The sequence below is a fragment of the Halomonas sp. DP8Y7-1 genome, from assembly GCF_019801685.1.
Classification (GTDB): Bacteria; Pseudomonadota; Gammaproteobacteria; order Pseudomonadales; family Halomonadaceae; genus Halomonas; species Halomonas litopenaei_A.
Genome location: NZ_JAHVIN010000006.1, coordinates 1 through 57,671 on the forward strand (window position 1 = coordinate 1; position 57,671 = coordinate 57,671).

Consider the following 57,671-nt stretch of genomic DNA (forward strand, 5'->3'; position numbering starts at 1 on the left):
GCCAGCTGAGCGACCTTGACCACGCCCTGGTCAAAGCGGCTGCGCACCACGTCGGGTGCGCGTTCGGGCGCCTTGTCGGCGTCCTGTCCCGGCAGGTCTGTCATGGGACTTCCTCGACGGCTTGAGGATCGCACCAGGGCACGATCCGGAAATGAGGGGGCGGTGCCGTGGCACCGCCGCAAGGGTGGGTGGAGGTGAGGTCCTGGCGTTGTGCCAGGGCTCGCCGTTTACAGCTGGCCGCGGGCGGTCAGGAAGGCGGTGACCGAGTCGTAGATCTTCTGGGTCATCTCGTTCTTGCCTGACCACTCCTGCCATTCCTGTTCGGCAGCCTGACGGAACGCCTTGCGCTCGCTATCCGGCAGGTCGAAGGGGTGCACCTCGGGGTCGGCCTGAAGACGTGCCAGGGTCTCGATGTCCTGGGCCTTGAGCCGTGCGATCAGGTCATAGGACATGGCGTCGAAGGCGGTTTCCAGGGTGGTCTTGAGATCGTCCGGCAGGCCGTCCCAGATGTCCTTGTTCAGTGATACCGCAATCATCGGCATGGAGTGGAAGCCGGGATACAGCGGGTAGGGGGCAAAGGCGTGCAGGCCCTGGGCGTCGTTGTTCGACAGCACGGTGGAGTCAGCCGCGTCGATGACGCCTTTCTCCAGGCCGGTGTACACCTCGGAGCCCGGCAGGTTCACCGGGGTCGCGCCGACGCGCTCGAAAATGTTGTAGACCATGCCCTGGGGCGCGCGAATCTTGAGGCCCTGGAAATCCTCGAGGGTCTCGATCGGCACGGTGGAGGGAATCGACTCCAGGGTAAAGGTGGCCGCGCTGATCAGGTGGGCGCCATAGGGTTCGACCAGCTCGTTGTAGAGCTCTTCGCCACCAGCGTTATGCATGAACTCGAGAAAGTCGTAGGAGTCGTTCCAGGCGCCTACCAGGTTACCGATCATGCCGAAAGCAGGGTTCTGGCCCGAGAAGTAGCTGGGATCGGTCATGTGGCCTTGAAGAATACCGGAGCTGACCGCTTGCAGGGTCTCGGTCGGGCCGACCACCGCGTTGATCGGCAGTACCTCGATGGCGACGCGTCCATCGGTCATGGTCTGAATGCGTTCTGCCCACTCCTGCTTGATCTTGAAGCTGGGCTCGCCGGCGGTCTCCGACGCCTGGAAGGTCCACTCGTATTCTGCCGCCTGAGCGGTGCTCGCGGCGCCGATGGCGAGGGTCGCGACGCCGACGGCGGCGGCCAGACGAGAAAGCGTGAGGGGTGCTGACATGGTCGATCTCCCTGATGAGAGCGTGATCGTTATTGGTGTGGCGGCAATTCTTGCTCGCCCTCTTTAAATGTTCAACATAGACTTTTGTATGTGTGTACTTTGACGTCCCTGCTCCGTAAGGTGTCGTCTATCTCGACGCCGCCTTGGCTCGGCACAGCGTTCGTCTCGTCACCGCCCTTGTTGTTTCGACAGGCGCTTTGCGGACAGAGCCGTAGCCGTTGAAGCCGTCGTCGTGCGCGCTGAACTCGCCGGCAACAGGCGCCAGTGCCACCACCACCCTTATTGCTATCCGTGACTGACCCGAGGAACCGACCCATGGCCAACCGCGACCAGGATCTCCCTGCCGACTCTTGTACCGACGCCTCTGGCGACCAGGCGACCCGCTCGGACTCCTCCGACAGCAAGGTCTCGCTGCGTAGCCATCAATGGTTCGGTACCGCCGACAAGAACGGCTTCATGTATCGCAGCTGGATGAAGAACCAGGGGATTCCGGATCATGAGTTTGATGGCCGTCCGATCATCGGGATCTGCAATACCTTTTCCGAGCTGACACCGTGCAATGCGCATTTCCGCAAGCTGGCGGAACACGTCAAGAAGGGCGTGCTGGAAGCGGGTGGCTATCCGGTGGAGTTTCCGGTGTTCTCCAATGGCGAGTCGAACCTGCGCCCGACGGCCATGTTTACCCGTAACCTGGCGAGCATGGACGTGGAGGAAGCGATTCGCGGCAACCCCATCGACGGGGTGGTGCTGCTGACGGGCTGTGACAAGACCACGCCTGCGCTGCTGATGGGGGCGGCGAGCTGTGATATTCCCGCCATCGTGGTGACCGGTGGGCCCATGCTCAACGGCAAGCACAAGGGACGCGATATCGGTTCCGGTACCGTGGTCTGGCAGCTATCGGAAGAGGTCAAGGCCGGCAAGATCTCGATGCACGACTTCATGGCGGCGGAGGCGGGCATGTCCCGTTCGGCTGGTACCTGCAACACCATGGGCACGGCCTCCACCATGGCCTGCATGGCAGAATCTCTGGGCGTTTCGCTGCCTCACAATGCCGCTATCCCGGCGGTGGACTCGCGTCGCTACGTGTTGGCCCACCTGTCCGGCAACCGCATCGTCGATATGGTCAAGGAAGACCTCAAGCTGTCCAAGGTGTTGACCAAGGAGGCCTTCGAGAACGCCATCCGTACCAATGCGGCCATCGGCGGTTCCACCAACGCGGTGATCCACTTGAAGGCCATCGCCGGGCGCATGGGGGTCGAGCTTGCGCTGGATGACTGGAACCGAGTCGGTCGCGGCACCCCGACCATTGTCGATCTGCAGCCATCGGGCCGTTTCCTGATGGAAGAGTTCTACTATGCGGGTGGCTTGCCCGCCGTGCTGCGCCGCCTGGGCGAGGCAGACCGTCTTCCCCACAAGTCGGCACTGACGGTCAACGGCAGGACCCTGTGGGAGAACGTTCAGGATGCGCCTCTGTATAACGATCAGGTCATTCGCGCCCTGGACAACCCCCTTGTCGATGATGGCGGCATGTGCGTATTGCGTGGCAACCTGGCGCCCAAGGGCGCGGTGCTCAAGCCTTCCGCTGCCAGCCCTGAACTGATGCGCCACCGGGGCCGCGCCGTGGTATTCGAGAATTTCGATGACTACAAGGCGCGCATCAACGACCCGGACCTGGAGGTGGACGCCAGCAGTGTTCTGGTCATGAAGCACTGCGGTCCCAAGGGCTATCACGGCATGGCGGAGGTCGGCAACATGGGGCTACCCTCCAAGCTGTTGGCCCAGGGCGTTACTGATATGGTGCGTATCTCGGACGCACGCATGAGCGGCACCGCCTACGGTACCGTGGTGCTCCACGTGGCGCCGGAAGCCGCTGCCGGTGGCCCCCTGGCCGCCGTGGAAAACGGTGACTGGGTCGAGCTGGATGCCTACGAAGGCCGTCTGCACCTGGATGTCAGCGAGGAAGAGCTCAGCCGCCGGCTGGCGGCCAGCGATCCCACCGCCGCGTCGCGCGAGATCGCCTCAACCGGCGGTTATCGCCAGCTCTATATCGAGCACGTGCTGCAGGCCGATGAGGGCTGTGACTTTGACTTCCTGGTGGGCTGCCGTGGCGCCGAGGTGCCGCGTCACTCTCACTGAGGCAAGCACCAACAAGGGCCCACATTCATCTTTGGCCGGTGGTGCGCCACCGGCCTTGGCAGGAGCTGTTGTCATGTCCCATCGTCCACGTCTGACACCCGACCAGCTGCGTTCACGCTGGTGGTTCGACAACCCTGATCATCCGGGCACCACGGCGCTGTGCATCGAGCGCTACATGAACTATGGGGTCACCCTCGATGAGCTGACCTCGGGCAAGCCGATCATCGGGATCGCCCAGTCTGGCTCGGATCTTACCCCCTGCAACCGCCACCACATCGAGCTGGTAAAGCGCGTCAAGGATGGCATTCGTGCCGCCGGCGGGGTGCCGTTCGAATTCCCGCTGCACCCGATTCACGAGAACGTGCGCAGACCCACCGCTGCCCTGGACCGCAACCTGGCCTATCTGGGGCTGGTGGAAGTGCTGCATGGCTACCCGCTGGACGGGGTGGTGCTGACCACTGGCTGCGACAAGACCACCCCGGCCTGCCTGATGGCCGCAGCCACCGTGAACATTCCCGCTATCGTGCTGTCCGGCGGCCCCATGCTCAACGGTTGGCGGGGCAACGAGCGGGTGGGATCGGGCACCATTATCTGGGAGTTGAGAAAGCGTCTGGCCGCAGGTGACATCGACTACACCGAGTTCCTGGCTCGGGCCACCGATTCGGCGCCTTCGGTGGGGCACTGCAACACCATGGGTACCGCATCTACCATGAACTCCATGGCCGAGGCACTGGGCATGAGCCTGCCGGGGTCGGCGATGATCCCAGGGCCCTACAAGGAACGCTCCATGGTGGCCTATCAGACCGGCGAGCGGGCAGTGGAGATGGTCTGGGAAGACCTGCGTCCGCTGGATATCCTGACTCGCCAGGCGTTCGAGAATGCCGTGGTGGTGTGCTCGGCGCTGGGGGGCTCCTCGAATGCGCCAATTCACGTCAATGCCATCGCCCGCCATGCCGGTGTCGAGCTCGACAATGACGACTGGCAGCGTCTTGGTCACCAGGTGCCGCTGCTGGCCAACGTGATGCCGGCAGGGGCGTACCTGGGTGAGGAGTTCCATCGCGCCGGCGGTGTGCCTGCGGTTCAGCGCGAGCTGCTGGATCGCGGCCTGCTGCACGGTGAGGCGCTGACCATCAACGGACAGAGCCTGTCCGACAATGTCAGCGGCCAGCAGACGCTGGACGAGGAGGTTATCCGCCGCTTCGATAATCCGCTGGTCCAGCATGCCGGATTCTTGAACCTGAAGGGCAATCTGTTTGAGTCGGCGCTGATGAAGACCAGCGTCATCTCGCCGGATTTCCGCCGTCGCTTTCTCGAGAATCCCGACGATCCCGAGGCCTTCGAGGGCCGGGTGGTGGTCTTCGATGGCTCGGAGGATTATCACGCGCGGATCGATGACCCAGCGCTCGAGATTGATGCCAACACCATCCTGATCATGCGCGGCGCCGGTCCAGTGGGGCATCCTGGCGGTGCCGAGGTGGTCAATATGCAGCCGCCCGAGGCCTTGATTCGTCAGGGTATCGATTCCCTGCCATGCCTGGGTGACGGGCGACAGTCAGGCACATCGGGCTCGCCATCGATCCTCAATGCCTCGCCGGAAGCGGCTACCGGCGGCCCACTGGCACTGGTCCAGACAGGGGATCGCCTGCGGGTGGACCTGGCACGCTGCGAGGTCCGGCTGATGGTGGATGAGCAGGAGCTGGCCGCACGACGCCAGCAGCTTGAGGACAACGGTGGCTATCCCTATCCGCGTCACCAGACCCCCTGGCAGGAAATTCAGCGGACCCTGATCGAACCGCTGGACCGTGGCATGACCCTGCGCGGTGCCGATGCCTATCGAGATGTGGCGCGCCAGAGTCCGCCCAGGGACAATCATTGAGGGTGTGGTTGCCTGCGAGGGTGATAGCTGACTGGCGAGTCGCGCCTGCCATGGCGTATGCTGAGCGGCTTTTCACCCACGCGGAGGCATTGGCCTCCGCTGCAGGAGTCAGCCATGGGGCACTTCCGACTTGGCGTGGTAGGCGCCGGCAAGATCGTCAGGGATCAGCATGTGGCGGCGATTGCCGCCACGCCGGGACTTGAACTGGTCGCCAGCGCCGACCCTCACGCTCGGTTGGAGGGCATCCCTGGCTATGCTGACCTCGGCGCCATGCTGGAGGCAGATTCGGGCATCGATGCGGTCGCCATCTGCACCCCGGCCCATCTGCGCCATCGGTTGGCCCGCCAAGCGCTGGCGGCGGGCAAGGCGGTGCTGCTGGAGAAGCCGCCGGGAGCCACTCTGGCCGAAACCCGTCAGTTGAAGGCGGAGGCTGAAGCACGCGGCCAGGTGCTGTTTGCTGCCTGGCATTCCCGCTATGCGCCTGGCATCGCCAGGGCGCGGGAATGGCTAGCCGAGCAGCATATCGAGCGGGTGGACATCCGCTGGCACGAGGATGTCAGGGTCTGGCACCCGGGCCAGCCGTGGCTGTGGGAGGCCGGCGGCATGGGGGTGTTCGACCCTGGGATCAACGCGCTGTCGATACTCACCTGTCTAGTGTCGGACCCTGTGCTGCTGGTCCAGGGCGAGCTCGAGATACCGGCCAACGCCCAGACGCCCATCGCAGCGCGTCTGCACTGGCGGACCTTGACGGAGACAGCCGTCAGCGCCGACTTCGATTTTCGTCATGAAGATCCCCCTTGCTGGGAAATGACCTTCGCCACCACGGCGGGCCGTCTTGTGCTGTCCCGTGGTGGCGCTCGGCTGTCCCTCGATGGCGAGACCCTTGTCGATGCCCCTGAGCGGGAGTATCTGGGCGTCTACCGGCATTTTCACGAACTGCTGACAAGCGGTGACAGTGACATGGACCTGGCGCCGCTGGAACAGGTGGCCGACGCCTTGATGTTGAGCCATCGCCGGGTTACCGAGCCGTTTGTCGAGTGACCTGACTGGTGCTGTCTAAGGCGCCGCAGGGGTTTAAGCAATGGTTCTTAGGGGCGGACTAGGCTGAGACAGTGACGTCATAATGACGGGCCAACGCCTGGCACAGCACCTGGGCTGCCATGCCTCTGGAGGCGATGGAGCGGCTATCTTCCAGAACCTGGACCGTCACCGTCGAGGCCTGGGGCAGTAAATGCTTCTGATGATCGGCGAAGAACCTGAGGGCGGGATCAAGCAGCCGCGGACCCAGCGATACCAGCGAGCCACCAATGATGATGCGGCCTGGATTCAAGGTGTGGTGGAGGTTCAGCAGCAGCAGGCCGAGGGCCTTGCCGGCCTGGTCAAGGCAGTCCGCCACCGTTGCCTGGTCGGGATGCTGGTCGATACCCTGGTGAAGCTCGGTATGGTCGTCGATGGCTAGCCGTTCGCGCAGCGCCCAACCCGATACCAGGGTCTCCGCGCAGCCGCGGTTGCCGCAGTGGCAGGCCTTGCCATCTGGTACCAATACCGTGTGTCCAATTTCCCCGGCCAGCCCGTGCACGCCGCGAATCACCCTGGGCGGAGAGCCGTCTTCCACCAGGCCACTGCCGATGCCGGTGCCGGCGCTGACATAGAGCAGTGACGCCGGCGTTTCGTTAGTGGCCGATGATCGCGCCAGATACAGCTCGCCGAAGGCGGCGGCCTTGGCTTCGTTGTCCATGGTCCAGATGCTGGCAAGGCCCGGCAGTCGTTGCTTCAACATGTCGAGCAGGGGCAGATCTCGCCAGCCCAGGTTGGGGGCAAGGCTGAGGCGGTGCTGTTGCGGCGAGGTGGGGCCGGGCACGGCCAGTCCGACGCCCAGCAGCTGGCGAGTGCCAAGGGCGTCGTCGATCAGCTCGCGAACCATCTCCGCCAGCGTGTCCAGAGTTGTATCGGGCTGCGACGGGGAAAAGCGCTGATGTCGTTGTGCCAGAATGGCGCCGGAGAGGTCGATGGCCAGCGCGTGAAGGCCGTGCACGCCGATTTCCAGCCCCAGCACCGCATGATGACCAGGATGCAGTGACAGCGCCTTTCCGGGTCTACCGCTGCCGCCGCGAATCGGCGCGCCTTCCCACAGCCATCCGTGTTCCAGCAATTCCTGCACCGCCGCCCCCACGGTGACCTTTGTCAGCTTCGAGCGTTGTGCCAGTTCGGCACGGGTCAGCCCCGGGGTTTGCCGCAAGAGCTCCAGCAGCGAGGCGCGATTGTGCTGTTTAAGAAACCCCAGGTCTCCTGCGGGGCGTGTCGTCATGGCGAGCATCCGGGTTGTTAACCGTCAGTTTTTGTTGGCGTCAGTGTATCAGTCGGCGCGGTGCTTGACTGGAGTTTCCGGCCCCGGGACAGCGCCCGGAATGAGATCCGTCGCCGCCGCGATACAGCAGTGTTTGCTGATAGGTTCGACATAAGTGCAATGGCGCTCCGGTGAGGATTCTACAAGACTCGGCTTTAAGTAAGTTCTGTTAACTAATGGCTCGCACAACCTCGCCTGTAAGGCGCATCCGGATTCTCGTTGCGCATGGCGGGGTGTCTGGTTGCCGTCGGCAAGACCGCCGCAAAGGGCCGGGGGACAGCTAGTCAGACGTATCGCCACTCACTCAGACGATCCGCACCAGAGGACCAACATGAGCAACACGCAAAGAGCAGACGGTATCGCCTATTACCCGGGACTCGCCGGCCAAAGAGTGGTCGTCAGCGGTGGAGGCACAGGCATTGGCGAAGGTCTGGTCACGGCATTCGCCGAGCAGGGCGCCGAGGTGCATTTTCTCGATATCCGCAAAGCCCCGTCCGAGGCCCTGGTTGAGCGTCTGGAAGAGCGTCTTGCCGCGCGGCCCCCTGGGCGGGTGAGCTTTCATGCCTGTGACATCACCGATACCGAGGCGCTGAAGGGAGTCCTTGGCCAGATTGGCGATATCGATGTGCTGGTCAACAATGCGGCCAACGATGATCGCCATCGCCTGGCGGACATCACTCAGGACTACTTCGATGAGCGCATGGCGGTGAATCTTCGCCATCTGGTCTTCGCCAGCCAGGCGGTGGCGCCGGGAATGGCGCGACGGGGCGGAGGGTCGATCGTCAACCTGGGGTCCATCAGCTGGCACCTGGGCCAGCCAGGCCTAGCGCTATACGAGACCGCCAAGGCCGGGATCGAAGGCCTGACCCGGGCGCTGGCCAGCGAACTGGGCGCAGAGGGTATTCGAGTAAACTGTGTCATTCCCGGCAACGTCAAGACCGAGCGGCAGTCCCGCTGGTACAGCGCTGAAGACGAGGCGCAGATCGTTGCCGAACAGGCGCTCAAGGTGCGCATCCAGCCGCACCATATAGCGGCCATGGTGGTGTTCCTGGCCTCTGACGCCGCAGCAGCATGTACCGCACACAACTATTGGGTCGACGCCGGCTGGCTGTAGCCAATGCAGCCAGCCGCAGAGACCCCAGCCACGCCAGCAGTATCGGGGCTCCATCACAACCTACAATAAGATGCCGGGAGGTACCCATGAACGAACATTCCACCACGCCAGACCAGCTCGCTGAGCTCAAGCGACAACGCTATATCCTGGCGATTTGCAGTGTTGCCGCCATCGGCGGTTTCCTGTTTGGCTTTGACAGTGGTGTCATCAATGGCACCGTCGACGGCCTGCAGAGTGCCTTTGGCTCTGACAGTGTCGGTACCGGCTTTAACGTGGCCTCCATGCTGTTGGGGTGCGCCATTGGGGCCTTCTTTGCCGGTCGCCTGGCCGACCGCTTCGGTCGCAAGTCGCTGCTGATCGTGTCCGCGGTGTTCTTCCTGGTCAGCGCCTGGGGCTCCGGCGTGGCCACCGGCTCCCTCGAGTTCGTCGTCTATCGGGTACTGGGCGGCATGGCTGTCGGCGCTGCCAGCGTGATGACGCCCGCCTATATCAGCGAGGTCGCACCGGCAGACCGGCGTGGGCGCTTGGCGACCATTCAACAGGTGGCGATCATTTCTGGTCTGTTCATCGCCTTTCTCAGCAACTACCTGCTGGCCAACCTCGCCGGGGCTTCCACTGCCAGTCTGTGGCTGGGGTTCGATGCCTGGCGCTGGATGTTCTGGATCGAGATCCTGCCTGCCGCGGTGTTTCTGGTGGCACTGCTGGGGATCCCCGAGAGCCCGCGCTTCTTGATCAGTCGCGGTCGCGATGACAAGGCGATACGGGTGCTCGGGCTGTTGATGGGCGAGGCTGAAGGGCGCGCCAAGGCGGAGGATATCCGGGCGTCGCTGGCGGCGGATCACAGCCCCAGTCTGCGGGACTTGATCAACTCGGCAACGGGGCGGGTGCACGGCATCGTGTGGGTTGGTATAGGGCTGGCGGTGTTTCAGCAGCTGGTCGGCATCAACGTGGTCTTCTATTACGGTGCGGTGCTGTGGCAGGCGGTGGGCTTCTCCGAAGGGGATGCTCTGTTGATCAATGTGATCAGCGGTGCGGTGTCCATCGGCGCCTGTCTGATCGCCATCGCGCTGATCGATCGAATTGGGCGCAAGCCGCTTTTGTGGGCGGGATCGGTGGGCATGGCGTTGACCCTGTGCCTGGTGGCCTACGCCTTCTCGACGGCCACGATGGTGGATGGCCGTCTGTCACTGGCCGGGGATATGGGGATCGTCGCCTTGCTGGCCGCCAACGCCTATGTGCTGTTCTTCAATCTCTCCTGGGGGCCGGTCATGTGGGTCATGCTCGGCGAGATGTTCCCCAATCAGGTGCGTGGCTCTGGGTTGGCGGTGGCTGGACTGTTCCAGTGGCTGGCCAACTTCTCGATCACCATGACCTTCCCGATCATGCTTGGCGGCATTGGCTTGGCGGGTGCCTATGGTGTCTACGCCTTCTTCGCCGCCTGTTCGGTGGTGTTCGTGATGAAGTGGGTCAAGGAAACCCGTGGACGGGAGCTCGAGCAGATGGCCTACGAATAGCCCGTATCGCCTCAGCGGTCACGCCTGATAGGCCCACTACCTCGGTAGTGGGCCTTCTTTTTGATGCCACTCCATGTCGCTCCCTTGTTGGAACCTGAACCTCTGTCATGGGCCTCAAGTCGTTGGCGTGTGTCCCTGTCATCTACCGTACCTCGTAACTCATGGCCACTCAGAAGAGGTAGAAAACGGTGCTTCGATGGCACCTTTTCATCTCAATGGAAGCGTGGGAAATGTAAGTCAGTTAGTGGACTGGGCGGTCAGCAGAAGATCGATAAAGCAGAATGTTTTTATATGCAATTATTCGCAATATCTGTTTTGTCTAACACCTCTGGTGGTTAGACATTGCGCAAAGGAGGGAGAGCGTTATTGCCTCTGGTGCTTGCTTTTTCTGCGGCCAGAATTTTCAAGAGAATGATGAGTATGCTGTCTAATTTCTGATCAAGACGCTAGCCATTAAGAGGTAGAAAAATGCAGCTCTCTTATTTTTTTGGTGAGGCATTTCATACTCGCAGTATGTTGTTATTTCTCATGACTTAGATGATGGTGCTTCATTATATCAGGTCAATGACGTGCCCCTACGCCTGCGAGTGAGTCGAGGGTCAACGCCTATAACAATCCTAAACTATCGCGTTGACGTCCCTCGTTATTTATCGAAATCCGATCTTGTCTATCGCTCAAGGCCTTATGCAACACAGTCAACGTCGTACAGAAGGGGTCCTGCACGGATCTTCGGTCGAGGCAATGGTCGATGGCGCTGCTGGCGCTTTTCTCGGCTATTCCTCCATCGTTGTCACTTCTTATCACTTCGCGATGTGGTCCTTATAAGGCGTTGATCGCCGTTGCAAAGGCCGGCCAGTGGCGCAATGCCTTCTTCGACTGTTGCTAGTGACGCAGTGGTGGGGAGGCGAAGCGCGCGGTCGGGCGACAGAGGTGGGACGGGCTTTCCCTTTGCAGGAGGGGCGTCATGGGTGCCTTGGGAAGAATTGTCGAAGTCAACGGTGAGATCTGGGTCCGCGATGAGTCAGGACAGCCCCATCGTTTGACATCAGGGGAATGGGTGTCGACGTCGAGTGTGCTTTCGGCAAGTACTCCTTCGACCCTGGTGCTGGAAGATGCCCCCACGCTGAGGTGGGCGGTGGATCCGAGTGACAGACTGGAAGTGGCCAAGATGCTGGCGCTGTTGTCCAGTGTCGAGGCATTGGGCGACGCGGCCAACAGGGATGTGCAGGGCTCGCCAGACCACACTGGAATAGAGGATGAACCGCGGCCGCCAAGCGTCGATGTGCAAGCCGCGGAAAGCGTTGACGCTGTTGGCGACAGCGATGAATTTAGTGCTGGCGCTGCTAGTGGTCAGTTGGCGGAGTCCGCAGGGGTGGCAGACGTGGTGATCGACAGCGATACCCTTGACGCGCTGTTGGCGAATCTTGAGTCCGAACCGCCGGCCAGCGGTCCAGGGCTCAGCGTGGGCGCAGGGAATGAGGGGCACCCCTTCGTGCGTCTTTTGCGCATCGTCGAGGCGGTGGACCCGCTAGCCTTTTCGTTCGATCAAGCGACGACTGATGATGACGAGACGATCCCCGATGGTGCGATAGGCATCGATGGTGCGATAGGTCTTGATGGCGCCCCGGTCGATCCGCTACCCAGCGTCAGCGTGACCCTCCTGGGGTCGGGGCCTGAAGGCGTCTACTCGCAGAGCGAGATTGGTGCGGACAATAGTGTGACCGCCAGGGTGGTGCTGGGCGGGGACGCTGCGGTGGGCGATCGCCTGCTGGTGGCCGATGGTGTCGGCCGGGTGCTGCTGGATCGACTGCTGACCGCGGTTGACATTGCTGGTGGGCTGGAGCTCGAAGTGCCCACCGGCGGCGTGTCTGACGTCAGTGTTCAAGCGACCCTGCTGGCGGCCGACGGTGACACCGCCAGTGACAGTGACGCCAGGCCCCTTGACCTGCAGGCACCCACGCTGACGGTGACCCTGCTGGGTGCCGGCGAGGACGGGATCTATAACCAGCGTGAGATCGGCAGCGACAACAGCGTGGTGGCGGTGGTCACGCTGGGTCCTGGAACCGAGGTGGGCGACAGACTCGAAGTCACCGATGCACAGGGAGAGCTGCTGCTTGAACGCACCGTCACGGCGCTGGACCTGATCAATGGTGTCGAGGTCACGGTGCCGGTCATCCCCGGTAGCGACAGCGTCAGCGTGACCGCCAGCGTGACGGATCCCTCCGGCAATCGCGGCCGCGACCAGGACAGCAAGGCGGTGGAGGCTCAAGTGCCTGGAGTCGAGGTCGCGCTGACAGGTCACGGTGACGACGGGGCCTTCAGCCAGGGTGAGATTGGGGGTGATGGTCAGGTCACGGCGACGATAGCGCTGACCGCCCAGACCGCTGTGGGCGATATCCTTAGCGTGGTCGATGGCAACGGCACGCTGCTGCTGAGGCGTCCCGTGACCGAGGTTGATCTGGCCGAAGGGATTGAGCTCGGCGTGCCCGTGCCCGCGGGCCAGACTGATGTCCTTGTCGCGGCGACGGTGGTGGATGCGGCAGGCAATACCGCCAGCGCCAGTGATACTGCGCCGGTGGTGTTGGGCATCACGCTCAGCGCCAGCGGGCCAGTGATCGAGGGCGAGCCCATCACCGTGACCGCCACTATCGACAATGTCCTGGATCGTGACGTCGTGCTGACGCTGAATGATGGTTCGACTATCACCATTGTCGAAGGCCAGCAGCAGGGCAGCACCCAGGTGGCCAGTCGTGACGACGATGACGTGATTCAAGGCAGTAACGATCAGATCATTCGTCTGACCGCGGTGTCCCCCACGGGCTTTGATCGGGTCGATACCAGCGGTACCGCCAGTGCCGTGGTCACCGACGATAGCGATCCACGTCACTTGCTGCTCACGGCCAGCCCGCGGGTGGACGAAGGGGGAACCATTACCTACAGCCTGGAGTTGCGCGATGCCGAGGGCCAGCTGCGCGCCGCGACAACGGCGATCAACGTCACCCTGGCCAATGGCGAAACGCTGACGCTGGCTCCGGGCCAGGCCACAGTCTCGCTGAGCGTGGCGGCGCCCGCGGACGATGTGTACGTGGACGCTGGTACGATCGTCAATCGCATCCTCGCGGCTGAACAGGACCAGGCTGGCAGCCCAGGCAGCCTCGAAACCCTGGTAGTCGATACCGCCAGCGTCACCACCCTGGTCGATGACACCCTGGATAGCACCCTGGTGTCACTGCGTCTGCCTGACCAGGTCGCCGAAGGCGGGGCCGTGGAAGTGACTCTCAGCGTCAACGACGCCCCCCGTGGCGGCCCCTTGCAGATCACCTTGAGTGATGGCACATCGGTGCTGATTGCCGAGAACACCACCAGCGCTACCGTCACCCTGCAGGCGCCAAACCACAGCGAAGCGCTGGGAGCGGGCGCCAGCACCGAGAGCAGTTCCGCTTGGACGGTGGGTATCGTCGCGCTCGAAGGTGGCGGCTATGAGCGGCTGGTGGCGGGGGTCGACCAGACCATCAGGGTGCTCAACGATAGTCCTGGGCTGGTGATCGGTGATGACAACGGTCCCACCGTATCGGGGGACAACAGTGTCAGTGAAGCGGGTCTCGACAGTGGATCCCTGGCAGATGGCAGCCATCGAACCGACGGCGTGATATCGCTGGGGTCGGGAGCGGTGGATGACCTGGCGAGGGTGATTTTCGGCAGCCAGACCCAGACACAGACCCAGACCCCAGCGCAACTGAACGCGGCCAGTGTCAGTGATCCCATCGTGATTGATATGAACCACGGGCGGCTATTCATCACCGGCTACGATGCGTCCGCTGGCCAGCTCTCTTATCGCTACGAGCTGACGGCGGCCGTTGATCACTCCGCAGGAGAGGTACTGGACTCCCTGGCGCTGACCGTGGTGGATGGGTCAGGAGACAGTCGCCAGGATGTGCTTGATATTCTGATCACCGACGATACCCCCTCCGCTACCAGCGGCGCACCACTGGTGACCGTCGAGGGCGAGGCGCTACGTGTTGGCGCGAACGTGCTTGGCAATGACGTCGAGGGTGCTGATCAAGCACGAGTTGCCGGTATTCTCTACCTGGATCGTCAAGGCAACGACGCACGGGCTGATATCGAGGCGGGCAGCAGCGTAAGCGTCGACACACGCTATGGGCACCTGAGCGTCGACAGCGAAGGCCGCTGGAGCTACCAGCCGGTGGACAGCGCCGCTCATCCGCCACCCACCGCCGATGATAGCGGCGATATCCTCCACGATGATTTTCACTACCTCCTGGTGGATGGCGATGGAAGCCTTGCCACCGCTGCCTTGCAGACCATCGTGGTGAACGATACCCATCACAGCATTGGCGAGCCGGTCGACGGCCGTCTCGAGGAGCGCCACCTGCCGTCTGGTACAGCGCCTGACAGCGCCAGGCAGGTGGTGTCGGAAAGCCTGGATATCAGTGTGGCCCAGGACAGCACCCAGGCGAGCTTCACCGGCGATACGCTGGCGGCACTGGAAGCACTCAACCTGACCTCGAGTGGCCAAGCGTTGAGCTATGGCCTGTCGGACGCCAACCGCCAGGTGACAGCGCTGGCGGACGACGGCAATGGGGCCGTCTTTGAGGTGTTTACCGTCACCTTGACGTCGCCGGACAGCGCGCATCCCGAGGGGCGCTACCTCTTTACGCTGAGACAGCCCCTGGATCACACCGCGGCGCAAGACACGCTGGCGATCGATCTTCCCTTCCAGGTGGTCGACAGCGACGGTGACAGGGAGGTGGATAGTGTCACTGTCAGCGTGGTCAATGACATCATCGCAAGCGACGTTGAACTGACGGTGGTTGAAGATGGCAGCCAGACGCTGTTCACCCAGGCCAACGCCACCGGAGGGACGCTGTCGATCAGTGCGGCCCCGCAATTTGGTGCGGTCACGATCGATGCAGACGGCAGGATCACCTACACCCCTGATCGTCACTACAGTGGTGCAGACCGCTTCAGCTACACCTTCACAGAAGGTGGTCGGGTGACCGCGGTAGACGTCGACGTCACGGTCATACCGGTGGCGGATGCGCCCTCACTGGAGGCGGTCAGTGTGGTGACCGACGAGGATAGCGCGGTGGCCCTTGGCCTTACGCTACCGGTTCCGACGGATGATCGAGACCTCAATGGTTCCTCGGATGCTGACTCTCCGGAACGGCTGGGAGCGATCACCCTGTCGGGGCTACCCCAGGGTGCCAGGCTGCTGGTTGACGGCGCCGATGACATCCTGGGAGTGGATGGGCGCGGGATCTCGATCAAGATCCAGGGGGGGACGCACCTGTCCACGTTGGCAGATACCGACGTCGATGTGGTGCTGACCGCTGCGCAGTTCGAGAGCTTGAAAGTGCTGCCAGCGGAGCACGATGGCGGGAATCTCTCGTTGACGCTGGCGGCCACCAGCTTCGAGGTCGATGATGCCGGCGCCCCCCTGGCGGGAGTTGCCGGGGCGACGACCAGCGTCAAGGTTGACGTAGGGGTCAAGTCAGTGACGGATGGCGTGACGCTGACCTTTGATGACGGCACCGACCATCGTGAATTCACGATCGATGAAGATGGAAGCCTCGATCTGAGCGCACGTCTCAAGGCGGCCTTTGGCGATCTGGATGGCAGCGAAGTGCGCGCGCTGCTGATTCAGGGGCTACCGCCAGGCAGCGTGGTGGTGGTCGATGACAGCCGCCGCATCACCGTCGGGGACGGTACTGGGGGCAATAGCGGCGAAGTGAGCATCACGGCTCCTGGATTGAGTAGCGCTATCGGCGGTTTTCCCAGCATCAGCGTGACGCCTCCGCCGGACTTCAGCGGAGTCATCGAAGACGTCATCGTCACCCTGGTGGGACAGGATACCGACGCCGATGGCCCCGCCGGAGCGATTGCCCAACAGCAGGACAGCGTCAGCCTCGACCTGGTGGTATTGCCGGTGGTCGACACCCCGACGCTTGCCGCAAGCGGTATCGAGGACCAGGCCTTTGCCTTCCTCAGCGGGCTGCGGCTGGGTGACAACGATGGCAGCGACGCTGGTGGCTCCATTTCCAGCGAATCGATCACCTCGATACGACTCACGTCCCTGCCCTCTGGCTGGAAGATCTTCGATGCCCGGGGCGTTCTGGTACACACCGGCAACGGCGTCGACGGCTTCAGCCTGCCCGCGACGGACGTTGAGAGTGATGACTTCCGTCAGTACAGCCTGCTTGGCCCTGCCCACGACAGCACGGATCCGACCATCGGGATCGAGGTAGGCATCCGCGATGTCGCCAGCATCCATGGCACCGACGTAGCGAGCTCATCGGTCACGCTGCTGGAGCTCAAGCCCAGCATATCCCCCAAGGCGGAGGTGATCGCCTCGGCGGTGGGCGCACCTGTGCCAGGGGGGGCGGGCGACACCGACCAGGATGGGCTGCCCGATCTGACCATGACGGCAGGGCATGTGTACGGGCCGGACGATGCCGTCGCCGAGGATGGCTGGTTTGCCTTGACCAACGCGGATTTCGACCTGGCCCAGGGCTGGTCGAATCAAGACGCTGATGGGTCCGAGGAAACCTTCGCCCTGCTGACGCCGGAGCGGGTGGCGGGCCAACCGGGGGGACTGGAAGGGTCGAGCTTTCGCTATCTCGACGGGGCGGGCCAGTGGGTGGAGGTGAGCTTCGATGGCCGTCCTGTGGAGGTCCCGGTGGCGTTTCTCTCGTCGCTGGAATTTCGCGCTCCGGAGAATCGCAAGGGCACCTTCCAGCTGAGGGTGCAGGCGAAAACGGTGGATCGTGATGCCGAGGGCAATCTGGATACCGCGGTCTCGGGGGAGGCGCTGTTGCAGGGCATCGTGGTGGACGATCCCCAGGCCGACCGCGTGTCACTGGGCTTTGAGCCTGTGGTGGCGACGGCGGAAGATGTGGCCGTGGCGCTGGATCTGTTCCCCCAGAGCGATGATCCCACCGAGACCTACCGACTTTCCTTTTCCGGCGTGCCGCAAGGCGCGGTGCTGCACTACGATGGCGAGGTGGTGGCCAGGGGCAGCGATGGTCTGTATGTCATCGACGACTTCGACAGTCTGCGCCCGCTGACGCTGACGCCGCCACCCGACAGCAACGAGAACTTCTCGATTCAGGTAACGCCCACCAGCGTCGACACCTTTGGCGGCGGGGTCGACGAATTTATCGGCGATCCGCAGACGATCCTGGTGGTGGTGGGGGGAGTGGCCGACAGGCCGAACATCGACACCCAGGTGGTCAGCCAGCCGGAACGACTGCTGGATGACGGTGCACAGTTGACGGTGCTGGCTGACCTGATTCAGGTCACCAGTGGCGACCGTGACGACTCCGAGTCCCTGGCCTACCGCATCACCGGACTGAGCGCTGACTTTGCGCTGGCCGGGGCGGTCGAGCTCACGGCGCCTGGAACGCTGGGAGAACAGCGGGTGTGGGTGGCCACCTCGTTGGCGGGTATCACCATCGACGGCCCCGCCAACTTCAGCGGTCGCGTCGAGTTGCAGGTGATGTCGGTGGTGACCGAGAACGACGGCAACGCGCGGGAGGTGGTCGAGGTCGTCGCCTTCGAGGTGACCCCGAGCCCCGAGGCGCTGCTGCAGACCACATCGCTGCTGGTGGAAGATGTGGCAGGGCTGCTGGATCTTGGGCTGCTGCCCCAGAACGATGATCTCAACGAAGTCATCTCGGCGGTATGGCTGAATGCGGCCGACCTGGCGGCGGCACCGCTGACCGTGCTCGGTCTGGAGGGGCCAGACGTTATCGACGAAGGCGACTACATCAAGCTGATCAACGGCGCCTGGGACAGCGTGCGTGTGCTGGGAGACCCCAACCTGGGCGATGCGGGAGTCGACATCCGGGTGCGCTATCAGATCACCGACAGCCCCAATGACGGCTTCGAGGGTAACGTGGCAAACACCACCTCCGCACCGATCGACGCCATCCATCATATTGCCTTCCAGGCCATCACCGACCTGCCCACCATCAACATCGCGGCGATTGCCAATAGCGCAGGAAGTCAGGCCGATATCAGCGCTACCCAGGTCACGGCGGCGACTGGGGATAGCGTCCGGATCACGCTGAGGGTGGGCCAATCCCTGGATGCCAATGCCGCTGGCCTGGCCGATGAGGATGGCAGCGAGTCATTGGTGGAGTTGCTGGTGGCGGGGGTGCCCGAAGGCGTGGTGGTGGAAGGCGCCGAGTTCGTCGGTGTGTTGCCGGGAGCCGGCACCGACAGCGGCGGGCATTGGAAGGTGCTGCTGCCATCCTCCCAGAGTTTCCAGGGCGCCGAGCTGACCCATGAACTGGTCTTCACGGTGCTTGAAGGCGGCCTGCACGACGATGACCAGGCTCAGCCGATCACCATCACGGCGGTGACCCAGGATGCCGGCATCGAGGTAGCGCTGCAGAGTGCCAGCACCGAATGGTCGCTGACGACCCTGGGTGCAGGTGGAGGGGGCATCGGCGGGGGCCAGGTCAGCATCGACTGGGAGGACCGGGGCGCGGCGCTGAGTGAAGATACGCAGGCGTCGCTCAGCGAGCTGGTCGGCGGCCGGGTCTTTGGTGCTACCGCTGACAGCACCCTGACCCTCACGCTCTCGGGGCTGCCCGAGGAGACCCTGGTGACGGGTATGCAACTAAGCAACGTCGGCGGGCAACAGGTGTGGTTTGCCAGCGTGCCCAACAGCGGCCCGAATGCCCTGGATGAACTGCTGGCATCGATCACGCTGACCGCGCCGCCGAACAGCAACGATAACAACGCCATGTTCAGCGTCGATGCCAGTCTGACCGTTCGTTCCCCCTCCGGGCGGCTTAGCTCAGCAAGCCTGGCCTTGGCGCCGCCGGTGTCGCCGGTCACCGATGCCATCGAGACGCAGTTGGTGGCCGCAGTGGCCGAGGACGCCCAGAGCATCGAGTTCTCCCTTGTCGTGGCCACTCCTGACGATGCGCCCCACGGGGAGATCGATGGACGTCAGCTGTACCTCAGCCTGCAGGAGGATCAGGTCAGGGATGCCAGCGGACAGCGCACCCCCGGTGGCACGCTGTGGTTCAACGGGCACGAGCTGATCGCCCAGGACGATGGACGCTTTCGCCTTGATGAGGTGAGCCTGGAGGCTCCCCTGAAGCTTGTCTATCAACCTGCCCGGGGCACCTGGGGACAGGTGAGGCTGACGGTGGAGGGGGGGGTGAGGGAAACCGGTGCCGACAATGTGGTCGAGCTAAGCGCAAGCACGGTGGGCGATGTGCCGCCGCCTCCCCCCGAGATCCGTATTGCCGACCTGAGCGGGGAGGAGGACACGCTGATTGTCCTGGAAGGGCTGACGGTGACCTTGCTGGACCCGAACCAGAGTCTTGCCGCCGTGCTGGTCGAGAATGTGCCTGATGGCTGGGTGGTGGTGGCCGGGGATTCGGCGGCGTCGGCCCGTCCTGTCAGTGCCATTGGGCAGGGAGGCTGGTGGATCCTGGGCGAAGACGGCATCTTGCCCGGCTTTGTCGGCCTCATGCCGCCTGCTCACTGGAGTGGTGAACTGGTGGGGGCAGATCAGCTGTCGCTGACGGCGATCGCGAGTCTTGGTGAGGATACGTTCATCAGTCGTGAGTCCTTTACGACCTCGGTGCAGCCCGTGGCCGATCGGGTCAGTGCCGAGCCGCTGCTCAGTTTCGGCGACGAGGGCGAGCGTATTCCCCTGAATTTGAATGTTGCCGTGCTGGACCGGGATGGTTCCGAGACGGTCACGCTCACGCTAGAGGGGCTAGGGCCACATGCCTCGTTCTTCGCCGCCGACAGTCTGCTGTCCGCTGCCTACGACGCCGAGCTTGATCGCTATACCCTGGAGGGCCTGGGGGCGCGCCAGGTGAACGGTCTGTCGCTGGTGCAGAAGGCGACCAACGGCAGTGTGATGCTGGATATCAGCCTGATGAGCGTGGATGGCAACGACGTCTCCCCGGTCTTTCAGACCCAGGCGCTACTGGATATTCGCAGCGCAGCGGCGACGACCGGAGACGATATCCTGCTCTACAGTGGCGTGAACATCGACGGGCTCGATGGCTTCGATGTGGTCAGGCTGCGTCTGGATGAGCCGCTGGATGTCTCCAGGGTGCAAAACGTCGAGGCAGTGGATCTGGGCGTCATCGGTCAGGACCACAGCCTAACCCTCAGCGCTCAGGATGTGCTCGACGTGGCCGGAGGCGAGGAGCTGTTCATCTTCGGTGATGCCCAGGATCGCGTCAGTCTGGTGGGCGAGCAGTGGTCGGCGACCGATGCGACGGTGGAGCGTGACGGCGTGGTATTTAACGTCTACGAAGGAGCGAATCACGCGGTGCTGAATATCCAGCAGGAGGTGGACGTGGAGATCTGACGATCCGTCTCACCGCCTGGTGATCGGCTCGCGTAGGCCAGCACCGTCTTCCTCTTCGTCTTCATTTGTGACTGCCGGCCATGGTGTCTCGTCGACCTGCTCGACCAGCGCCTTGATCGCTTGCCGGTGGGGGGCTCGCAGCACGCAGATGGGACGGGCCCCCCTGACGATCGAGATAGCGTCATCGACGCTGGCCGCCCGACCGCTGAGGAGCAACCAGGCGGCCACGGCGCTGGCGCTGCGCGATACCCCCAGGGCGCAGCACACCAGCACCGGTCCGTGGTGGCGATGCTGTTCGATGGCCTCGGCCGCCCGGCGCAGCTCGACAGCCGAGGCCACGGTCAGGTCAAGTACTGCCACAGGGGTGTAGGCCCGTCGCTGTGTGGGCGCCGACAGTTCAGCACACAGATCGACCAGCGCCATGTCGGCAGCGGGCATCTGCCGCAGCGGTAGGCGGCCAATAAAGACCCCATCGCAGACCTCGTCGGGATGGGGCCGCCGCCGGGTCCACAGCCGTGAGTTGATCCAGGCGCCGACCAGATAAGGCGCCAGTAACAGGCGCGCCGCCAGCGACAGCCGGCCATCATTGTCCTTCTGAAAGCCTGCCACGCCCAGCCACAGGTAGTTGAGGGCCACCAGCGAGAGCGACAGCGCCGGCCACCCTAGCCACCATGCCCAACCGCCTAGCGTACCCGTTTCTAGCGTACCCGTTCCCAGCGTACCTATGCCCAGCGTACCCGAGCCGAGCAGGACCGCCAGCGCAGCGATCGCGCCCGCGCCTACGGCGTAGCGTGCCGCCAGGCGTCGACGGGTCCGGTCATGGCTGAGCCTTGCCCGTTGCAGGGGAGACGCGCCGCGGGTTGGCCATAGCCACAGGCTGATGGCGCCGACGAGTGCCCCCGTGGGCACATCGATGAAGTGGTGCTGCCAGGTGGTCAGCACCGACAGGCCGATCAGCGCGCACCAGCCGTGCAGCAGCCAGCGCCAGGCGGTGCTCCCCAGGCGTTGGGCGTAGGCGTGCCAGAGCACGACCAGCAGGGCGATGTGCAGCGACGGCGCCTGGTTGTAGGGCTGATCAAAGCTCATCAGCACATCGAACAGGGTGCCAAAGACCCCCTCCAGGGGTGGCCGCTGGAGACTGAAGGTCAGCGGGCAGGCCAGAAAGCCCAGCACGCACAGGGCCTGCACCGTCAGCAGGCGTCGCACCAGAGAGCTGAGCTGGCGGCGATCTTGAGGCAACAGCAGCACGCCCGCGGCATACATCAGATCGATGGACCAGTAGGGCACGATGGTCCAGGGCAAGAGCGGGATTCCCCGTTCCCAGTCGAACATGATGCTGGGCAACGGCGCGCGCAAAGCGCTGAGGTGGTTGGTGAGGGCGTAGCTCGAGAAGAACACGACACCCAGCAGCAACAGCCACAGGCCGGCTCTGACACGCAGGCCCCAGCCGCTGGGAGCCCTCTGACAATGTGGGGCGTTCATGGCGATATCCGGCGCGCCAGGATGACCGAGAAGATGCCCCAGGGATCGATCCGCTGGGTGACGATGGCAAAGCCGCAGGCGGCCAGCAGCTGGCGCATTTCGACCTGGCTACGACAGCGCATGACCCAGGGCTCTCCGTCCCGGTGGGAAGACAGCGCCCGGGCAATGAAGGACAGCTGCGGGTGCCAGGGCTGGTTGGTCACCACCAGCAGCGCCCCCGGCGCCATGGCCTCGGCAAGACCGCTGAGGGAGGCTCGCACCCTGGCGTTATCTGGGTACAGCTCGTACAGACCCGATACCACCGCCAGGGTCGGGGCGGGGGTCAGGCTGGCCAGACTGGCGCGGTCGAAGGCGTCGCCAGCCTCGAAGCGGACCCGTTGGGCCAGGGGCTGAGATGGGATCATTTCCTTGATCAGCGCCTGGCCGGCCGCGACATTGGTGGCGCTGTAGTCCCGCAGCAGGACGCTATCTGGCGCCTCGGACGCGTTTGCCAGGGCCGCCAGGGCCGACAGGATGTAGCGCCCGTGACCTGCCGCGATATCCACCAGGTGGACCTGCTGGCCGTTGTGGCGCAGCTCCCGGACGGCATGCTCGATCAGCGCCTCCAGATGGATACGTCGCTGCCGGATGCCACGCCAGCCGATGGCGTTCAGGTACACCCGATCGATCAGCCGGCCCAGTCGGCTCGGGCTATCCGGACGGTTGCGATAGACCTGGTCGAGCATCGAGCCTGAGTCGAAGCCGTGGTCGACGCCGACCTTGAGGCTGTTCGATAGCCTTGCGCCTTGCTGCAGCGCCTTGCGCAGCAGCTGCCAGTAGCGCTGCTTGATCCCGCTCTTGGGCAGCGGTCGAGCGAGGGCCTCCGCCTCGGCGCAGCCGTTGCCGCCGAGATCGGCGTCCAGCCGGCCAAGGGCCTGTGACGGGCGGCTGAACTGGCGGCGAATGAAGCGCTGCATCGGCGCCAGGGCCAAGTGGCGATCCCGCTCACCCAGGGTATCGTGGAAAAACCCCTCGAAGCGGTGACACTCCTTGTCCGGATGGGGCAGGCGGGCGAAGAAGCGTTGTTGAACCTTGCGCTCGACCACCACATCGCGACCCGACAGCAGCAGCTGGATCGGGGTGTCGATGGTGGCGGCATCGGCGACCAGGCGATCGGAGGTGTCGCGCAGCCCGATCAGGATGCGTGCCGAAATCTGGCGGCTGATCAGGGGATCACTGTCGTAGCCTCGGCGACGTTCCAGATCGTGGGTAAGCAGGCTTGAGCGAACATAGCTCTTGACGAAGACCCTGTCGCGAAAGCGGGTCGCCAGGCGCAGCGCGGGAAGCGCCAGGGGCACATACAGCTTCACCCGAAAGGCGGGGGCTGCGAGGATCGCGCCGCGCACCGGGGGAGCGTAGTCGTGCAGCCAGCAGGTGGCGACCACCGCGCCCACGCTCTGGGCGACCACCAGCAGATCGGCCACCGGGGTGCCGTGCTGGTTCTCGATATGCTCGACTAGGCTCTGCACATCTCGTGCGTAGGTAGCAAAGTCGGGGGCGTCGCCCCGCTCGCCATCGGACAGGCCGTGACCGCGGGCGTCCCAGGCAAAGAACGCCAGATCCGGCAGCTCGAGCTCCTCGACCAGGTGTGCCATACGCCCGCCGTGCTCGTGGCCCCTGTGAAACAGCAGCACCGCGCCCTTGGGCACGTCGCCGGTCGCTGGCCAATGGCGGTAGGCGATGCGCTGGCCATCATGGGCGACAAAGGCATGGGACTGTGCGGGGCGGCTCATTGGGCATGACCTTGACGGTCACTGCCTATACGGTCATTGCCTTTACGGTCATCGCCCTGACAGTCATCTGCCTGACGCTTATCAGCTTCGCCGGCGTTTGCCTCGGCGATTCCGCGGCGCACCCGGTGGCTGAGCGATACCAGCATCAGCGCGCTCATCAGCCAGAAGACGGCGGCCACCACCCAGGGGGAGGTGAGCCCCAGGGCGATGGCCAGGGCAAGCAGGCCGATGACCAGCGCCCGATCACTCTTGCCCATGGGGCCATCGTAGCGGCGGCTGGCGCCCACCAGCGGCCCCATGACACCGGCGTATTCCACGATCAAGGCCATCACCAGGGCCACCAGCACCGGCAGCGGATGGGCGTTGGGGAGAAGGGCGAAGGGGACGAACAGGGCGGCGTCGGAGACAACATCGCAGAGCTCGTTGAGGTAGGCTCCCAGGCGCGTCTGCTGGTGGTGTTCCCGGGCCAGCATGCCGTCCACCGCGTTGAAGGCCATGCGCAGCGGCAGCCATAGCGCGATCAGCAGGAACCAGCCCCGCGAGGCGTCAGGCTCCGCCGCCGTCAGGGCAACCATGCCCGCCACCAGCAGCGACAGCAGGGCGGCGATTAACGTCACCTGGTTGGCGCTGACGCCGCGACCCTGCAGGCGGCGTACCAGCGGGCGCAGGAGCCGCTGAAAGCGGGGCTTCAAATCGTAGACCGAGGCCATGTCAAAGATCCTTTTGACGAAGCGGTGCTGCCGGGTTTGGCAGCGTGCCGCGACCGCTTGCCAGCTTAGCATGGAGAGGCCTGGCCAGGGCCGGGGCATGTGCTCAGTCTAGCGGGGGAGGTTCCTGATCGCTGCCCAGTACGCTGTCGCCCGGCTGGATGCCAAGGGCGTCAGCGGTGCCGGCCAGCACTGCCTGGGCGGCACGGAAGGCGGCGTGGGGCTTGCGTGCACGAATCGCTTCCATCAATTCGCGGTGGCGCTCGAGGCTGGCCTCGGGGTCGCTGGCACTCTCGTTGGAGGATTCGATCAGCAGGTAGATCGATGGCCGCAGGATGTGCGACAGCTGGGACCATACGATATTGCGGGTGGCCTTGAAGATGGCCACGTGGAAGGCGATGTCATGGTCGCTGTGCAGCCGTTTGGCATCACCTTCCGCGGCATGCATGGCCCGTTCCATGCCCTCGAAGGCCTCCTCGATCGCGACCAGATCCCGGGCAGTGGCGCGCTTGGCCGCGGTCATCGCCACATAGGGCTCCACGTCCAGGCGGAAGCTCAGGATCTCGCGCTGGATCTCGGGGCTCGGCGAGGCGTAGCGGGTCATCCAGTCGGTGACCAGCGGATCGAGGATGTTCCACTCCTCGACGCTACGCACCTTGGAACCGTGACCTGAGATGCGCTCGATGATGCCGACGTCGACCAGCTGACGAATATCGCTGCGAACCGCTGAGCGGTTCAAGGCGAACTGCTCGGCCAGATCGACTTCCTTGGGCACGAAATCTCCGGGTCGATACTGGCCCGAGAAAATCGCTTCGGCCAGGTAGTCTGCCACGCTGGGGCGCTTGGGGGTGGTGCGGGATGTGACGGCCACAGGGTGACTCCTGGCAAATGTGCTGCTGATCCTAGCGAATGTACAACATAGTGACAATGTCGACGAAGGGCGGAGGGGCTTCTCCGTGCCTAGAATCCACTCTCGCGAATCACCACCGCCGCAAGCCAGGTGAAGAACTGGCCGGCCAGGCTCTCTCGTTCGGCGTCGACGTGGACCTGAGCCCGGCTGCGCCTGGCCTCGGGCCAGGGAGACAGCAGGCGCACCTTTACCGCCACCCGGCCATCGGCCAGGCGCAGGGTGTCCTGGGTCTGGTCAGTGGCGGGTTGAGTGCTCAGCGGTCCCCCATGGCGGGCCGCCAGAGACGGATGGGCGAGTTCCGTGGCGCGGGTTGCCCCGACACTGACCAGCTCTCCCTCGAGTGGCGTGAGCTGTCCTTCGGCAAAGATCCGCACCTTGGCGCCAGGAGTCAGCCGGTGGGCATCATCCTGGGGCAGGTAGGCATCGACGAGCCAGCGGGAAGGATCCAGCAGCAGGCCCAGCGGCTGCTGGGGGGCGACCCACTGTCCCTGCGCCTGTTCGAGGTCTTGGCGCTGCCACACGCCGCTGAACGGTGCCCGCAGGGTGAGGCGAGACAGCTCTTGGCTGGCGGCTGCCTGATGACTCTCGTTGACGCGGCGCTGGGCCAGGGTTGCGGCGTCGCGGTCGAGCCCGTCGTCGGCGGCGAGCAGGCCGGCCAGTTCGGCATCCAGCCAGGCCATGGCCTGTTCACTGGAGCGTAGCTGGTGCTGGATATCCGGCTCCACCAGGCTGGCCAGCGCGGTGCCCTGGCTGACAGCACCTTCCGTCATAAGGCGCTCCAGGCGAGCGGGAAAGGGGGAATACACGGTCAGTTCGTGCTCGGCGTGAAGCAGTCCGGGACCGCTGACGCGAGTCTGCCAGGGCAGGCAAACCAGCACGACGGCCAGCGCCAGCGCCAACAGCCAGCCGAGGCGATGGCGGCGAGGGACGGCGCGGCGAGACGCCCACCAGTGAGAGAGTTCGCGAGACACGGGCATCAGGATAAACCAGGCAATTTCCACGGCGAAAAGGGCAATGCCCAGAGCCTTGAAGAACAGATGATAGACCGCCAGCGCAATCCCCAGGAACAGCAGCAGACGATAGATCCAGGTGGCGAAGGCGAACAGGATCAGGGCGCGGCGCTGGTGGGGCATGAACGGCTCCGGCCAGTCTTCGGACAGACCCAGCAGCCGGCGTCGTAGCCAGGTCCTGGCCTGGCCTCCGGCGCGCTCGTGCAAGTTGGGAAAGTCGAGCAGGTCGGACAGTACGAAATATCCGTCGAAGCGCATGAACGGGCTGGCATTGATCGCCAGTGACAGCACCCAGCTGGTGGTCGCCAGATACAGTAGCGCGCTGTTGAGTGGGCCGGGCTCGGTCAGCACCCAGCCGAGGGTGGCAACACCGGCCAGGCCCAGTTCCACCAGCATGCCCGCCGATGAGATCGCCAGACGCGAGCGACTGCGCCTGAGCTTCCAGCTCTCGCCGGTATCGGTATAGAGCATCGGCCAAAGCACAATGAAGGCGACCCCCATATGCGCCACCCTGACCCCCAAGCGGGTCGCGACCAGGGCGTGGCCGAGCTCGTGACAGGCCTTGGCCACCACCAGGGCCAGGGCGAAGCTGACGATACCGGAGAAGGAAAAGGCGTCCATCACCGCATGGGTGAACAGGTCCCAGCGCTTGATCACCAGGATCAGCCCGATCAGGCTCAGGATAAGCACGGCGCCGACCATGGCTTGGGTGAACAGCCACGGCAGCCGTCCTACCATGGCCTCCAGGAAATGCTGTGGGCGCACCAGCGGCAGGCGAAAGAACAGGTAATGATGCAACCACCAGGACAGGCTTTGCCAGGCGGCGCCGCGTTGCGCCTGCTGGGCGAGGCGTTGGCTGACCTCCGCCGTCGCCCGCAGCAAACGATGGTGATCCAGGAAATCGACCAGCGCCAGGATATCGCCTACCTCGGGCGAGAGCGCGGTGGCGGCGTCGATCTCATCGCAGAGACGACGAGGGCTGTGGCCCCAGCGAGTCAGGCATTCGAACTCCAGCCAACCGATGCGATAGAAGCGATTGGTGACGGGGTCCTGGATCGACCACTGTGGCTCGCCCTGGGCGTCTCGGCCAGCTTCGTGCAGCTGCAGATCGTCGCGCAGGGGTGGCACCGGCTGGTGCTCGCGAGGATCTGCAGCCGACAGGCTCGGCGCGGTGGTGTCTAGCGTCACCGCTGCGGCCGATGGCGTTCCGGCTGGGGCGGCTCCGCTGAAGGGCGGCGATGGGTGCATGACTACCACCCGGTCCAGGCCCGCAGGGTGGCCAGCGGCCGCCTCAGCAGGTAGTAACCCAGGCTGACGCGTTCACCATAGACCTTGGCCGTGCCGTGCAAGCCCAGGCGCGCCGGTGTGGCGTCGGCGTCGTCGAGACGCGCCAGCAGTCGGTAGGCATCGATGCCGTCGGCGTCCGGCTGGGTGGCGTAGCTGGTGCGTGTCAGCGTCGCCTTGAGCGGTGTCAGCGGCTGGGCACTCAGGAATACGGTGACCTCGGCACCCGGCGTCAGCGCGATGGCATCGGCCGCCGCCAGCTGGATCTCTACCGCCGGCTGAGCGGGGTCTGCCAGACGCAAGATGCGCTCGCCGGTGGTGACCGGGCGTCCCTCCCAATCGTCGCGGTCAGAGTAGACGGCGACCCCCGCTGCGGGGGCAACGACAAGGGTGCGTTCGAGGCGGGCCTCGATGGCTGTCAGCTCGGCCTGGCGCTGAGCCTGTTGCCCGCGTAAACGGGTCATGTCAGCCAGTCGGCTCCGATCATCGAAGGCCAGGTTGCCGGCGGCATCGAGCTCGGCGCTGGCGACGTCAAGCTGGCGTCTGAGCACTTCTGCGCGACTCTCCAGCTCGCTGCGGTCCAGGCGCAGCAGAGGCGTGCCGGCCTCGACGGCCTGGTTGGGCTCCACCAGCATGTCAGCGACCACCCCATCCAGCGGACTGGTAATGGCGGTACTGTCGAGGGAGATGATCTCGGCCGGTGCCAGCGCGGACAGGCGTACTGGCAGCAGCAGGATGGCCACCACCGCCAGCAGCACCAGCCACCACAGACGCCGCCTTGGCAGGCGCAGCGCCCGTCGGCGCGGCGCCAATGCTTGCCAGCAGTAGCGCCAGCTGTGGGCGAGCCCGGCCAGCTGTGGCCGCAGCGGTTCAGGCGGGGCCTGCTCGAGCAGAAACAGCGCCCAGGCGCGACCTGCAGGTCCTCGCGAGGTGGCAGGGTCGGCGGGGCTCAATGGCACCAGCCACAGCACCTCAGGCCACCACTGGGCCCAGCCCTCTGCCAGCGATGAAGGAAGGTCCAGCTGCTCGCGCAGCAGCAGCCTGGCCTCACTGGGCGAATTATGCTGGTCGAGCCACACGCCCAGTGTCTCGACCCAGTTGAGAAAAGGCGTGCGCTCCTTCGGTGTGGCCAGCCCCGATACGCAATGGACTTGTACCTTGCTGGCGCTGCGCCGCTCCACCACCAGCGCCTGGCGAAAGCGCAGCAGGGGGTAGCTGTCGTTGGCGATGGAAAAGGCTAACTCCGTGCGCGTCGCGGCGGTCATGGCGCGGTCGCGCAGAGCCAGGACCAATGCCGGAAGCGACGCAGGTCGAGGCGTCTCGCTGGCACTCATGGGTTATCCTGTGGCTCGGGAGTAGTGCTTTCCTGGGTGCTTTGATCGAGGGGGCTCTGGTCGAGGGTGCTCTGGTCGAGGGTGCTCTGGTCAGGAATGTTCGCGTCGAGGGCGTCCAGCAGGGCTCGCCCGGTCATGCCCGCCACCAGTTCCGGGTGGGCCTGGTCAAGCTCGGCCTCCAGCTCGACGGTCTGGGCGACAGCATCGATCCGGGCATTGATGGCGCTGAGAGTAGCGGCGTAGCGCTTGCCGGTCTCGCTGATGTTGAGGGTCAACGGCTGGCCGACGCTGAGCGAGGCCAGGCTCGAGGACGGAGCGTTAAGGCGTACCTTGAGCGGCCCGTCGGCGACCAGGTCCAGAATCGGTGTGCCTGCCGACATGGTCTGGAACGGCTTCACATGCACCGCCGCGATGCGACCGCTGAACGGCGCGGTCAAGGTGCAGCGATCGCGCTGTGCGGCGGCCAGGTTGAGGGTGCTCTGGGCCTTCTCCACCTCGGCGCGGGCCAGCGCCACCTCGAGATCACCCACCGCGTCCAGTCGCCGCAGGCGGTCCTTGGCCTGGCTGTTGAGCCGGGCCACGCCCAGCTCGGTATTGGCCACGTTGACTCTGGCCTGCTCAATCCGACAGTCAAAGCGGGCCAGGGTATCGCCCTCAGCGACCTGGACACCCAGGCTAACCGGCAGCTCAGACAGGGTACCTTCCATCTGGCTGGACAGGGTGGCATCGGTGTGAGGCGCGAGCAGGGCGCGCATGGCGCCCTGATTGTCACTGGACTGGGCCCAGGCGCCGCTGACGGTGGTACTCGCCAACAGGGCCGTGGTGATGAGCGCTGACAGCCGCGAGGGATGTCGTCTATACCGCATCTTTGGCACCTCCCTGGCCGTCGACAGCGGGCTCCGGACGCGGCTCGAGGGTCGGCCCCGGGGTGGTCGGCGCGGGTTGCCCTGGATGGGGCGCAATGATGCCCTGGCGCTCATGGGTGGTCATGGTGTTCTCGATCTCTCGCGCCAGGGTCTGAATGTCATGCTGGGCGATGGTCTCGGGCATCACGTCCAGTCCTACCGAGTTGAACAACCGTCCCCAGGCCGCCTGGGCACGGGAATAGGCGGCTTCACGCTGGTACTGGGACAGCAGGTAGCGGCTCTCGGCGCGGATAACCTCCAGTTCGGAGCCGATGGATGAACTGGCGGCTGCCTTGGCGTAGGCCAGCAGATCCTCGTCTACGTCCAGGCTTTCGTCGCTGTACTGGAGTTCTTCGCGGGCCAGGTGGTAGCGCAGGGCGCCAACGCGAACCTGGGTCAGCACGGCCATGGACAGCGCGGTACGCCTGAGGTCATCGACACCGCCCTGGGTTTGCTGGGCATTGTCCAGATCCGGGTAGGACAGCAGCTTCAACAGATTCAGCGAGACGTTGACGCCGGTCTCGGTCCAGTCGTTGTTGTACAGGTAGTCGTTGGAATCGTACTGCACCCCAGCACTGACGGTGATATTGGGCCACAGGCGCAGCTTGGCCGCCTCCAGATCGTTCTGGTTGACCCGCTTGCGATACCACTCTTCCATGATCTCAGGACGGTGCTGCAGCGCCAGTTGCTCGAGACGCTCGATGTCGGTGACTTCGGGAGGTAGCGGCATTTCTGGCTCGTCGGCCAGGATCAGGCGAGTGCCGGGAGGCAGCGACATCAGCGCCGCCAGCTCGGTCTTGGCCAGCTCCAGGTCCTGGCGGCGTGCAGTCAGCAGGGTGGTGGAATCGAGCAGCGCTCGCTGGTAGGCCAGCACCTCCTGGCGGGGCAGCAGTCCCTGCCGCTGGGCTTCGCGGGCGGCGTCCAGGGCCACCTCGGTGCGCGCCAGCAGGACGTTCAACTGGGGAATCAGGCGCTGGGCGGCCAGCGCTCGCCAGTAGGCGTTGCGCACGTCGCGCAGCACATTCTGGGCGACCTTGCGGCGACGCTCCTCGGCCATCAGCATCTGATCGGCCTTCTGCTGGTTCTCGTAATAGGCCAGGCCGAAGTCCAACAGGCTCCAGGACAATCCGAGACCTGCGGTAGAGCGGTAGCGCTCCTCGGAGGTCGAGGGGCGCAAGCTTTCTTCGCCATCCTCGATACCGATGGAGGTGCCCCCTGAATCGTTGCTGCGGTCGCTGTACCCGGCTTCGGCAACGATCTGCGGCAGCAGCTCGTGGCGCGATACGTCCCGCAGGTTCGACGCCAGCGCACTTTCCATCAGCTTGAGGCGATAGTCCAGGTTGTACTTCAGCGCGCGGGCGGCGGCTTCATAGAAGGTGACCGGCTGGTTCAGCGGCTCCTGCAAGCGATACATCTGAGCCTGATCGCTGATCGCCCGCTGGCGGATCTGATCGGCGTCGTAGGGCTGTGGCTCCAGGTTTGCACAGGCGCTGAGACCCAGGCCGGCGGTGACCGCCAGCGCCGGGAGGGTGAGTCGGTACATGCCGTTTCCTTGTCGTGACACTGTCATTGTTACGGGTCTCCGCGCAGTGGCGCAGTGGTGTCCGCCATGGCCAGCAGCTGCTGGCGGAAGCCACTGGCGGTCGCCGGTGCGGCCTCCTGCCGCTTGTCGGTGGCGTCGCTATCCAGGGGAGTGTCGGCCAGCCATTGTGCTCCCTCGGGCAACGGCGGGCGACCGTCGAAGCGCTGTTGTTCGGGGGTGGGCGCTTGCTGTGCTTCCCCGGTGGCAGAGGCAGTGGCCGTGGTAGAGGGTGCGGCCGTGGCAGAGGAAGCGTCGGCATTGCCCAGTAGCTGCTCTCGCGTGGGGGCATACAGCGAGGGATCGGCCAGCAGTCCATCGGCGGTGAGGTCGGTACGGCCGTGTCGGCCCAGCAGCTTGATCTGGTCGAGCTCGGCGAAGGCCCGACTGAGCGCCACGCCATAGGACACGTACTGGCCTTGAACCTGGCCCAGGCCTTCTGCCAAGGATGCAATACGCGTCTCGAAGGGGCGCACCAGCAGCGGCTGGCCACCATGGGACAGCCGCAGGTAGTCGGTGACCTCGCGATTGTTACGCTCGACCTCTGGGGTGACAAAGACCACCGGATCCAGGTCACCGAGCCCCTGGGTGCTGGGGGTGAGGCCTTCGCGATGCTGAAAATGGGGCCCGATATCGCCGGTCTTGATCGGGATGTAGGGGGCCGCAATGTCCAGGGTTAGCGTCAGGGTCGCGGTGTCGGTGGCTCCGGCGCGGTCCACCAGGGTGTAGACAAACGCCTCTTCAAGCACCGGGCCAAGGCCGCTGGCCCGCAGCACCTCGGGGTTGGTGCGATCAATGAAGTAGCGATAGCTGCCATCGGCCTCGATGATCAGGGTGCCGTAGCGACCCTGCAGCGGCTCGCCGGCCTGGGCCGATACGCCTTGCTGGGAGACCGAGGCGACACGCTGGGTCTCGCCGTTCGCCGTGGCGTCAGGGTCGCCGTCGTTGGGCAGCACATTCCCGACGGCATCAGGTCGGCCAGCCCCACCTCCGGTATCGATGGCCTGACCGGCGTCATCGCGGGCAGTGGGGGCGTCATTGCGACCGTCGATCGTGATGGTCAAGGCAGCACTGCTGGCGCCTCCCCAGCGATCCGTCAGGGCGTAGGTGAAGCTTTCACTCAAGGTCTGGCCGCTGACACGCAGGGCCTGGACCCGTGGATCATCGTCGTCGACCGCATAGCGATAGCTGCCGTCGGCATTCATGATCAGACTGCCGTAACGTCCCTTGAGGGCGTTACCCAGGGCGCCCTCGGTGCCGTCGCCCGTCGCCACACCGGTGACGCTAAGGTTGGGGCCCAGCAGGTCGATGCCCAGATTGATATCACCGTCCACGTCGATATCGTTGGTCAGCACGTTGCCCACCGCATCCTGACCGGCCGTGGCGTTGTCGCGACCGCCGGCTTCCACCGCCAGGCCGCTGTCGTCGACCGGGTCCGGTGCCTGATTCTGGCCGCGCACGAAGACGGTCAGCTCTGCCAGGTCGGTCAGGCCAGCCAGGTCGCGGGCCTGATAGGTGAAGATATCGCGGCGGAACTCCAGCGGGCCGAGACCGAGGATCTCGGCGTTGTTCTGGTCCACCTCGTACAGGTAGCTGCCATCTCGGTTCAGGGTCAGGGTGCCGTACTGGCCCACCAGCACCACGCTGCCCCCGCTCAAGGTCGCCAGGCTGCCGCCGGACGCCTCGCTACCAGGGCGGCCGCCGCTGACCGCCAGCCGGTCGCCGGCATCGATATCGTTGTCATTGGTCAGCACATTGCCGCTGGGGTTGCGCGCGCTGCCGTCCTCGTTGCGGGCCACCGCCAGGGCGATGTTATTCGACGCCACCGGGGCGTCGTCGCGGCCCTCGATGGTGATGGTCAAGCGGGCCGAGGTGGTCGCGCCGAGCGGATCGACCGCACGGTAGATGAACACGTCGGTGAGGGTATCGTTGGCGGTCCTGAGGGCCTCCACCTGTGGGTTGGTATTGTCGACGACGTAGGTGTAACTGCCGTCGCTATTGAGCGTCAGCGTACCGAAGCGACCCGCCAGCGCCTGCCCGGCAGACACCGTTGTGGTAGCGAAGCGCACCTGATCGACCGTGATGGCCTGGCCGTCGACATCACTGTCGTTGGTTAGCACGTTGCCGCTGGGGTCGGTGCCCAGGGTGCCATTGGCGGTGCCGCCGGCTTCTACCGCAACGGCCTTGTCGGCGACCAGGGTGGGCGGGTCGTTGGCACCCACCACGGTGACCACCAGCTCTGCCAGGTCGGTATTGCCCGCACTGTCACGAACCTGATAGGTGAAGGTCTCATTCAGGGTGTCGCCCACGGCCAGAGCCTGGACAGCGGTGTTGGCGCCATCGACCACGTAGCGATAGCCGCCATCAGCGGTAACGATCAAGCGACCGTACATGCCGTTCACGCTGGCACCGGCGCTGCCGACGACGCTGAGGCTGCCGCCAGCGCTCTCGCTGCCCGCGCGAATCCCGGCCACGCGCAGGGCGCCCTGGTCGACCGTGTCCACGTCACTGTCGACTTCGTCGCCGTCATCGTCAGTGATCAGGTTGCCGCGGCCGTCCACCGCCGCGGTCGACCCGTCGGTGGATGGCGCCTGAGCGCTGGTGCTGTTGTCGGTGGCGATGGGGGCGTCCTGGGCGCCGCGAATGGTGATGGTCAGCACCGCGGCGCCATCCAGGCCCAGGGCATCGGTGACCCGGTAGGTGAAGGTCTCCGACAGGGTGTCGCCGCTCGCCAGCGCCTCGACAGCCGGATCAGCATCATCGATGACGTAGGAGTAGCTGCCGTCGGGGTTGATGGTCAGGATGCCGTACTCACCCTCGATGTCGGTCGCGCCGCTGACGTCCTCGAAGGAGCCCAGGATATCGTCGCCTTCACGGATACCGGTGACGACTTTCGTCTCACCGAAGGCGTCCACGTCGGTATCGTTGTCGAGCACATTGCCTGTGCCATCCTGTCCGCCGGTGGCATTGGCGACGCCGCCTTTTTCGATGGCCACGGCGTTATCATCGACACCCACGGGAGCGTCATTGGCGCCCTCGATGGTGATGGTGACCGTGGCCTGGGACGACACGCCAGCGCGGTCGTGAATCACATAGACAAAAGTGTCTTCCAGCTTATCGGTGCTCTGCCTGAGTGCCTGGACTTCTTCATTGTCATTGTCCAGCAGGTACTCCGCCGAACCATCGGCCCCGATCACCAGGGTGCCGTAGCTGCCCTGGATGCGGGTGGGTTGGGTCGGGTCGTCGCTGACCGCTTGCAGGGTGCTGCCACTGACGCCTGCCTGAACCACCGTCAGCACGTCGGGATCGGCATCGTTGAGGTCCACGTCGGTATCGTTGGCGACCACAAAGCCGTTGGGATTTACCCCATTGGTATTGAAGCGTCCCCGGCCTCGATGGCGATGGCGGCATCATCTTTGGCGGTTGGGTCGTCATTGACCGCCAGCACCCTCAGGGTCAGGCGGTCGGTGGTAGTGAGGGCGTCCTCGGGGTCCTCGCCCGGGGTGCCGTTGGGACTGTCAGGGCTGTCTCCGGTGTTGGCGTTGTCGTCTGTGGCGATGGTCAGCGTCACGTCGCCGTTGGCGTCGGTGGCGCCCTGATAGCTCAAGGTGGCAAGGGCCGCGTTGATATCAGCCAGGGTCCCCTCGATGGTGATCGTGGTGCTGCCACTGCCGCTGATATTGGTGCTGATAGTGGCGTTCCCGCCGCCCTGATTCAGGGTCAGAGTGCCAGCGGGCACACTCAGCTCGGTGGTCAGGATGCTGGAGGGGAGGGCGTCCGGGTCGCTGACGCTGATGCCGGGGATCGCGAACTCGGTGTCTTCATTGCCACTGACCGGCGAGGCCGGCAAGGTGTGCACAGGACCGTCGTTAAGGCTGACGTAGCCGATGTCCGCAGCGCGATTGTTGCTGCCACCGGCGCTGATGCTGACGTCGACCCGGGACAGAGTGCCGTCGCCGAAGCTGCCGTCGTCGGAGTCGATGCGCGCCCGTAGTTCGCCCAGGTCATCGTCGGTCAAGCGCTCGCTGGCCGAGATGCGATAGTTGCCCAAGGGCAGCACCCCGAAGGAGTAGTTGCCGTTTGCATCTGTCAGGGTGGTAAAGGTAAGGTCATCAACGTCGTCGAAGTCGCCGTCGTTGTTGCCATCCCAGGTAAGGGTGACGGTGACACCGTCAAGGCCTGCACCATCCGGGCTGGCATCGCTGGTAGCCGTCAGCGTGTCATCCCACAGGGTGCCGCTGATCACGCCTAGGCTGGCGCTGGCCGTCAGCACATAGTCATTGAGGCCACCGCTGCCGTCTTCGCCGGTGCGCTCGCCATCTGCCTCGCTGTCGGTACCCACGCTGCTTCCGCCAAAGTCGGTGAAGGCGCCGCCGTCCGCCTCGGCCGCGTCGGGTAGGCTCGACCAGATCAGCTGTGCCTGGGCATCGACGACCTGCGTGTTATTGGGTACCTCGACACGATAGACGACGCTGACCTCGGTGCCCGGATCGAGCTGGGCAAAGGTGACTTTGATGCCCGAGTCGGTATTGACCTCGACCTCGACTCCGTCGGGCAGGTTGGCCAGGGTATAGGACTGGCCATCGATGATGACGCTGTCGATGTTATAACTGCTGGCCTCGGGAAAGGCGTCGGTCAGCACCACGTCGTAGGCCGGCATGCCGCCGTTCTGTTCGAAGCTCACCTGGACGGTCGCGGAGCCATCACCGCCGCCAATGCTGGGATTGAACGCCTCCACGGTCTTGGTCATGTCGCTAAAGGAAGGCTCGGCGATCACCTGGGTCAAGGTCTGGGAGCCGAAGGCTGCGTCGTCGCGGTTCTCGGTGACGGTCAGACCGAGTTCCGTGCCTGTCTGGTTGGCACTGGCGTTGTCGACGCGGACATTAAACTCCAGCGAGATGCCCTCCCGGTCGCTATCGTTGCCATCATTGATGAGCAGGTTCCCTAGGCTGATCGTCAGGGTGCGTCCACCATTGGTGATGGCATAGAGGCCGCTGGCTAGCTCAGTGTTCAGTCCATCGGAGAGGTCCGGATTGATCAGTCCAGCCTCGGGAGATTGTCCGTTGCCGCTGATCGCGTAGGGGCTCAGGTCGATGGGGTCGCCGGTGGTGGGATCGGTACTGGTAATGCTGCCATTGTTGGAGAGGACCGCCATCAGGATGTTGTTGGCGGTTTCGGGAAGAATGGTCAGTCCCTCATCGACCTCAATAACGAGCTGATAGTTGGTGATGGAACCTTCCGGCAGCAGCGCCACGACCCGATAGCGGATGATCTCACCTACCGCGACATCTTCGAACTCGGCGTTGGTGGGATCCGCGGCATCTGTGCCCTGCATACCGCCAACCCGGGACACCTCTAAGGTCTGAGCCACCGGCACCTGCAAGCGATCGTTGTACTGGTAGTCGTTGAGATCGCCGCCGTAGAGAGCACCATCGGCACCGGTGCGCTCTTCACCGGCGCTGGTGGTGGTCTGGTCGTCGAGGCTGGTCCAGGTGACTTGAGCGTTGGAGGTCAGGTTGCGTACGTCGGCGGCACTGGCGCTGACGGTGGCGCTGATGGTCAGGGTGATCGACTCGCCGGAGCGCAGGTCCAGCGTGGTGTTGGTCAGGCGAATGGTATTGCCATCGATCTCGAAATCCCCGATGACCGCTCCCGAACTGCCGACTACGGTCACTGAGTCAAGGGAGATTCCCGTCAGCTCGCTCGGCAGGCTAAATTCGAAGCCCAGGTCGAAGCCTGCCAGAACCGACGAGTTATCGAGGACGACCTCGTACACCAGCGCATCCCCTTCATCGACCCCAAGCCCCGGGTCGGCGGGGGAGACCAGACGTTGCTCGACGGTAATGGTGGGTTCCTTGATGGTCGTCACCGGGGCGTCGCCGGTCTGGGCGACGTCCCGGTCTACCGCGGTGCTGCCGTTGACCTCGTCACCGTCGCTATCTTGAAAGCTCAGGCTGGACGTGTGTTCGTGGGTGAAATTGGGGTCGCTGTTGTTAGCGTTGTCCTGGTTGTTAAGGGTGTTGGTGGCAATCAGCTGTACGCGCAGCACAAAGGTATTGTTGCCGGCATCGTTATCGTCTTCGGCACTGGCGGTAGTGAAGGTAAACAGACCATCGATACCTTCGTCGCCCAGGATTCCACCGTCACCGGTGAACCCGCTGATGGTCAGGGTGCCGGCAAAGTTGGCGCTGAGATTGCCGCTGTCGGCGGCGTCGGTGATCAGCAGATAGCCGTCGCCACCATTAAAGGTGGTATCCAGCGCCATACCTGGCGGGATCAGGTCCGAGATGCGCAGGTTCTGGGTGCCGCCTTCCGGCAAGGTGACGACGATGTCATAGAGCATGGACTCGCCAACCACCAGGTTGGCGCCGCCGGTGTGGGACTCGCTGGAATCGTCGGCGGTGGCGCTGCCGCCGTCGGCAAAGGTGGTGGTGATGGTCGGTGCCGCCACCTGCTGGGTAGCGTCGTCACTCAGATCGGTGGCGGTGAAGTCGGGACCGCCGTTGGTGCTGGCGTAGTAGTTCAGGGTGGCGGTGGTGCCGAGGGTACGGCTGGCGGCCACCGTCGAGACCACGATCACATCGTAGGTGATGACGATGATGTTGCGGCCGGCGTCGTCGCTGGCGCTACCATCGCGCCCCGCCTGGAGCGTTGCCTGTCCTCCGGCGTCCAGCAAGGTAATGGTAGTGCCACTGACGCTGTAGTCCGTGCCTTCGGTGAGCACCGTGCCGTCGCCCAGGGTCAGGATCAGATTGGCGGAGGCCAGGCTGTCGCCCACGAATTCCAGGTCGGCGGGGAGCTCGATCGAGGTCGCCACATCGAAGGCGCCGCCGCCGCCGGTGTTTTCCAGCAGGGTGGCCAGACGCAGGGTGTCACCGGCGTCGATGTCGGTGACGTCGCCGTCCACCGCCGCGGGATCAGTGATGCTGCCGGTGAACGGTGCCCCCGAGGTGCCCGGGGCATTCCAGCTACCGCTGGTCCCGCTGACGCTGCCGTTGGTCGAGGACACCACTCCGTGGGTGATGGAGACGACCGGCTCGGCCACCGACTGCACCTTGACCACGTCCTGGGAGATCAGTTCGGTCTTGTCGATTGTGGTGGTCTGGCGCGATTCGGCCAGCACATCCAGCGAGCGGCCATCGGCGAAGGGCTGGTTGCCTACCGTCATGGTAAAGCTGACGGCGATGGTGCTGGCCTGGGTGGCGCTGAGATCGTCGAAGGTGAAGACGATCGAGTTACCAGGGCCACTTTCGACACTGGCGATACTGCCCGTCCAGGTGTTGTCCGGGTGCATAGACCAGGAGCCCGGAGGGTTGAGGCCGTTCCAGTCGGTGCCGACTACGCCGGTATCCAGCAGCGGCAGCGGCAGGTAGGCGATAAGCTGGAATCCCTCGTGGTCGCCGGTGACCAGGTCATAGCTAAGGGTGAAGGTGACCTCATCGCCGGGGGCCAGCTCGGTCACGCCTCCTTCAATGGCGATATCCACGTCGCTGACCGGAACGGTCAGGTTGGTGCTGGAATTATCGGCTTCACTGAAGCCCGTCAGGTTATTGGCATCGTAGAGCAGGGTGGCATTCACCTGCGCCGAATTGCCGATGCTGTCGCCTTCGTTGATATCTGGGTGGTCAGCGACGCCGACGTAGGCCTGATCCACCACCGCCCGATAGCCGATGACGGCCCGGGTGGCACCGGCATCGATCACATTGTCGAAGGCCGCGTCGCCCGCCAGCCAGGCTTGGTCATCCAGGGCGTCCTGGATCGACTGGGCGATGTCGAAGACCAGGGTGGTGGTGCCGTCGGCGTTGGTGGTGGAGGTCACTACCAGGTCGATGGTGGTGGCATTGGTGCCGCTATATAGCGTCAGGGTCGGAGCACCGGTCAGTGTCTGTCCGTTACCGAGCGAGTCGGTCACGATAAACTGACCTTCCAGCTGGGTGTCCTTGCCGAAGGCGAAGTAGTCCGACAGCGCCACCTCCAGCTGGTATTCCAGGGTATCGCCAGGCGTCAGACCGCTGGACCCGGTATCTACCACCACTGACGCGCTCTTCTCTACGGTCAGCGACTTGGCGACAAAGCTGATCTCATCGCCGGTACCCGCAAAGCTGACCTTGCCGTCAGGATCGTTGGGGTCCCTGTCTCGGCTATCCAGGGGAAGCCAGACGCCGGCGCCGCTGGGGGCGTCGAAGGTGATGGTCTCTTCATTGCCGTTGGCCGGATCCAGGATAGCGTTACCGTCGGCATCGTACTCCGGCACGAAGAAGTCTACCCGACTGGACTGGGCCTCGGTGAGACTGTCGTAGGTCACGGTGTAGGAGGTGATGAAGGCATCGCCATCAATGGCCCGTTGGATCAGGTCAGGACGCACCAACGTCAGTCCACTCGCCAGGGTGATCGAGGTCAGGGTGCCAGCGCCGGGGTCGATGGCGGTGACTTGCACGTTGGTTGGAATCGGCTGGGTGATGACCACGTCGGTCAGGGTCTGAGCGGTAATACCGGCGCCGGCCGGCCGCACCGTGGTGACCAGGCTGTGAGGATAGTTTTCACCGGTGGTGGTATCGCCCTCGCTCATGTTGAGGGTCTGCTCCACCGCGATCACCGTGGGGGTGATGGTGAAGGCGACCGCGCTGCCAAGCAGGGTGGGGTCCTGCTCGGGGTTCGACTGGGCATCATTGCCAAGCTCGAAGCCAGCCAGGGCCTGGATCACCAGATCCGGACTGCCATTGGTCTGGGCGGTGTCGGCCAGGGCGCTCAAGCGGCCGGTAAAGGTCACCTCGATATCAGGCTGCTCGGCGGTCAGACTGGCAAATGGAAGGGCGACGACGATAAGGGTATCGCCGGCGCGAGCACCGAAGTCTGCCGCATTGATGACCAGTGGCTGGCCGTCACTGCCGCGGGCCAGAGGATGCTCTGCCTGGCCGTTGGCGTCGAAGGTGACGCTCAACAGATCCAGCTGGCCTCCCAGGTAACTCGCTGAGGTGATGGTGATACCGTCATCCACCGCGGCGCCAGCGCCGTCCTTGCCGGTGGCTGGCACCACCAGCTGAACGAAGGGCGCGTAGCCTTCCTGGGCACTGGAGGCGTTGGATACGTTGACGCTGAACTCGAAGGTTTCGCCGAGGGGCACCTGAGCGCTGGAGGCCGGCAGGTTGGCCACCGGCTGTGCATCCGCCAGCAGGCCATCGAGGCTTGCGAGGGCCGCGACCGCCACCCCACGGTCGTCGTCTAGTTCACCCAGCTGACGTTCGAGGACCCAGTCGCCTCCCTCCAGCGTACTGCCGGTATTGTCGCTGGAGGCGCCGACGTCCATGCCGGTGGCCTTGGACAGATTCTCGAGAAAGGCTACGCCATGGTCGCTGGCCGCGACCCGACAGCCGTACAGCAGCAGGTCGGCGTCGGCGCTGAGGGCATCGCGCCACTGGCCAAGCTGTTGGTTGAAGTCCGACAGGGTCTGGCTGCTGATCAGTGTATTGCCAAGCTGGAACTGGCCATCGCTACCGTGACTGAAGATCTCGATGCTCTGCACCTGATCCATACCGGCCAGGGCGGAGGTGATGGCGGCCACGCCGTTCTCATCGCTATCTACCACTATCCATTCGGCGTCATCGGCAAGGCCGTCGCGAATCGCCTGGCGCTGCTGATCGCTAAGACGGGCATCCAATACCACCAGATGTCGCGCACTCGTGCTGCGTGCCCCCTCACCATCGCTTTGGCTCGCAGGAGTGACGGCGACCTTGTCCTTGTCGCCAGTGTCTTGCTGCTGGTCGCTGTCAGCGTGATCGGCGCTGGCGGCCATGGCGCCGTCGAACAGCAGGCGTGGCTCCAGCGCGATACGTCGTGTACGAGATCCCTTCATACGGTCTCCTGCCGTCTTGGCTGGCCATCTTGCACACTAAGGATGACCATTATGGTGCAGTGCGGATTTATTATGCCGCATTTGGCAATAAACATAGCGTGATTCGATAGTTCTTTGCCACAACATGCATATGTCGCGAAAGTTATCGGGTGAATGAGCGCTATAGTAGTGCCGTTGCTGTGTCTGCCATGTAGCGCAAATGAGGGAGAGGTGGCACCGTGAAGTAGGTAGGCTGCTGCGCTGAGTTCTGCACACTTTGAGAGGCTCAGGATACCTTGAAGGGGCTCAGGATGGTTCGCAAGGACAGCGTCTCGTCCACAGCACCTTGGCTGAAACGTGAGTCGAAGGAGAGTAAATGAAGGAGAGTAAATATACATGCAGCAGAGGGAGCCAACCGCAAGGAACAGTCGCCCGTGCTGAGTCTAAAAACAGTATGAATTTTGCACAATAAAATTGACGCGCTGGATAAATCCGTCAAACGGGGTACGCCCAGCCTACCGTTTATGATGCAGCCGCCAGCGGCAGCCGTATTTTTGCGTTTGATGTCACGCTGGCTACCACGCTTTATTTCACCCCCATGGCGGGGTGAGTGATCTGGGGTGACTGTTAGTAGAAGCGCCGGCGGAAGCGGGCCCGGTGATATGGCATATGGGCAACGTTGCCGGAGCGCTGTCTTCCGTGGTGAACATGCAGGGGCCCAGTTGTCGTGCTCAGGCTGCCCTTAGCCATTGTGAGCCATTGTCCGAGCCGCTGTCTGAGCCCCGCTTGGGTCTTACCCGTGCCTTGCCTGTACCCGCCAGCGACAGCGTCGTCGCTGTGGCTGCACGCCGGGGAAATGACGTTCCAGCTGCTGCAATACCAGGGTCAGAATGATGGTCAGCAACAGGTAGATGGCCGCGATGAGCAGTAGCGGCTCGTAGGTCAAGAACGTTTCGTCACGGATGATATTGGCGGCCTGCAGCAGGTCCATCATGGCGATGGTCGAGACCAGCGGTATCGATTTCAGCAGAAGAATCATCTCGCCGGTCAGGGTGGGTAGGCACAGCTGCACGGCTCTGGGTAGCCATAGGTGGACGAATACCTGCCATGGATGGAAACCATAGGCGCGTCCCGCCTCCCGCTCTCCCGGCGGTACGTTGAGCAGCGCGCCACGCAGGATTTCGCCGCTGTAGGCACCCACCGACAGGGTAAAGGTCAAGGTGGCGTAGAAGAAGGGATCGCGTAACAGGCCCCAGAAGATGCTGTCCTGGATGCCGGGGATGCCTTCCAGCAGGCGACCCACGCCGTAATAGAAGAAGAACAGTTGCACCAGCAGCGGCGTGCCGCGAATCACCGCAGTGACGCCGGTGGCCAGCCAGGCAAGGGGGCGCGGCCCCTTGATACGCGCCATGGCCATCGCCACCGCCAGGATCAGGCCTGCCACAGCCGATACCAGAAGTAGCCATAGCGTGTTGATCAGCCCTTCCACCAGATATTCCTGATAGAAGGGATCGCTCAGCCAGCTGAAATCCATGTCAATGCTCCTGAAGCTGGGGGAGGCCGCGCCGTGCGCGTCGCTCAACGGCGGCGAAAAGCCAGTTGGACGTCAGTGTCATGGCCAGGTAAAGCGCCCCTGCCGCGGCATAGAACAGGAAGTGAGCCCGGGTGCTGGCAGCTGCCTGTTGAATGGTGAAGAACAGCTCGCTATAGCCGATCACGCTGATTAGCGCGGTGTCCTTGATCAGAATCAGCCACAGGTTGGACATGCCGGGCAGGGCATTAGGCAGCATGGCCGGCAGGGTGACTCGGCGAAAGCGTGCCCAGGGGGAGAAGCCAAAGGCATCGGCGGCCTCAAGCTGACCGCGGGGTATGGCGCTGATGGCTCCGCGAAAGACCTCGGTCATGTAAGCGCCTTGAACGAAGGCCAGCACGCCCACGGCGGTCACGAAGCCGTTGATGGCGACCTGGCCGGAGAGTCCCAGCGCATGAGCCGCGGCGGTCAATGCCTGGGAGCCGGCGTAGTACAGCAGAATGATCAGCAACAGCTCCGGCACTGCTCTGACGCCGGTGGAATAGCCTGCGCCGATGCCGCGCAGCCAGGCTTGCCGGGAGAGCCGGCAGGCGGCGCCGACAAGGCCGAGCAGGACGCCTATGGCATAGGCCAACAGCGCAATCTCCAGGGTGGTGAGGGCTCCTTCAAGGATCGGACCCGCCCAATCGACGAGGCCCTCCTGGGAGGCGATAGACATGAAAAGACTCCTTGGCGTGGCCAGTTTTACAGCCTTGCAGCGGTCCCTGCGTCGCAGCAGGGACCGCCCGGGCCATTGACGTCAGCTGACGCAGACGTCGGTGCCGAAGTACTTCTCGGACAGCTCGGTGCAGGTACCGTCCTGATTGACCTGCTCAATGGCGGTGTTGACGGCCTCAGTAAGGGCATCGTCCTGCTGGCGCAGCCCGATGCCGACGCCTTCGCCGTAGGCCGCATGGTGAGGCGCCGTTGCCTTGATCTCGAAGTCGCCAGCTTCATCACGCTCGGTCAGTTCCACCATGGCGATCTCGTCGGCCAGAATGACGTCCAGGCGACCTGACAGCAGATCCCGGTTCACCTGTTCCGCCTGGTCGTACAGGCGGATGTCGACGCCGGTGTCCCTTAGCGCCCGACGGGCATAGGTGGCGTTAGTGGTGGCGCTCTGTACGCCCAGGACCAGACCATCGAGGCCCTCGGGGGGATCCAGCTCCAGCGAGCGGGCGGCGACATAGGCGCCAGGGGTGTAGTAGTACGGGTCGCTGAAATCGATGACCTGAAGACGTTTGTCGGTGATCGACATGGAGTTCATGATCATGTCGATACGGCCTGACTTGAGCGAGGGAATGATGCCGCTCCAGCCGGTCGGGGTGATCTCGCATTCCCGAGCCATCTGTTCGCAGATCGCTGCGGCCAGCTCTATCTCGAAACCGGTCCAGTCACCGTCTGAGGAGGTGTAGGTAAAAGGCGGGTAAGGTTCTGCCGAGATGCCGATCTTGAGGGGCTCGCCCGCGGACGGGTTGTCCGTCTGGTCGGTCGCATGGGCGCTGCCGATGGCAGCGGCACCGAGGGTCGTGGCCAGCGCGACACCCAGGCCAAGGCGGCGTGCGAGATCGACTGACGGGCGCAGGGAAGGGAAGACGGTCATGGAAACTCCTGGTTGTTGTGGGACGGGCAGTCAGGCGGCAGGGGCGATGAAGCGCCGGCAGCGTTCGTTGTCGCTATGTTCGAAGATGCGCTCGGGAGAGCCGGCAGCGCCGACCACTCCGCGGTCGAGAAACACGATCTGGTCGGACACGTCGCGGGCGAATGCCATTTCATGGGTGACCATCAGCATGGTGCGCCCTTCATCGGCCAGCCCGCGGATGACGCCGAGCACTTCATTGACCCGCTCTGGGTCGAGCGCCGAGGTGGGTTCATCGAACAGCAGGATCTGTGGCTCCATGGCCAGTGCGCGGGCAATCGCCACACGCTGCTGCTGTCCGCCGGACAGAAAGGCGGGATAGGCGTCCGCACGTTCGGCCATGCCGACACGCTCGAGATAGTGCATTGCCTGGGCGTTGGCCTTGCGTCGACTGACCCCCTTGACCCGCACGGGCGGCTCGCTGACGTTGCCCAGCACGGTCATGTGAGGCCACAGGTTGAACTGCTGAAAGACCATCGCCACCTTGGCGCGCAGGCGCTGCAGCTGGTGGCGGCTGAGGGGCATGTCGGTGTGGCCGCTGCGGGGACCTTGTGCGGTGAAGCGCATAGACTCGTCGGCGATGGTCAACTGACCCTGCTGCGGGCGTTCCAGCAGGTTCATGCACCTGAGCAGGGTGCTCTTGCCGGAGCCGCTGGCGCCGATAATGGTGGTCACAGTGCCTTCGGCGACGGATAGGGACACGTCGCGCAGCACGTCAACGTCGCCATAGCGCTTGACCAGATGCCGGGCCTCGACCACGGCGGAAGATGGCGGGGTATCGGTACAGTCTGAGGAAGATGGCGTCATAGGCGGCTCATGGGTGGGTGGCAAGACAGGCGTCGGCGAACTCACGAAGCCGTTGCGCGGCATCGGCCAGGGTGTCGGCCTGGTGGGTGAGACCCAGCCGAATGAAGCCAGCGGCCGAGGGGCCGAAGGCCTCGCCAGACAGCACCGAGATGCCGCATTGATCCAGCAGGCGATCAGCGAACTGTGCCGATGACAGGCCGGTGGCGCGAATGTCGACCATCACGAACATCCCGGCGTCGGGGCATACGGCTTTGGCGGCCTGACTGCCCGCCAGAGCGGCACACACGCTGTCGCGCCGAGCTTGGTAGGCGGTGTGCATGGTCGCCAGATCGTCGCCAAGCTGACCCTGCTCGTCCGCGAGAGCGGTGATGGCGGCGTCCTGAACGAAATCCGGGCAGCCGTACAACATGCACAGGGCCAGATGGCTGAGGTGCTCGATCAGCATCGGCGGGGCGATCACCCAGCCGAGTCGCCATCCGGTCATGGCATGAGACTTGGACAGACTCGAGATCACCACGCTGCGCTCGGCCATCTCCGGCAGCGCCAGCGGGCAGGTATGGGTGCCATCGAACATCAGCTCCGCGTAGACCTCGTCGGAGATCAACCACAGATCGTGCTGCTGACAGAGTGCCGCCACCTGCTCCCATTGTTCGCGGGTCAGCGACTGTCCCGTGGGATTGTGGGGACTATTGATCAGGATCGCCTTGGTGCGGTGGGTGATGGCCGCCGCCACATCATCCACATTCAGCCGAAAGCCCTGGTCCGCCTGCAGTGACACACGGGAGAGTGTGGCGCCGGTGGCCTGGATCACCGCTTCGTAGGTGACGTAGCTGGGTTCGGGCACGATGACCTCATCACCAGGATCGAGGAGGCATTGGGCCGCTGCATACAGGCCGCATTGGGCCCCTGCCATCACGATCAGGCGATCCGGCGTCAACTCGACGTGGCCAAGACGCTGGCTGCGACGGTAGTGGGAGACGATGGCTTCACGCAGCGCCAGCTTACCCTTTACGTCGGCGTAGTGGGTGGCGCCCTGGTCCAGGCTGTGCTTGGCGGCCTCGACGATACTGCGCGGCGTGGTAAAGTCGGGGTCGCCCACCGACAGTACCGTGATGTCCTCGCCATTGGCCTGGCGCGCCAAGGCTCGACTGTGGATATCCCAGGCGGCGGCGCCTTCGCCGGCGATTCGCTGGGTGAGACGGGAGACGCGAGTCATGGGCTGTCCTCGAGCGCGGGAGCATGTAGGCCCAGGCGACGCAGCTCGGCGCGCCAGGCGAGATCGGTGCCTTGTGGGCTGGCGGCCCAGGCGTCGTACTGTCGGGCGACCTTGTCGCACAGGGCATGCGAGGCGCTGACCAGGGGCCGCCCGGTGGACTGAGCGGCCAGCTGTGCCTGGCAGGATCGTTCCAGGTCGCGCATACGCAGGAAGGCATCGCCGACGCTGGTGCCAACCACCAGCACACCGTGCTGGCGCAGGATCATGCTCATATGTGGGCCGAGGTCGTCCACCAGGCGCTGGCGCTCGTCCAGATCCAGCGCGATACCCTCGTAGTCGTGGTAGCCGATGCGCTGATAGAACTGCATGGCCCATTGGTTAAGCGGCAGGAGACCCTCTTCGAGGCAGGAGACGGCCACGCCCGCGACGGTATGAGCATGCAGCACGCACAATGCGTCGCTGCGGGCTCCATGGATGGCGCTGTGTATCGTGAAACCCGCGGGGTTGATGCCAAGCCCGGTGGGGTCATCGAGCACATTGCCTCGCTCGTCCACGCTGATCAGGCTGTCGGCGGTGACTTCTTCGAAACGCAGGCCGAACGGGTTGAGCAGAAACCTGTTGGCGTCAACCCGTACCGAGATATGGGTGGAGATACCGTCGTCCATGCCATCCAGCGCCATCAGTCGATAGGCGGCCGCCAGATCCTGGCGCAGCTGTTGCTGTCGATGGTCCATCAGCGCGTGTCCTTGAAGCTTGCCAGGGCCTCGCCGCCGTCGCGGCTGGTGACGCCGTCAAGAAAGGCGGACACCTTTTCCGGGTGCGAGGCGAGCCATTCGCTGGCGACCTGCTCAAGGTCTTGCTGCTCCAGGCTATACGCCTTGATGAAGTCGCTTTGCTCCTGGGCGCTGAACACCACCTGATCGAGCAGTCGCGTGAGATTGGGGTTAGCCTCGGCGAACTCCTTGGCGACGACGGTCTTGACATCACTGCTGCCGTTGTCGGGCCCAAACACGTTTTCACTGTCGTCCAGGATGCGCACATCGTATTCGGGAATCATCCAGTGCGGGGTCCAACCGTAGAAGGCGATCCAGCGTCCCTCGTCCACCGCCGCCTTGACCTCACTCAGCATGCCCGGCGTGGAGGAAGACATGACCTCCCAGTCGCCAAGACCATGGGTATTGGCTTTAACGGCGGCGTCGATGAAATCGGTGACGGTAGAGCCGCTTTCGATGGAATAGAAGGTGCGCTCAAAGCGCTCGGCGTTGGCGGCGTCCCCGAGCTGAGCGGCGTCGGTGATGCCGGCGTCCGCCACGTAGCCAGGCACCGCAAAGCCCATGCGAGCACCGGTGACATTGTTGCCGAGGTCGATGATGGCGTTCGCTTGCATGGCAGCGTCATAGCTTTCCTGCTGGGCCGGCAGCCAGCCTGCCAGAAAGGCATCACTGTCACCGCTGGTCAGGGTCTTGTAGCCCACCGTGGAACTGACCTCCAGGCGCTCGACCTGGTAGCCGAGGGGTTCGGCAAGCTGGGCCAGGATCTCGCTCTTGACGGTGACCCCAGGCCAGGGCGGGACCACCAGGCGAAGACGCTCGTCCCGATCTTCCGCCAGGGCGATAGAGGAGGTGGACAGGGTCGCGACCAGCAGCGCTCCGGCCAGCCACGGCGGCAGTGAGCCGGCAGGGATTCCGGGGCGACGCGTCGGCAGCAGCAGGGATGTCGTGTGGTGGGTTCGGGTCACGGGGAACTCCTTCGTTATTATCAGGGTTTGCTGTCCCGGCCAGCTCAGGGCTGGCTAGGCGCTGATCGTCTCTGTAGCGGGGCCGTTGTCGCCGCCTTGACATGTGTCTACAGCGCGCCGCGGCCGGCACGCCAAGGGTTTTCCTCTGTCTCCTCGACACGTCTCCTCAACAGCCGGTGGCAGGCTGCTCCAGTGATGCTTGCCAGGCAAGGGCGTCGACCTCGATGACCAGCGGCGAGGCGGCCTGGTCCAGTGTTGTCAGGGCCTGTCGTAGCGCCTCTGGTGCGTTGACGCTGATATATCGGCAGGCGAAGGCATCACATAGGGGAGCGAAGGACGGCGGCTGCAGGTTGACGCCGATGTGAGCGACGCCATCAGCACTCATGTAGCGCCGGATTTCGTCGTAACCGTCATTGTTCCAGATGATCAGCACCAGGGGCTGGACCTTGTCGGAGGCATCGGGAGCTTGAGCAAGATCGCGCGCGGTGGCGAGTTCGCCGAGCACGAATTGCAGACCACCGTCGCCCACCAGGGCAACGACGGGAAGTTGAGGCTTGGCCAGGGCGGCCCCCAGCGCGGCGGGTAGACCATAGCCCAAGGTGCCGAACCCGGTGGCGGCATTGAACCAGCGGCGAGGCGCCGAGCGTCGAGCGATGACGTTGCCGGCGTACACGGGCCCCGTGGAGTCACCGACGATGATGGCCTCGGGCAAGGCGTCATCGAGGATATCGAACAGGGGCAGATAGGGCTTCAGCTCCGGGTCTTCGTACAGCGCCAGGTCACGACGAACCGCGCGGCAGCGCTCGGCACCCGCGCGGCGCTCGGCAGCCGTACGTAACTGCTCAGCGCACTCGGAGCGTGACGGACGACCAGGCGCCGCTGATTCGCTCAGAGCGCCGAGCAGCGCGTCTGCGGCGAGACCGACGTCGGCGACCATCGCCAGCTCCGCGGAGCGGTTACGGGCAAGCTGCTCGACGTCCAGGTCAACACGAATCACGCGGCCCTGAAGGGCGAAGCCATCGTTGAAGACCAGGTCGTAATCGGTTTCGCCAAGCTCGGTACCCAGGGCAAGCACGACATCGGCGTCACGCGCCAGATGGCGTACCGGTGCCAGGCTGGCGGTGGTGCCAAGATCCAGGGGGTGATGACTGCCGAGCACACCACGTGCATTGACCGTGGTCAGCACGGGAGCATCCAGGCGCTCGACCAGGGCCTTGACGGACGCTGCGGCGGAGCAGGCACCACCACCCACCAGGACCAGCGGCCGTTGGGCTTGATCAAGCCAGCGGGCGGCCTCATGCACGGCCTGCGGAGCCGGCGCCGGCGGGAAGACACGGATCGGCCGGCCTGGCGCGCGGCTCACTGGCGCATCAAACAGGTCGATGGGAATCTCGATGTGAACGGGCCCGGGCCGGGCACCCTGGAAGATGGCGAAGGCCCGCGCCAGTACTTCCGGAAGGGCCTCAGGGTCGAGCAGGGTATGACTGAAGCGCGCGACACCGGCAAGCGTCGCGCTCTGCTGAGGCATCTCGTGCAGTCGGCCCTGGCCCCGGCCCAGGGTTGCCACGCGATTGACGCTGGATATCACCAGCATCGGCACCGAGTCGGCCAGGGCCTGGCCCATGGCAGTGGCGATATTGGTCATGCCAGGGCCGGTAATGATAAAGCAAGCCGCGGGCTTGCCGCTGGCTCTGGCGTAGCCATCGGCCATGAAGCCTGCCCCTTGCTCATGGCGGGGTGTGACATGGCGCAGGCCGGCCCCCTCGAGACCTCGGTATAGCTCGACGGTGTGCACGCCGGGAATGCCGAACACGGTATCGACGCCATAGTCTTCCAGCAGCGTGATCAGGGTCTGGGCGCAGGTCCTCATGCGCGCTCCTGTGGATCATCCACGACGTCAGGCAGGCCGCCAAAGGGGGGGCGTTGCATGACCCGCTGAATCATCGGCAGAAACGCTGACAAGGGCAGGGTGTCATAGTCGGGATCGAAGCTGGTCTGATCCCACTCATCGCAGAACCTGACGGTGCGAGCGTAGGCTGGGTGGTCGCGATAGGCCTCACGGGCGTGTCGGTCCTGGCCAAAGAAATGGCGGTAGTGGTAGCCCTGAAACAGCTCATGATGCCGAATCATCCACACGTTGAGGGGATCGACGAAGGGTTCAAGGATCGCAGCCGCAATCTCGGCGTGGTTGGCCGGGGCCAGGTCGTCGCCGATATCGTGAAGCAGCGCACACACGACCATCTCTTCATCGGCACCGTCGCGCAGGGCGCGGGTGGCGGTCTGCAGGCAGTGTTCGTAGCGATCTACCGGATAGCCGTGGGTATCGCCCTTCAGTCGCGCCAGATGATCGAGCACGCGGCGGCAGGCGTCATCCTGGTAGGCGCGGAAATGCTGGTCGATCAGCCGCCACTCGGCGGCAGTGCTCTCATCGAAGCGGGCAAACGTGGCTTGCTCTGTTTGCTTGGCTTGCTCTGCTTGCTTGGCTTGGCTGGAGAGGGTGCTGTCGGTCGCTGTCATGAGGTGACTCCTGCGAGGTGACGGCTCAACACCAGGCGGCGGCTGGCGGTGCTGTCCCGATCGACGTAGCCCTGGCGCAGATGGCGCACGCCACCGTCAAGGGTGAACGAGGTGCGGCCATGCAACAGGCGGTAGTTGTCCATGATCAGCATCTCGCCTGGCGACAGCTTAAGGCGCAGGGTAAGCGCCTCGCTGCGGATCAGATCGTAGAAGGCCTTGCGCGCGGCGTAGTAGCGTCGCAACTCCTGGCTCTCCATGGCATCGACCCGTTCGGTGCGATTGGAGTAGCGCACTCTGACCACCTCGCCGTGGGGGTCACATTCGATCAGCGGCCCGCGGCTTTCCAGGTGGGTGGCGTCGTCCTGATAGCGAAAGCGGGGGCTTACCCGGGTGAGGCAGTCGAAGGCCTCGGGGTCTTGCTGTCGCAGACGGCGTGCCGCCTCGAAACCGTCTACCAGCGTGCTGTCGCCTCCCTCGGCGGCGTTGGTCAGACAGTGCAGCCAGATGTAGCCGGGAATCGGGTCACGATAGGGATTGTCGGTGTGTGGCTCGAGTCCGCGTTGGGTCATGGTCAGGTCATAGGCATTGGCCACCGACTTGACGTCGGCAATGCCGCCCCAGTTGGTGCGCCGCAGAGGGCCGATGCGATCGATCAACGGCTGCATGGCTTCGGTGTCGTCCGGTAGCCCTGACACGTGAACAAAGCCGAAGCGCTCCAGCTTGAGCAGCAGGGTCAGCAGCGCCGCGTCGCTGGTGAGCGCCTCGCTGAAGTCGACGCTGGAGGGGACCTCGAGAGCAGCATCCCACAGCTCGCGGGGCGGTGTGTCTGCGCTGCCAGTGCTGGCTGACCTGGCCAGCTCCGCAAGAGGGAAGCGCCCCTGCTGACCGTCGGAGAACGCCAGTGCCAGTTCGCCTTTCTCAGCGCTGGCAGCGGTCAGCGCCAGGTCCAGGGGCAGCTCGGCGGCCTCGATCAGCCGCTGACCGGTCTGGGGGTCGAGCGTATCCGCCTGTGGCAGGCGCTCGCGTAGCCATAGCGCATCGAGATGAAGCTGGCCGTTGGACAGGAACAGCTGTAGCTGGCGTCCATTGTCGGCAAGGGCAGGGGGCGTCTGCAGGATCATGGAAAACCGTCTCCGAGGGCCGTCGAACGTGCCGAGTCAGCGCCATCGAAGGGCCTGGCTCAGCGGTTTGTTCAGATTTTTCCTTAGGTTACTGTGCGGGTTCGGTTATTATTTGATGAAATTCGCCATCTTGTTGATCAAATTCGCCCCATGACGTCCACCGACTGGCCTTCCAGCCATCCCTATCCCCGGCCTGACTCACCCCCGCTGCTCAGCCCTGCTCAGGCCGAGCACACGCTGGACGTGTGGCTGGTGCCCAAGTTCTCGATGTTGACGCTGGTGTGCCTGCTTGAGCCGCTGCGAGTGGCCAATCGGTTTGGCCGGGATCTGTTTGCCTGGCGGCTGTTGTCCAGCGATGGCGAGCCGGTCATGGCCAGCAATGGCGTGCGCATTGATGTGGACGGGCGCCTGGCTGAGGTCACCGAGGCGGACTGGTATCAGGGCATCGCCTCCAGCGGCCGCCTGATGGTGGTGTCGTCCTATGAGCCTGAAGCGATGGTGACCGTGGATGACCTGCTATTGCTGAAACGCCTGTCGGCCTATGGGGTGTGGTTGGGTGGGCTGGATACGGCGCCCTTCATTCTGGCACGAGCGGGGGTCATGGAGGGCTATCCGGTGGCGCTGCACTGGGAGAGTGTGCCGGCATTTCGTGAGGAGTTTCCTGGGCTGGAGGTGCGCCCCGACAGCTATGTGTGGGAGGGGGCAAGACTGACCGGATCCGGAGGCTCAGCCAGTATCGACATGATGCTGGAGTGGGTGACGACCCTTTACGGTCCTGCATTGGCAGAGGCGGTTGGAAGACAGATTATGCACTCCCGCCCCCAGGGCGACGGCCATGCAGCAGGTCACATCGATCCCGTCGACAACCCCGCTGTGGGCGGCGGATTGCCGCGCCCGGTGTTGAAGGCCCTGGCGGTGATGGAAGCCAATCTGACCCAGGCGTTGTCGATTCCCGACGTGTGTCGGCTGGCAGGCCTGTCCCAGCGGCAGCTGACCCGCCGGTTCATGGCAGAGTTTGGCGAAACTCCCAAGCAGTGCTACCTCAATATGCGTCTGGATCAGGCTCAGCGGATGCTCGCGGACAGCCGCATGACCGTTACGGCGGCAGCCGTCGCCGTGGGCTTTACGCATCTGGCGCACTTCTCACGGGCCTACCGTCGGCGTTTTGGGGAAGCGCCCAGTGTGACCGCCCGGCGTGGCTTGGGACCGGGCGGCAGGCAGGACAGCTAGGCGCTTGCTAAAGGGCGTCAGGCGTCGCTGAGGCTGCGCTCTCGTTGACGACGCTGGAGCATACGATAACGGGAGCGGACCTCATCACGTTCGAGGTAGCAGCCCTGTAGCCAGCGATGCCCGGAGTCGCCCTCGAAGGCGTCGCGGGCGTGCAACAGACGCCGGTTGTCGAAGATCACCAGGTCTCCCGGTGCATAGGTAAAGCGCAGCGCGAAGCGGGACTGACGCAATAGCTCCTGCAGCGCCATCAGGGCGCGATAGGCCTCTTCGACCAGGTCGAAGTCCGTCATCAGCGGCCCTCGCAGGAAGTCGGCAATGCGCACTTCGCTGAGCTGGCCCTGATCATCCAGCACGATCATCGGCGAATGCCAGACATAGTCCGTGGTCTTGGCGGTGTTGGCGTAGCGCCAATGTACCTGGGTCAGGGTGGAGAAAGCCTCAGGGTCTTCCTGGCGCAGGGCGTCCGCCACCGCAAAGCCATCGAGCATGACCGCCTGTCCACCGGCGACGCTGTTTTCGAGGCAGTGCAGGCACTGCAGGCCAGGATGGTATTCCCGCGTGGGCAGATCCACGTGGGGAGGAAGCGCAATCGAGGTATAAGCGTTGGAGTCAGGGTCAGGCTTGGCGCGCACGTCGAACAGGGTGCCGAAGTTGGTGGCTCTTACCGGGCCGATACGCTCGGCAACGCTGGCCAGTGTCCCAGGCTCCGTGGGCAGGCCTCGCAGGCGCACCAGGCCCTTGCGCAGCAGTGACTCCAGTGCCGGCTCCAGCGTCGAGGCTTCTTCCGGGCTATCGATGGCGGTGGTGGTGAAGGTGCTGGCGTCCAAGGTGTCAGGCGCCGCGTCCGCTCCTCCCAGCCAGGTCTCCACGGCGACCAGTGGAGCCAGTGGATCCTTGCAGTTGTCATAGTCGTGGGCGCGCAGCCAGCCCGGATGAAAGCGCAGTGTGCGCTGTTCAGGACTCATGATCAGTTCCACGGCTCCGCTGTCATCGAGCCGCGCAGCCGCTATCTGCGGCCAAGCCTCCAGGCACGACAGGTCGAGAATGCGCTCTCGTGTGGCGGGATTGATGGTGCTGTCATCGGCGGCATTTTCTCTCAGCCAGATACTGTGGTATCGGCTGACGCGGCCATCCTGCCAGGTCACGGTCAGTACCCGAGAGTCGTTTGTCACCTCGGCGATGGCCACCTCTACCGGCCAGCTGTCGTAGTCGGGCGTCGGTGGCAGCGCCGACGGCGGTGTGGCGGCGGAGGATGCGGTGGTGGAAACAGAGGAAGTAGAGGAGTTAGCGGACGGTCGAGACGTCTGCGCGTGCATGGAGCCTCCTTGAGCTAGCCTGGACGAGTCGTCGGAAAGCGACGTGTGGGTGACGCACCCCAGCGGGCAGGCATTCAGCCCCCAGCAGTGGGTCACGACGATGGCCACAGCATGGCGCCGGTGGGGCTGAGGCATCGTGCAGAAGACGACAATTATCGTGCAGAATCCGACATCGGAGGGGTGGGCTGACGTCGCAAGGCGCTAGGCGAGGCACCGTGGTGTTGGCGAAAGGCGCGGGTGAAGCTCGAAGCTGAGGCAAAGCCGCTGGCCAGCGCGATATCCATGACACTGTGTCGGGTACTGGTGACCAGTTGATGGGCGAGGCTCAGGCGCCGCTCCAGGTACAGCTGCCCTGGGGTGCGGGACAGATGCTGCTGGCACTCCCGCTCCAGCTGGCGCTCCGATAGTCCGATGGCGGAAGCCAGCTGGGGAATGGATAGGGGGGATTCCAGGTGGGCATCCATGATCCCGATAAGGGTGGCCAGGCGTTGTGGCAGTCGCTCCTGGTAGCGGACGTCACGCTGTCGGCTGGCCGGCAGCCGCCGATGGTCATGCACCAGCTGCTCCTTGACGCGGCGGGTCAAGGCGTCGCCGTGGCGGCGTCGAATGGTGTCCAGTGCCAGGTCGATGGAGGCGCTGGCCCCAGCCCCGAAAAAGCCGCTGGGTGTCACTTCGTAAAGCGACTCCACCGCTTCTAAATGGGGGTGCTGGCGCCTGAATTCGGGCAGGCTCTCCCAGTGCAAGGTGACGGTGTCGTCGATCAGTCCGGCGGACGCAAGGCAGAAAGCCCCCGTATCCAGCGCCCCCAGGCAGGTGCGCTGCTCGCGACGTTCCGTCAGCCAGGTGATCAGGCTGTCATCGACGGCGGCCATGGGTTCAAAGCTGGCGCAGACGGCAAGGCTGGGCAGCCATGGGGTGTCCTCTAGCGCGTGCTCGACAGCCAGGGGAATGCCGTTGCTGGCATGGACCGGCAGCCCATCCCTGCTGATCAGGTGCCAGCGATATAGCGTCTCACCAGACAGTCGGTTGGCAATGCGCAGAGGATCGATGGCGGAGAACAGCGCCACCATGGAAAAACGAGGCAACAGCAAAAAGCCGATGGCTTCCGGACTCGGTCCCTGGTAGGTCAGGCGCACGACGGCTTCCTCCGCATCGCCTGGGCCTGGGCATGAGCCTGATGCCGACGGGGCGACGAGTCGTGAGAATGGGAGTGGAGCATGGCGCGCCGCCAGGGCCTCTCGATAGGATGGCGTAAAAGCATGACAGCGCAGACGACCCGGCTCAAGCCCGGCCCTCGCCTTGGGGCTGCGCGCTATGCTGGGGCTTGTACGTAAAGTGTCTGCGCTTGGTGATACGGTGTTAAACATCGGCTGGTACGCCAGCCCGGTTAACATGCTCCGTTACACCTCGTAAACTGCGCTTTCTCACCGATTTTTGCCTTGTCTAACCTTCGCTCGTCGACGTTTCGGACAACGCCTAGGCTTGGCGATCGGTCGCACACAGTAGAAAGCGTAAAGGAAGGTAGCCATGCAGACTTGGCCAGGCCAGGGGCAGATCCACATGGAGGCTAGCGATCAGCCCCATGGGCGGGGCAAGGACGGCCACCCTGACGAGGGCCAGGGGCATCATCCTCGCGCTGACACCACCGCTGATACCACCACTGATGGCTCAGGCGACAACGAGCCCATGTTCTCGGCATCGACCACCAGCGAACGCATGGGTTTTCTGTTATTGCCCCAGTTTTCGATGATGGCGTTCTTCTCGGCGGTAGAGCCCTTGCGCATCGCTAACCGGATTGCCGGTCGTCCGCTCTACGAGTGGACGGTGATTGGGCTATCTGGTGATCCTGTCACCGCCAGCAATGGCATGACGCTGATGGTGGACCATGCTATCGACCAGGTGCGCCATTTGCCGTCGTTGGCGGTGTGCAGCGGGTTTGATCCCGAGCAGTGGATCGGTCGTGGTCTGAGTGCCTGGCTCAACCGCCTGGACCAAGGGGGCTGTCGTATCGGGGCCCTCGACACCGGTGCGGTGGTGCTGGCCGAGGCCGGGTTGCTGGCCGGGGAGACCGTCACGCTGCATTGGGAGACGCTACCGGCCTTCAACGAGCGTTATCCCACCATTCGCACCTGCGATGAGCTCTTCCTGCTCGGCCAACGACGTTTTTTCTGTGCTGGTGGGGCTGCTGCCATGGACATGACCCTGGAGATGATCGCCAGGCAGCATGGGATGGCGCTGGCGGTAGACGTGTCGGAGCAGCTGATTCACGACCGTTTGCGGTCCCGTACCGACCAGCAGCGCATGAGCCTGGTGCGTCGACTGGGGACCCACCAGCCACGCTTGATCGATGCCGTGTCACTGATGGAGAGTCATCTAGAGGCACCCCTTGAGCTTGCCGAGATTGCGCGGCGCAGTCAGATCTCGTTGCGTCAGCTGCAGCGCCTGTTCGCCGACGAGTTAGGGGAGTCGCCCACCGGCTACTATCTGGGACTGCGGCTGAACCGTGCCGCGTCACTGCTCAAGGACACCGATCTGGACGTGCTCGCCATCGGGCTAAGCTGCGGCTTTGGCTCCGCCTCGAGTTTCAGCCGTGCCTTTCGGCGCCACTATGGTTGTTCACCCCTGAGCTATCGACGCCAGGACGAGAGCAGCTGACGCCAGTGGATGGGGCATAGCCCTGGTGCAGGGGATCAGATGTCGGCCCACATGCGCAGCAGGTTGGCCAGGCTCTTGGAAATGGCGTCAAAGTCAGCGGTCTTGCCATCGCGTTCAAATATCTGGCGCCGGGTGGTGTCCAGGTCAAACAAGATCTCCCGTTGTTCCGGCTGACGCACCTGGCTTTGCAGCCATCCCACCGCGGCCAGTCGCTCACCCCGGGTCACAGGGTCCACCCGGTGCAGGGTCGACGACGGATAGAGGATCATGGAGCCCGCCGGTAACTTGTAGCGCTGCTCACCCTGGGGGGTGTCCATGATCAACTCACCCCCATCGTAGTGGGCTGGCTCCTCCAGAAAGAGGGTGAAGGACAGGTCGGTACGCATGGGCCCCTGGGGCGTGGGCATGACCGCATCATCGACATGGTTGCCG

Annotated in this window: 33 protein-coding genes (1 of these 33 running past the window's edge); 8 read left to right on the forward strand and 25 right to left on the reverse strand. The window is 64.2% G+C overall.

The genetic code is table 11. The features are described from left to right. Positions 1-227: 227 nt before the first annotated feature. Positions 228-1,262, reverse strand: coding sequence for a TRAP transporter substrate-binding protein (locus tag KUV41_RS09330; protein WP_206939470.1), 1,035 nt, complete (start codon positions 1,260-1,262; stop codon positions 228-230). A gap of 315 nt (positions 1,263-1,577) precedes the next feature. On the opposite strand from KUV41_RS09330, the gene KUV41_RS09335 reads away from it, so the two are divergent. The 3 genes from KUV41_RS09335 to KUV41_RS09345 all read left to right on the forward strand — a co-directional run bounded on the left by KUV41_RS09335 (position 1,578) and on the right by KUV41_RS09345 (position 6,315). Continuing rightward, positions 1,578-3,398, forward strand: a complete 1,821-nt coding sequence (locus KUV41_RS09335) for an IlvD/Edd family dehydratase (RefSeq protein WP_224852112.1) — start codon at positions 1,578-1,580, stop codon at positions 3,396-3,398. Between the two features lie 73 nt (positions 3,399-3,471). Next, positions 3,472-5,274, forward strand: a complete 1,803-nt coding sequence (locus KUV41_RS09340) for an IlvD/Edd family dehydratase (RefSeq protein WP_222485787.1) — start codon at positions 3,472-3,474, stop codon at positions 5,272-5,274. A 114-nt stretch (positions 5,275-5,388) separates the two neighbouring features. After that, positions 5,389-6,315, forward strand: a complete 927-nt coding sequence (locus tag KUV41_RS09345) for a Gfo/Idh/MocA family protein (RefSeq protein WP_222485788.1) — start codon at positions 5,389-5,391, stop codon at positions 6,313-6,315. Positions 6,316-6,373: 58 nt separating this feature from the next. Here KUV41_RS09345 and KUV41_RS09350 read toward each other — a convergent pair whose 3' ends face one another. Further along, complete coding sequence (locus tag KUV41_RS09350; RefSeq protein WP_261389743.1) at positions 6,374-7,582, reverse strand: ROK family transcriptional regulator; 1,209 nt, start codon at positions 7,580-7,582, stop codon at positions 6,374-6,376. A 370-nt stretch (positions 7,583-7,952) separates the two neighbouring features. Between KUV41_RS09350 and KUV41_RS09355 the strand changes: the two genes are divergently transcribed. The 3 genes from KUV41_RS09355 (at position 7,953) to KUV41_RS09365 (ending at position 20,615) form a co-directional block, all read left to right on the forward strand. After that, complete coding sequence (locus KUV41_RS09355; RefSeq protein ID WP_222483353.1) at positions 7,953-8,735, forward strand: SDR family NAD(P)-dependent oxidoreductase; 783 nt, start codon at positions 7,953-7,955, stop codon at positions 8,733-8,735. A gap of 86 nt (positions 8,736-8,821) precedes the next feature. Next, the gene (locus tag KUV41_RS09360; RefSeq protein ID WP_222483352.1) at positions 8,822-10,249 is read left to right on the forward strand and encodes a sugar porter family MFS transporter; all 1,428 of its coding nucleotides are present in this window, start codon (positions 8,822-8,824) and stop codon (positions 10,247-10,249) included. Between the two features lie 964 nt (positions 10,250-11,213). Next, positions 11,214-20,615, forward strand: a complete 9,402-nt coding sequence (locus KUV41_RS09365) for an immunoglobulin-like domain-containing protein (protein WP_222485793.1) — start codon at positions 11,214-11,216, stop codon at positions 20,613-20,615. 9 nt (positions 20,616-20,624) lie between these two features. On the opposite strand, the gene KUV41_RS09370 is transcribed toward KUV41_RS09365, so the two are convergent. From KUV41_RS09370 to KUV41_RS09465, 20 genes are all read right to left on the reverse strand, one after another. Continuing rightward, positions 20,625-22,097, reverse strand: a complete 1,473-nt coding sequence (locus KUV41_RS09370) for a phosphatase PAP2/dual specificity phosphatase family protein (RefSeq protein ID WP_222485794.1) — start codon at positions 22,095-22,097, stop codon at positions 20,625-20,627. Beyond that, positions 22,094-23,869 carry a bifunctional alpha/beta hydrolase/class I SAM-dependent methyltransferase gene (locus tag KUV41_RS09375; RefSeq protein WP_222485795.1) on the reverse strand — a complete coding sequence of 592 codons (1,776 nt, stop codon included), beginning with the start codon at positions 23,867-23,869 and terminating at the stop codon, positions 22,094-22,096. The genes KUV41_RS09370 and KUV41_RS09375 overlap by 4 nt, the downstream gene beginning before the upstream one ends. Continuing rightward, on the reverse strand, positions 23,866-24,579 hold the full coding sequence (locus KUV41_RS09380; protein ID WP_222485796.1) for a CDP-alcohol phosphatidyltransferase family protein: 714 nt from the start codon (positions 24,577-24,579) through the stop codon (positions 23,866-23,868). Before KUV41_RS09380 ends, KUV41_RS09375 begins: the two co-directional genes overlap by 4 nt. 103 nt (positions 24,580-24,682) lie before the next feature. Continuing rightward, entirely contained in the window at positions 24,683-25,447 is a 765-nt protein-coding gene (locus KUV41_RS09385; protein ID WP_222485797.1) for a FadR/GntR family transcriptional regulator, read from the reverse strand. A gap of 89 nt (positions 25,448-25,536) precedes the next feature. Then, positions 25,537-27,744 (reverse strand): HlyD family efflux transporter periplasmic adaptor subunit, encoded by a 2,208-nt coding sequence (locus tag KUV41_RS09390; RefSeq protein ID WP_222485798.1) that lies wholly within the window; start codon positions 27,742-27,744, stop codon positions 25,537-25,539. Between the two features lie 2 nt (positions 27,745-27,746). Further along, on the reverse strand, positions 27,747-29,114 hold the full coding sequence (locus tag KUV41_RS09395; protein ID WP_222485799.1) for an efflux RND transporter periplasmic adaptor subunit: 1,368 nt from the start codon (positions 29,112-29,114) through the stop codon (positions 27,747-27,749). Next, complete coding sequence (locus KUV41_RS09400; protein WP_222485800.1) at positions 29,111-29,980, reverse strand: efflux RND transporter periplasmic adaptor subunit; 870 nt, start codon at positions 29,978-29,980, stop codon at positions 29,111-29,113. Before KUV41_RS09400 ends, KUV41_RS09395 begins: the two co-directional genes overlap by 4 nt. Beyond that, complete coding sequence (locus KUV41_RS09405) at positions 29,970-31,562, reverse strand: TolC family protein (RefSeq protein ID WP_222485801.1); 1,593 nt, start codon at positions 31,560-31,562, stop codon at positions 29,970-29,972. Before KUV41_RS09405 ends, KUV41_RS09400 begins: the two co-directional genes overlap by 11 nt. 29 nt (positions 31,563-31,591) lie before the next feature. Continuing rightward, entirely contained in the window at positions 31,592-34,924 is a 3,333-nt protein-coding gene (locus KUV41_RS19640; RefSeq protein WP_222485802.1) for a VCBS domain-containing protein, read from the reverse strand. Positions 34,925-34,959: 35 nt separating this feature from the next. Then, positions 34,960-41,451: a DUF4347 domain-containing protein gene (locus KUV41_RS09415; RefSeq protein WP_222485803.1), complete on the reverse strand. Its 6,492-nt coding sequence runs from the start codon at positions 41,449-41,451 to the stop codon at positions 34,960-34,962. A gap of 772 nt (positions 41,452-42,223) precedes the next feature. Further along, positions 42,224-42,964 (reverse strand): ABC transporter permease, encoded by a 741-nt coding sequence (locus KUV41_RS09420; RefSeq protein WP_222485804.1) that lies wholly within the window; start codon positions 42,962-42,964, stop codon positions 42,224-42,226. A gap of 1 nt (position 42,965) precedes the next feature. After that, the gene (locus tag KUV41_RS09425) at positions 42,966-43,679 is read right to left on the reverse strand and encodes an ABC transporter permease (RefSeq protein WP_222483341.1); all 714 of its coding nucleotides are present in this window, start codon (positions 43,677-43,679) and stop codon (positions 42,966-42,968) included. Between the two features lie 81 nt (positions 43,680-43,760). Beyond that, entirely contained in the window at positions 43,761-44,603 is an 843-nt protein-coding gene (locus tag KUV41_RS09430; protein WP_222485806.1) for a transporter substrate-binding domain-containing protein, read from the reverse strand. A gap of 30 nt (positions 44,604-44,633) precedes the next feature. Beyond that, positions 44,634-45,446, reverse strand: coding sequence for an amino acid ABC transporter ATP-binding protein (locus KUV41_RS09435; RefSeq protein WP_222485807.1), 813 nt, complete (start codon positions 45,444-45,446; stop codon positions 44,634-44,636). A 7-nt stretch (positions 45,447-45,453) separates the two neighbouring features. Beyond that, on the reverse strand, positions 45,454-46,662 hold the full coding sequence (locus tag KUV41_RS09440) for a pyridoxal phosphate-dependent aminotransferase (RefSeq protein WP_222485809.1): 1,209 nt from the start codon (positions 46,660-46,662) through the stop codon (positions 45,454-45,456). Continuing rightward, complete coding sequence (locus KUV41_RS09445) at positions 46,659-47,396, reverse strand: class II aldolase/adducin family protein (RefSeq protein WP_222485811.1); 738 nt, start codon at positions 47,394-47,396, stop codon at positions 46,659-46,661. Before KUV41_RS09445 ends, KUV41_RS09440 begins: the two co-directional genes overlap by 4 nt. Continuing rightward, positions 47,396-48,319: an ABC transporter substrate-binding protein gene (locus KUV41_RS09450; protein WP_409995794.1), complete on the reverse strand. Its 924-nt coding sequence runs from the start codon at positions 48,317-48,319 to the stop codon at positions 47,396-47,398. Before KUV41_RS09450 ends, KUV41_RS09445 begins: the two co-directional genes overlap by 1 nt. A gap of 247 nt (positions 48,320-48,566) precedes the next feature. After that, a complete protein-coding gene (locus tag KUV41_RS09455) occupies positions 48,567-50,270 on the reverse strand; it encodes a 5-guanidino-2-oxopentanoate decarboxylase (RefSeq protein WP_222485813.1) in 1,704 nt (567 codons plus the stop codon). Beyond that, positions 50,267-50,917, reverse strand: a complete 651-nt coding sequence (locus KUV41_RS09460; protein WP_222483336.1) for an HD domain-containing protein — start codon at positions 50,915-50,917, stop codon at positions 50,267-50,269. Before KUV41_RS09460 ends, KUV41_RS09455 begins: the two co-directional genes overlap by 4 nt. Further along, positions 50,914-52,038 carry a TauD/TfdA family dioxygenase gene (locus KUV41_RS09465; RefSeq protein WP_222485815.1) on the reverse strand — a complete coding sequence of 375 codons (1,125 nt, stop codon included), beginning with the start codon at positions 52,036-52,038 and terminating at the stop codon, positions 50,914-50,916. The genes KUV41_RS09460 and KUV41_RS09465 overlap by 4 nt, the downstream gene beginning before the upstream one ends. A gap of 150 nt (positions 52,039-52,188) precedes the next feature. On the opposite strand from KUV41_RS09465, the gene KUV41_RS09470 reads away from it, so the two are divergent. After that, positions 52,189-53,268 (forward strand): GlxA family transcriptional regulator, encoded by a 1,080-nt coding sequence (locus KUV41_RS09470; protein ID WP_222485817.1) that lies wholly within the window; start codon positions 52,189-52,191, stop codon positions 53,266-53,268. 17 nt (positions 53,269-53,285) lie between these two features. Here KUV41_RS09470 and KUV41_RS09475 read toward each other — a convergent pair whose 3' ends face one another. Together KUV41_RS09475 and KUV41_RS09480 are read right to left on the reverse strand one after the other, a co-directional pair. Next, positions 53,286-54,584 carry a TauD/TfdA family dioxygenase gene (locus KUV41_RS09475; protein ID WP_222485819.1) on the reverse strand — a complete coding sequence of 433 codons (1,299 nt, stop codon included), beginning with the start codon at positions 54,582-54,584 and terminating at the stop codon, positions 53,286-53,288. Between the two features lie 152 nt (positions 54,585-54,736). Then, the gene (locus tag KUV41_RS09480; protein WP_222485821.1) at positions 54,737-55,720 is read right to left on the reverse strand and encodes a GlxA family transcriptional regulator; all 984 of its coding nucleotides are present in this window, start codon (positions 55,718-55,720) and stop codon (positions 54,737-54,739) included. A gap of 550 nt (positions 55,721-56,270) precedes the next feature. On the opposite strand from KUV41_RS09480, the gene KUV41_RS09485 reads away from it, so the two are divergent. Next, complete coding sequence (locus KUV41_RS09485; RefSeq protein WP_206939479.1) at positions 56,271-57,239, forward strand: GlxA family transcriptional regulator; 969 nt, start codon at positions 56,271-56,273, stop codon at positions 57,237-57,239. A 35-nt stretch (positions 57,240-57,274) separates the two neighbouring features. Here the strand turns inward: KUV41_RS09485 and KUV41_RS09490 are convergent, their stop codons facing one another. Then, positions 57,275-57,671, reverse strand: partial view of a Fe2+-dependent dioxygenase gene (locus KUV41_RS09490; RefSeq protein WP_222163741.1) — the 3' portion only. Its footprint extends 278 nt past the window's final position; only the last 397 of its 675 coding nucleotides appear in the window; its start codon lies beyond the right edge, outside the window — the gene reads right to left on this strand; its stop codon occupies positions 57,275-57,277.

Excerpts from the sequence above, each read along its gene's own strand:
- KUV41_RS09330 (WP_206939470.1), bottom strand. The coding sequence starts at position 1,262 with ATGTCAGCACCCCTCACGCTTTCTCGTCTGGCCGCCGCCGTCGGCGTC.
- KUV41_RS09335 (WP_224852112.1), top strand. The coding sequence starts at position 1,578 with ATGGCCAACCGCGACCAGGATCTCCCTGCCGACTCTTGTACCGACGCC.
- KUV41_RS09340 (WP_222485787.1), top strand. The coding sequence starts at position 3,472 with ATGTCCCATCGTCCACGTCTGACACCCGACCAGCTGCGTTCACGCTGG.
- KUV41_RS09345 (WP_222485788.1), top strand. The coding sequence starts at position 5,389 with ATGGGGCACTTCCGACTTGGCGTGGTAGGCGCCGGCAAGATCGTCAGG.
- KUV41_RS09350 (WP_261389743.1), bottom strand. The coding sequence starts at position 7,582 with ATGACGACACGCCCCGCAGGAGACCTGGGGTTTCTTAAACAGCACAAT.
- KUV41_RS09355 (WP_222483353.1), top strand. The coding sequence starts at position 7,953 with ATGAGCAACACGCAAAGAGCAGACGGTATCGCCTATTACCCGGGACTC.
- KUV41_RS09360 (WP_222483352.1), top strand. The coding sequence starts at position 8,822 with ATGAACGAACATTCCACCACGCCAGACCAGCTCGCTGAGCTCAAGCGA.
- KUV41_RS09365 (WP_222485793.1), top strand. The coding sequence starts at position 11,214 with ATGGGTGCCTTGGGAAGAATTGTCGAAGTCAACGGTGAGATCTGGGTC.
- KUV41_RS09370 (WP_222485794.1), bottom strand. The coding sequence starts at position 22,097 with ATGAACGCCCCACATTGTCAGAGGGCTCCCAGCGGCTGGGGCCTGCGT.
- KUV41_RS09375 (WP_222485795.1), bottom strand. The coding sequence starts at position 23,869 with ATGAGCCGCCCCGCACAGTCCCATGCCTTTGTCGCCCATGATGGCCAG.
- KUV41_RS09380 (WP_222485796.1), bottom strand. The coding sequence starts at position 24,579 with ATGGCCTCGGTCTACGATTTGAAGCCCCGCTTTCAGCGGCTCCTGCGC.
- KUV41_RS09390 (WP_222485798.1), bottom strand. The coding sequence starts at position 27,744 with ATGCACCCATCGCCGCCCTTCAGCGGAGCCGCCCCAGCCGGAACGCCA.
- KUV41_RS09395 (WP_222485799.1), bottom strand. The coding sequence starts at position 29,114 with ATGAGTGCCAGCGAGACGCCTCGACCTGCGTCGCTTCCGGCATTGGTC.
- KUV41_RS09400 (WP_222485800.1), bottom strand. The coding sequence starts at position 29,980 with ATGCGGTATAGACGACATCCCTCGCGGCTGTCAGCGCTCATCACCACG.
- KUV41_RS09405 (WP_222485801.1), bottom strand. The coding sequence starts at position 31,562 with ATGTACCGACTCACCCTCCCGGCGCTGGCGGTCACCGCCGGCCTGGGT.
- KUV41_RS09415 (WP_222485803.1), bottom strand. The coding sequence starts at position 41,451 with ATGAAGGGATCTCGTACACGACGTATCGCGCTGGAGCCACGCCTGCTG.
- KUV41_RS09420 (WP_222485804.1), bottom strand. The coding sequence starts at position 42,964 with ATGGATTTCAGCTGGCTGAGCGATCCCTTCTATCAGGAATATCTGGTG.
- KUV41_RS09425 (WP_222483341.1), bottom strand. The coding sequence starts at position 43,679 with ATGTCTATCGCCTCCCAGGAGGGCCTCGTCGATTGGGCGGGTCCGATC.
- KUV41_RS09430 (WP_222485806.1), bottom strand. The coding sequence starts at position 44,603 with ATGACCGTCTTCCCTTCCCTGCGCCCGTCAGTCGATCTCGCACGCCGC.
- KUV41_RS09435 (WP_222485807.1), bottom strand. The coding sequence starts at position 45,446 with ATGACGCCATCTTCCTCAGACTGTACCGATACCCCGCCATCTTCCGCC.
- KUV41_RS09440 (WP_222485809.1), bottom strand. The coding sequence starts at position 46,662 with ATGACTCGCGTCTCCCGTCTCACCCAGCGAATCGCCGGCGAAGGCGCC.
- KUV41_RS09445 (WP_222485811.1), bottom strand. The coding sequence starts at position 47,396 with ATGGACCATCGACAGCAACAGCTGCGCCAGGATCTGGCGGCCGCCTAT.
- KUV41_RS09455 (WP_222485813.1), bottom strand. The coding sequence starts at position 50,270 with ATGAGGACCTGCGCCCAGACCCTGATCACGCTGCTGGAAGACTATGGC.
- KUV41_RS09460 (WP_222483336.1), bottom strand. The coding sequence starts at position 50,917 with ATGACAGCGACCGACAGCACCCTCTCCAGCCAAGCCAAGCAAGCAGAG.
- KUV41_RS09465 (WP_222485815.1), bottom strand. The coding sequence starts at position 52,038 with ATGATCCTGCAGACGCCCCCTGCCCTTGCCGACAATGGACGCCAGCTA.
- KUV41_RS09470 (WP_222485817.1), top strand. The coding sequence starts at position 52,189 with ATGACGTCCACCGACTGGCCTTCCAGCCATCCCTATCCCCGGCCTGAC.
- KUV41_RS09475 (WP_222485819.1), bottom strand. The coding sequence starts at position 54,584 with ATGCACGCGCAGACGTCTCGACCGTCCGCTAACTCCTCTACTTCCTCT.
- KUV41_RS09485 (WP_206939479.1), top strand. The coding sequence starts at position 56,271 with ATGTTCTCGGCATCGACCACCAGCGAACGCATGGGTTTTCTGTTATTG.